The organism is Ensifer sp. LC163 (genome assembly GCF_001695855.1).
Classification (GTDB): domain Bacteria; phylum Pseudomonadota; class Alphaproteobacteria; order Rhizobiales; family Rhizobiaceae; genus Ensifer.
In genome coordinates this window covers 1-55,839 of sequence record NZ_MBSS01000007.1, presented here as the reverse complement: position 1 = coordinate 55,839, position 55,839 = coordinate 1, and the positions used below count along the sequence as shown (strand labels likewise).

Annotated in this window: 57 protein-coding genes, 1 tRNA gene, 1 pseudogene and 1 riboswitch (1 of these 60 only partly in view); of the genes and pseudogenes, 28 read left to right on the top strand and 31 right to left on the bottom strand. The window is 62.7% G+C overall.

The annotated features are described in order from the left end of the window. Positions 1-1,630, bottom strand: partial view of an aconitate hydratase AcnA gene (gene acnA, locus BC360_RS06935; protein WP_065794689.1) — the 5' portion only. The gene continues 1,061 nt to the left of window position 1, outside the view; 1,630 of the gene's 2,691 nt are visible here — the first part of the coding sequence; the start codon lies at positions 1,628-1,630; its stop codon lies off the left edge, out of view. A gap of 270 nt (positions 1,631-1,900) precedes the next feature. Between acnA and ccmA the strand changes: the two genes are divergently transcribed. From ccmA to BC360_RS06910, 5 genes are all read left to right on the top strand, one after another. After that, positions 1,901-2,551 (top strand): heme ABC exporter ATP-binding protein CcmA, encoded by a 651-nt coding sequence (ccmA, locus tag BC360_RS06930; protein ID WP_065794688.1) that lies wholly within the window; start codon positions 1,901-1,903, stop codon positions 2,549-2,551. Positions 2,552-2,590: 39 nt separating this feature from the next. Then, positions 2,591-3,250 carry a heme exporter protein CcmB gene (gene ccmB, locus BC360_RS06925; protein ID WP_065780482.1) on the top strand — a complete coding sequence of 220 codons (660 nt, stop codon included), beginning with the start codon at positions 2,591-2,593 and terminating at the stop codon, positions 3,248-3,250. A gap of 177 nt (positions 3,251-3,427) precedes the next feature. Beyond that, positions 3,428-4,189, top strand: a complete 762-nt coding sequence (locus BC360_RS06920; protein WP_053251644.1) for a heme ABC transporter permease — start codon at positions 3,428-3,430, stop codon at positions 4,187-4,189. A 4-nt stretch (positions 4,190-4,193) separates the two neighbouring features. Beyond that, positions 4,194-4,370, top strand: coding sequence for a heme exporter protein CcmD (gene ccmD, locus BC360_RS06915; protein ID WP_202618630.1), 177 nt, complete (start codon positions 4,194-4,196; stop codon positions 4,368-4,370). Next, entirely contained in the window at positions 4,367-4,975 is a 609-nt protein-coding gene (locus BC360_RS06910; protein WP_065794687.1) for a DsbE family thiol:disulfide interchange protein, read from the top strand. The genes ccmD and BC360_RS06910 overlap by 4 nt, the downstream gene beginning before the upstream one ends. A 154-nt stretch (positions 4,976-5,129) precedes the next feature. Here BC360_RS06910 and BC360_RS06905 read toward each other — a convergent pair whose 3' ends face one another. From BC360_RS06905 to BC360_RS06880, 6 genes are all read right to left on the bottom strand, one after another. Continuing rightward, positions 5,130-5,723, bottom strand: coding sequence for a DUF2585 domain-containing protein (locus tag BC360_RS06905; RefSeq protein ID WP_065794686.1), 594 nt, complete (start codon positions 5,721-5,723; stop codon positions 5,130-5,132). Beyond that, entirely contained in the window at positions 5,720-6,352 is a 633-nt protein-coding gene (locus BC360_RS06900; protein ID WP_139109943.1) for a septation protein A, read from the bottom strand. Before BC360_RS06900 ends, BC360_RS06905 begins: the two co-directional genes overlap by 4 nt. Positions 6,353-6,589: 237 nt before the next feature. Beyond that, complete coding sequence (ftsY, locus tag BC360_RS06895; RefSeq protein WP_065794685.1) at positions 6,590-8,266, bottom strand: signal recognition particle-docking protein FtsY; 1,677 nt, start codon at positions 8,264-8,266, stop codon at positions 6,590-6,592. Positions 8,267-8,284: 18 nt separating this feature from the next. Further along, on the bottom strand, positions 8,285-9,559 hold the full coding sequence (mtaB, locus tag BC360_RS06890) for a tRNA (N(6)-L-threonylcarbamoyladenosine(37)-C(2))-methylthiotransferase MtaB (protein WP_065794684.1): 1,275 nt from the start codon (positions 9,557-9,559) through the stop codon (positions 8,285-8,287). Continuing rightward, positions 9,556-10,461 (bottom strand): diaminopimelate epimerase, encoded by a 906-nt coding sequence (gene dapF, locus BC360_RS06885; RefSeq protein ID WP_208858157.1) that lies wholly within the window; start codon positions 10,459-10,461, stop codon positions 9,556-9,558. Before dapF ends, mtaB begins: the two co-directional genes overlap by 4 nt. A 92-nt stretch (positions 10,462-10,553) precedes the next feature. Beyond that, on the bottom strand, positions 10,554-11,567 hold the full coding sequence (locus BC360_RS06880) for an MBL fold metallo-hydrolase (RefSeq protein ID WP_065780498.1): 1,014 nt from the start codon (positions 11,565-11,567) through the stop codon (positions 10,554-10,556). Positions 11,568-11,681: 114 nt separating this feature from the next. Here BC360_RS06880 and BC360_RS06875 point away from each other — a divergent pair, with 114 nt between their 5' ends. From BC360_RS06875 to trmD, 6 genes are all read left to right on the top strand, one after another. Beyond that, positions 11,682-12,179 carry a MarR family winged helix-turn-helix transcriptional regulator gene (locus BC360_RS06875; RefSeq protein WP_244512678.1) on the top strand — a complete coding sequence of 166 codons (498 nt, stop codon included), beginning with the start codon at positions 11,682-11,684 and terminating at the stop codon, positions 12,177-12,179. Between the two features lie 313 nt (positions 12,180-12,492). Continuing rightward, positions 12,493-14,055, top strand: a complete 1,563-nt coding sequence (ffh, locus tag BC360_RS06870; RefSeq protein WP_065794681.1) for a signal recognition particle protein — start codon at positions 12,493-12,495, stop codon at positions 14,053-14,055. 13 nt (positions 14,056-14,068) lie between these two features. Continuing rightward, positions 14,069-14,404: a chorismate mutase gene (locus tag BC360_RS06865; protein WP_065780504.1), complete on the top strand. Its 336-nt coding sequence runs from the start codon at positions 14,069-14,071 to the stop codon at positions 14,402-14,404. Positions 14,405-14,441: 37 nt separating this feature from the next. After that, a complete protein-coding gene (gene rpsP, locus BC360_RS06860) occupies positions 14,442-14,816 on the top strand; it encodes a 30S ribosomal protein S16 (RefSeq protein WP_065780506.1) in 375 nt (124 codons plus the stop codon). A gap of 92 nt (positions 14,817-14,908) precedes the next feature. Beyond that, positions 14,909-15,469: a ribosome maturation factor RimM gene (gene rimM / locus BC360_RS06855; protein ID WP_065780815.1), complete on the top strand. Its 561-nt coding sequence runs from the start codon at positions 14,909-14,911 to the stop codon at positions 15,467-15,469. An 11-nt stretch (positions 15,470-15,480) separates the two neighbouring features. Continuing rightward, positions 15,481-16,173, top strand: coding sequence for a tRNA (guanosine(37)-N1)-methyltransferase TrmD (trmD, locus tag BC360_RS06850; RefSeq protein ID WP_065780508.1), 693 nt, complete (start codon positions 15,481-15,483; stop codon positions 16,171-16,173). Here trmD and BC360_RS06845 read toward each other — a convergent pair. Then, positions 16,155-16,901, bottom strand: coding sequence for a sulfite exporter TauE/SafE family protein (locus BC360_RS06845; RefSeq protein WP_065780511.1), 747 nt, complete (start codon positions 16,899-16,901; stop codon positions 16,155-16,157). The genes trmD and BC360_RS06845 overlap by 19 nt on opposite strands. A 338-nt stretch (positions 16,902-17,239) precedes the next feature. Here BC360_RS06845 and rplS point away from each other — a divergent pair, with 338 nt between their 5' ends. The 5 genes from rplS to BC360_RS06820 all read left to right on the top strand — a co-directional run bounded on the left by rplS (position 17,240) and on the right by BC360_RS06820 (position 21,981). Further along, entirely contained in the window at positions 17,240-17,758 is a 519-nt protein-coding gene (rplS, locus tag BC360_RS06840; protein ID WP_065780514.1) for a 50S ribosomal protein L19, read from the top strand. 127 nt (positions 17,759-17,885) lie between these two features. Beyond that, a complete protein-coding gene (locus BC360_RS06835; protein ID WP_065780517.1) occupies positions 17,886-18,695 on the top strand; it encodes a basic amino acid ABC transporter substrate-binding protein in 810 nt (269 codons plus the stop codon). A gap of 9 nt (positions 18,696-18,704) precedes the next feature. Next, positions 18,705-19,526 (top strand): amino acid ABC transporter permease, encoded by an 822-nt coding sequence (locus tag BC360_RS06830; protein ID WP_065780519.1) that lies wholly within the window; start codon positions 18,705-18,707, stop codon positions 19,524-19,526. A gap of 241 nt (positions 19,527-19,767) precedes the next feature. Then, positions 19,768-21,177, top strand: coding sequence for a 3-isopropylmalate dehydratase large subunit (leuC, locus tag BC360_RS06825; protein WP_065794680.1), 1,410 nt, complete (start codon positions 19,768-19,770; stop codon positions 21,175-21,177). Between the two features lie 267 nt (positions 21,178-21,444). After that, positions 21,445-21,981 (top strand): SixA phosphatase family protein, encoded by a 537-nt coding sequence (locus BC360_RS06820; RefSeq protein WP_065793347.1) that lies wholly within the window; start codon positions 21,445-21,447, stop codon positions 21,979-21,981. A 5-nt stretch (positions 21,982-21,986) separates the two neighbouring features. Here BC360_RS06820 and BC360_RS06815 read toward each other — a convergent pair whose 3' ends face one another. The 3 genes from BC360_RS06815 to BC360_RS06805 form a co-directional block, all read right to left on the bottom strand. Continuing rightward, a complete protein-coding gene (locus BC360_RS06815; RefSeq protein ID WP_065794679.1) occupies positions 21,987-23,174 on the bottom strand; it encodes a GNAT family N-acetyltransferase in 1,188 nt (395 codons plus the stop codon). A gap of 3 nt (positions 23,175-23,177) precedes the next feature. Then, positions 23,178-23,828, bottom strand: a complete 651-nt coding sequence (locus BC360_RS06810) for a DUF6875 domain-containing protein (protein ID WP_065794678.1) — start codon at positions 23,826-23,828, stop codon at positions 23,178-23,180. Positions 23,829-23,991: 163 nt separating this feature from the next. Further along, entirely contained in the window at positions 23,992-24,540 is a 549-nt protein-coding gene (locus BC360_RS06805) for a L,D-transpeptidase family protein (RefSeq protein ID WP_065794677.1), read from the bottom strand. Between the two features lie 143 nt (positions 24,541-24,683). Between BC360_RS06805 and BC360_RS06800 the strand changes: the two genes are divergently transcribed. Both BC360_RS06800 and BC360_RS06795 read left to right on the top strand, forming a co-directional pair. Beyond that, on the top strand, positions 24,684-25,367 hold the full coding sequence (locus BC360_RS06800; RefSeq protein WP_053249170.1) for a response regulator transcription factor: 684 nt from the start codon (positions 24,684-24,686) through the stop codon (positions 25,365-25,367). A gap of 114 nt (positions 25,368-25,481) precedes the next feature. Then, a complete protein-coding gene (locus BC360_RS06795; RefSeq protein ID WP_053249171.1) occupies positions 25,482-25,937 on the top strand; it encodes a cyclic nucleotide-binding domain-containing protein in 456 nt (151 codons plus the stop codon). A gap of 184 nt (positions 25,938-26,121) precedes the next feature. On the opposite strand, the gene BC360_RS06790 is transcribed toward BC360_RS06795, so the two are convergent. The 6 genes from BC360_RS06790 to tesB form a co-directional block, all read right to left on the bottom strand. Continuing rightward, entirely contained in the window at positions 26,122-26,928 is an 807-nt protein-coding gene (locus BC360_RS06790) for an exodeoxyribonuclease III (protein WP_065780531.1), read from the bottom strand. A 240-nt stretch (positions 26,929-27,168) separates the two neighbouring features. After that, positions 27,169-27,828: an outer membrane lipoprotein carrier protein LolA gene (locus BC360_RS06785; RefSeq protein ID WP_065780816.1), complete on the bottom strand. Its 660-nt coding sequence runs from the start codon at positions 27,826-27,828 to the stop codon at positions 27,169-27,171. 136 nt (positions 27,829-27,964) lie between these two features. Further along, positions 27,965-30,640, bottom strand: a complete 2,676-nt coding sequence (locus tag BC360_RS06780) for an FtsK/SpoIIIE family DNA translocase (protein ID WP_065794676.1) — start codon at positions 30,638-30,640, stop codon at positions 27,965-27,967. 243 nt (positions 30,641-30,883) lie between these two features. Then, a complete protein-coding gene (locus tag BC360_RS06775; protein ID WP_065794675.1) occupies positions 30,884-32,248 on the bottom strand; it encodes an ammonium transporter in 1,365 nt (454 codons plus the stop codon). Between the two features lie 27 nt (positions 32,249-32,275). Next, entirely contained in the window at positions 32,276-32,614 is a 339-nt protein-coding gene (locus tag BC360_RS06770; RefSeq protein WP_065780538.1) for a P-II family nitrogen regulator, read from the bottom strand. Positions 32,615-32,844: 230 nt separating this feature from the next. After that, a complete protein-coding gene (tesB, locus tag BC360_RS06765) occupies positions 32,845-33,735 on the bottom strand; it encodes an acyl-CoA thioesterase II (protein WP_065780541.1) in 891 nt (296 codons plus the stop codon). A gap of 85 nt (positions 33,736-33,820) precedes the next feature. Between tesB and BC360_RS06760 the strand changes: the two genes are divergently transcribed. Continuing rightward, positions 33,821-35,035, top strand: coding sequence for a ubiquinone biosynthesis hydroxylase (locus BC360_RS06760; RefSeq protein WP_065794674.1), 1,215 nt, complete (start codon positions 33,821-33,823; stop codon positions 35,033-35,035). Positions 35,036-35,225: 190 nt separating this feature from the next. On the opposite strand, the gene BC360_RS06755 is transcribed toward BC360_RS06760, so the two are convergent. The 4 genes from BC360_RS06755 to BC360_RS06740 all read right to left on the bottom strand — a co-directional run bounded on the left by BC360_RS06755 (position 35,226) and on the right by BC360_RS06740 (position 37,775). Beyond that, on the bottom strand, positions 35,226-35,414 hold the full coding sequence (locus BC360_RS06755; protein ID WP_053249178.1) for a Trm112 family protein: 189 nt from the start codon (positions 35,412-35,414) through the stop codon (positions 35,226-35,228). 10 nt (positions 35,415-35,424) lie between these two features. Further along, positions 35,425-36,105, bottom strand: a complete 681-nt coding sequence (locus BC360_RS06750) for an LON peptidase substrate-binding domain-containing protein (protein ID WP_065780545.1) — start codon at positions 36,103-36,105, stop codon at positions 35,425-35,427. A 124-nt stretch (positions 36,106-36,229) separates the two neighbouring features. Beyond that, on the bottom strand, positions 36,230-37,207 hold the full coding sequence (gene trxA, locus BC360_RS06745) for a thioredoxin (protein WP_065780548.1): 978 nt from the start codon (positions 37,205-37,207) through the stop codon (positions 36,230-36,232). Positions 37,208-37,265: 58 nt separating this feature from the next. Next, positions 37,266-37,775 carry a prolyl-tRNA synthetase associated domain-containing protein gene (locus BC360_RS06740; protein ID WP_065780551.1) on the bottom strand — a complete coding sequence of 170 codons (510 nt, stop codon included), beginning with the start codon at positions 37,773-37,775 and terminating at the stop codon, positions 37,266-37,268. 254 nt (positions 37,776-38,029) lie between these two features. Here BC360_RS06740 and BC360_RS06735 point away from each other — a divergent pair. Then, positions 38,030-38,104: transfer RNA gene (locus BC360_RS06735), tRNA-Gly, on the top strand. A gap of 113 nt (positions 38,105-38,217) precedes the next feature. Here BC360_RS06735 and BC360_RS06730 read toward each other — a convergent pair. The 9 genes and pseudogenes from BC360_RS06730 to BC360_RS06690 form a co-directional block, all read right to left on the bottom strand. Beyond that, positions 38,218-39,240 (bottom strand): aldose epimerase family protein, encoded by a 1,023-nt coding sequence (locus BC360_RS06730; RefSeq protein WP_065794673.1) that lies wholly within the window; start codon positions 39,238-39,240, stop codon positions 38,218-38,220. Positions 39,241-39,427: 187 nt separating this feature from the next. Further along, a pseudogene (locus BC360_RS06725) lies at positions 39,428-40,611 on the bottom strand (vWA domain-containing protein). A 15-nt stretch (positions 40,612-40,626) separates the two neighbouring features. Beyond that, positions 40,627-41,553, bottom strand: coding sequence for a homoserine O-acetyltransferase MetA (metA, locus tag BC360_RS06720; RefSeq protein ID WP_065780559.1), 927 nt, complete (start codon positions 41,551-41,553; stop codon positions 40,627-40,629). Between the two features lie 63 nt (positions 41,554-41,616). Next, positions 41,617-41,694: riboswitch (SAM riboswitch) on the bottom strand. A gap of 155 nt (positions 41,695-41,849) precedes the next feature. Beyond that, positions 41,850-42,323 carry an NUDIX hydrolase gene (locus BC360_RS06715; RefSeq protein ID WP_065794672.1) on the bottom strand — a complete coding sequence of 158 codons (474 nt, stop codon included), beginning with the start codon at positions 42,321-42,323 and terminating at the stop codon, positions 41,850-41,852. Then, entirely contained in the window at positions 42,320-43,159 is an 840-nt protein-coding gene (locus BC360_RS06710; protein ID WP_065794671.1) for an AAA family ATPase, read from the bottom strand. The genes BC360_RS06715 and BC360_RS06710 overlap by 4 nt, the downstream gene beginning before the upstream one ends. Positions 43,160-43,280: 121 nt before the next feature. Next, on the bottom strand, positions 43,281-43,661 hold the full coding sequence (locus tag BC360_RS06705; protein ID WP_065780565.1) for a RidA family protein: 381 nt from the start codon (positions 43,659-43,661) through the stop codon (positions 43,281-43,283). A gap of 8 nt (positions 43,662-43,669) precedes the next feature. Then, positions 43,670-44,275: a 3-isopropylmalate dehydratase small subunit gene (gene leuD, locus BC360_RS06700; RefSeq protein ID WP_065780567.1), complete on the bottom strand. Its 606-nt coding sequence runs from the start codon at positions 44,273-44,275 to the stop codon at positions 43,670-43,672. 215 nt (positions 44,276-44,490) lie between these two features. Further along, a complete protein-coding gene (locus BC360_RS06695) occupies positions 44,491-44,922 on the bottom strand; it encodes a VOC family protein (protein WP_065780569.1) in 432 nt (143 codons plus the stop codon). A 130-nt stretch (positions 44,923-45,052) separates the two neighbouring features. Continuing rightward, positions 45,053-45,298 (bottom strand): hypothetical protein, encoded by a 246-nt coding sequence (locus BC360_RS06690; RefSeq protein WP_065794744.1) that lies wholly within the window; start codon positions 45,296-45,298, stop codon positions 45,053-45,055. A 110-nt stretch (positions 45,299-45,408) separates the two neighbouring features. On the opposite strand from BC360_RS06690, the gene BC360_RS06685 reads away from it, so the two are divergent. Further along, positions 45,409-46,314 carry an HpcH/HpaI aldolase/citrate lyase family protein gene (locus BC360_RS06685; RefSeq protein ID WP_065794670.1) on the top strand — a complete coding sequence of 302 codons (906 nt, stop codon included), beginning with the start codon at positions 45,409-45,411 and terminating at the stop codon, positions 46,312-46,314. Beyond that, a complete protein-coding gene (locus BC360_RS06680) occupies positions 46,311-46,517 on the top strand; it encodes a DUF1737 domain-containing protein (protein ID WP_025425138.1) in 207 nt (68 codons plus the stop codon). Before BC360_RS06685 ends, BC360_RS06680 begins: the two co-directional genes overlap by 4 nt. Before the next feature lie 220 nt (positions 46,518-46,737). Here BC360_RS06680 and BC360_RS06675 read toward each other — a convergent pair whose 3' ends face one another. Next, positions 46,738-47,172, bottom strand: a complete 435-nt coding sequence (locus tag BC360_RS06675; protein ID WP_065780575.1) for a metallopeptidase family protein — start codon at positions 47,170-47,172, stop codon at positions 46,738-46,740. 154 nt (positions 47,173-47,326) lie between these two features. Here BC360_RS06675 and BC360_RS32645 point away from each other — a divergent pair, with 154 nt between their 5' ends. The 6 genes from BC360_RS32645 to BC360_RS06645 all read left to right on the top strand — a co-directional run bounded on the left by BC360_RS32645 (position 47,327) and on the right by BC360_RS06645 (position 55,735). After that, positions 47,327-48,301: an ImuA family protein gene (locus tag BC360_RS32645; RefSeq protein ID WP_244512677.1), complete on the top strand. Its 975-nt coding sequence runs from the start codon at positions 47,327-47,329 to the stop codon at positions 48,299-48,301. Beyond that, entirely contained in the window at positions 48,252-49,769 is a 1,518-nt protein-coding gene (locus tag BC360_RS06665) for a Y-family DNA polymerase (RefSeq protein WP_244512680.1), read from the top strand. The genes BC360_RS32645 and BC360_RS06665 overlap by 50 nt, the downstream gene beginning before the upstream one ends. Continuing rightward, entirely contained in the window at positions 49,766-53,122 is a 3,357-nt protein-coding gene (locus tag BC360_RS06660; protein ID WP_065794668.1) for an error-prone DNA polymerase, read from the top strand. The genes BC360_RS06665 and BC360_RS06660 overlap by 4 nt, the downstream gene beginning before the upstream one ends. Before the next feature lie 371 nt (positions 53,123-53,493). Further along, complete coding sequence (locus BC360_RS06655; RefSeq protein ID WP_053249341.1) at positions 53,494-53,805, top strand: (2Fe-2S)-binding protein; 312 nt, start codon at positions 53,494-53,496, stop codon at positions 53,803-53,805. Then, positions 53,771-54,262, top strand: coding sequence for a bacterioferritin (gene bfr, locus BC360_RS06650; RefSeq protein ID WP_065780584.1), 492 nt, complete (start codon positions 53,771-53,773; stop codon positions 54,260-54,262). The genes BC360_RS06655 and bfr overlap by 35 nt, the downstream gene beginning before the upstream one ends. 102 nt (positions 54,263-54,364) lie before the next feature. Next, positions 54,365-55,735, top strand: a complete 1,371-nt coding sequence (locus BC360_RS06645) for an IS1182 family transposase (RefSeq protein ID WP_065794743.1) — start codon at positions 54,365-54,367, stop codon at positions 55,733-55,735. Positions 55,736-55,839: the final 104 nt, after the last annotated feature.

Below are 55,839 nucleotides of genomic sequence, written 5' to 3'. Positions count from 1 at the left end.
GTGAGATACGGCCTTCGAAGTTGCGGTTGCCCGACAGAACGCCAGCGGCGATCAGGCCCTTGTCGTTGATCGTCTTCGAGATCGGGCCCGGCAGCGGGCCGGAGTTGCCGATGCAGGTGGTGCAGCCGAAGCCGACGAGGTTGAAGCCGAGCGCGTCGAGGTCCTTCTGCAGGCCCGACTTGGCGAGGTATTCGCCGACGACCTGCGATCCCGGTGCCAGCGAGGTCTTGACCCACGGCTTGGACTTCAGGCCCTTGGCAACAGCGTTGCGGGCGAGAAGGCCGGCGGCGATCAGGACCGACGGGTTGGAGGTGTTGGTGCACGATGTGATCGCCGCGATGGCAACGTCGCCATGGCCGAGATCGAAGTCGGTGCCTTCGACGGCGTAACGGTTCGAAAGCTGGCCGGGCTTCTTGTAGTCGCCTTCGAGCGCGGTTGCGAAACCGGACGCGATGCTTTCCAGTGGAATGCGGCCTTCCGGACGCTTCGGACCAGCCATAGCGGGGACAACGTCGCCGAGGTCGAGTTCCAGCGTGTCGGTGAAGACCAGCTCGGAGCCGTCACCCTCGCGCCACATGCCTTGAGCCTTGGAGTAGGCTTCGACCAGCGCGATGCGCTGCTCTTCGCGGCCGGACATGGTGAGGTAGTTGATGGTTTCGCTGTCGACCGGGAAGAAGCCGCAGGTGGCGCCGTATTCCGGACCCATGTTGCCGATGGTGGCGCGGTCGGCGAGCGTCATGTTGTCGAGGCCGGGGCCGAAGAATTCGACGAACTTCGAAACCACGCCCTTCTTGCGCAGCATCTGCACGACCATCAGCACGAGGTCGGTGGCGGTGACGCCTTCCTTGAGCTTGCCGGTCAGCTTGAAGCCGATGACCTCGGGCAGCAGCATGGAAACCGGCTGGCCGAGCATGGCGGCTTCAGCCTCGATGCCGCCGACGCCCCAGCCGAGAACGCCAAGGCCGTTGATCATCGTGGTGTGGCTGTCGGTGCCGACGCAGGTGTCCGGGTAGGCGGTGATTTCGCCGTCTTCGTCACGGGTCCAGACGGTCTGGCCCAGATATTCCAGATTGACCTGGTGACAGATGCCGGTGCCGGGCGGCACGACGCGGAAGTTCTTGAACGCCTGCTGGCCCCACTTCAGGAAGCGGTAGCGCTCGCCGTTGCGCTGATATTCCAGCTCGACGTTGCGGGCAAAAGCGTTCGGGGTGCCGAATTCGTCGACGATGACCGAGTGGTCGATGACAAGGTCGACGGGCACGAGCGGGTTGATCTTTTCCGGATCGCCGCCGAGCGAGACCATCGCGTCACGCATGGCTGCGAGGTCGACGACGGCAGGAACGCCGGTGAAGTCCTGCATCAGGACGCGGGCCGGGCGGTAGGCGATTTCGTTTTCGGCGGTGCCCTTGTCGTTCAGCCAAGCCGCAACGTTCTCGATGTCCTTCTTGGTGACGGAGCGACCGTCTTCGTTACGCAGCAGGTTTTCGAGCAGCACCTTCATCGAGTAGGGGAGCTTCGAAACGCCGGCGAGACCGCTCGCCTCAGCCTTGGGCAGGCTGTAATAGACGTAGTCGACACCGTTGACGGTGAGCGTGGAGCGACAATTGAAACTGTCTAGGGACTTGGACACTGGATAATACCCCGTTCCGTCTGATCGCCAAAAACTGACGTACGAACGCCCGAGCGCAATGAAGCGCGAATTGGGATGCGGGTGCGGCCATTTCCGCTGTCCGTACGTGGAAATTCATTCCATGTTCGGCGCTAGGATGAAATTCACGCCGACCGCTGGCGTGTTGGCCGCCTTATAGATAATTTCTCCAAATCGTGCCAGACCAACCAAGGTCCAATCGGGACTTTTTTTTGCCCTGCGGCAAAGAGTGTAAAGGGAAGCTGAAAATTCATGCGCCTGCTGGCTGAAGGTCTGAGTGCGAGGCGAGGCGAGGATCTGATTTTTAACGATATTTCCTTTGCTCTTAGTGCCGGCGAAGCCCTTGTGGTGACGGGTCCGAACGGCTCGGGAAAGTCGACTTTGCTGCGTGTTCTGGCCGGTCTTCTCATGGCTGAATCCGGGAGCCTGAAACTTGAGAGCGGCCCTCCTGAAATGCGCCATCCATCGGAGATCAGCCACTATCTCGGTCATCGGAACGCGATGAAGCGCGAACTGACCGTCGCGGAAAATCTTTCCTTCTGGAAGGATTTCATGGGTGATTCGCAGGGCGGCTCGGGCAAGGGCCTTGTCGAAGCGGTGGAGGCCGTCGGCCTTCCCGGCATCGCGCATCTGCCCTTCGGCTATCTGTCGGCCGGCCAGCAGCGCCGCATGGCGATGGCCAAGCTGCTTGTCGCCTACCGTCCAATCTGGATCCTCGACGAGCCGACGGCCGCGCTCGACGCCGGCGCCGACAAGCTGTTTGCCGGATTGGTCAATGCGCATCTCGATCGCGGCGGCATCGTCGTCGCGGCGACGCACCAGCCGCTCGGGCTCGAGCGCATCAAGGAATTGCGGATGACCGGCTTTTCCGGCGTCGGCGGAGGCATGTGGCATGACGCGTGATAAGGCGGCCAGCGGCAAAGAGATGAAGGGACGCCGCAAGTGATCGCGCTCTTCTTCCGCGACCTGAAACTTTCCATCCGCGCCGGCGGCGGCGCGATGATCGGCGTCTTGTTCTTCATGACGGTCGTTGCCGTCATTCCCTTCGGCGTCGGTCCCGACCTCAACCTGCTGGCGCGGATCGGCCCGGCGATCCTTTGGATCGGGGCCCTGCTCGCATCGCTGCTCGGCCTCGACCGGCTGTTTCAGGCGGAGCGTGAAGACGGATCGCTCGATCTGATGCTGATGCAGGAAACGCCGCTGCTCGTCACCGTTTTCGTCAAATGTGCGGCCCATTGGGCTGCCACCGGCCTGCCGCTGGTGATCGCCGCGCCGCTGCTCGGCCTGTTCATGAACATGGACGAGCTTGCAATCGGCGCCACCATGCTGACGCTTCTCGTCGGAACCCCGGCCATCACCTTCATCGGTGCGGTCGGTGCTGCCGTCGCGGTGTCGTTGCCGCGCGGCGGTCTGCTGGTCTCGATCCTGGTGCTGCCGCTTGCCATTCCGGTGCTGATCTTCGGTGTCAGCGCCGTTTACGCGGCGATCGAGGATCCCGCCCCGTTTCTGCCGCCCTTGATGATCCTGATGGCGATCACCCTGTTTTTTGCCGTCATCGGGCCTGTTGCCGCCGCCGCGGCGCTTCGTCATGCGTCCGACTGACGCGGATGGTGCGGGAAAGGGCGAAAGTGTTTGCGGTTTGCCGCCGCTATCCCGCTCTAACCTGTTAAAATCGATGAGGTTTATGATCGTTGGGTTGATGCGGCACAAAAATCATCGTGATCTCGTGATTGACGGGGATCAATTGCAGCAAGAGGCCTAAAGCGTTAAAGAGCCATCATGAGCGAAAACAGCCTGGCTATCCGCAAATTCAGCGATCTCGCCAACCCGACGCGGTTTCTGGCGCTGGCCGATCGCGTTCTGCCGTGGTTCGCGGCGCTGACGGCGCTTTTCTTCGTCGTCGGTCTCTGGCTGTCGTTCACGACGGAAGGCGATTACCAGCAGGGCGAGACGGTGCGCATCATGTATGTGCACGTGCCGGCGGCCTGGCTGTCGATGATGTGTTACTCGGTCATGGCGCTGGCTGCGCTTGGCACGCTCGTCTGGCGGCATCCGCTTGCCGACGTGTCGTCGCGGGCCGCAGCGCCGATCGGCGCCTGTTTTACCTTTCTGGCGCTCGTCACCGGCTCGCTCTGGGGCAAGCCGATGTGGGGCGCCTGGTGGGTGTGGGACGCGCGGCTGACATCGGTCTTCGTGCTGTTTCTGATGTATCTCGGGCTGATGGCGCTCAACCGCGCCATGGACGACCCGGCGCGTTCGTCGCGCGTCTCGGCCGTGCTGGTGCTGGTCGGCTTCGTCAACATTCCGATCATCAAATTTTCGGTCGAATGGTGGAACACGCTGCACCAGCCGGCCAGTGTGCTCAGGCTCGACGGCCCGACGATCGACCCGGAGTTCCTCCGCCCGCTCGTCGTCATGGCCATCGCCTTTACGCTTCTGTTCTTCACGCTGCATATCGCTGCCATGCGCAACGAGATCTGGCGCCGGCGCGTGACGTCGCTTCGCCGGCTCGCGGCCCGCAGTGCCGGTCGGGAGGCCTGATCCCATGATGAGCCATGCAGCTTATGTTTTTGCCAGCTACGGGATCGCGACGCTGACTGCCGTCGGCCTCTGTCTCTGGGTGATCGCCGACGGACGGGCGCGCCAGCGTGAGCTGCGTGAACTCGAAGCGTCAGGCGTGCGCCGGCGCTCGGCGGAAGCATCAACCGGAGAGCCCAGATGACCAGCACCCCCGCACCCGGTAGCGAGGAGCGCAAGCCGGGAGCCCTGCGCGTCGGTCTTGCCCTTCTGCCGCTCGCGATCTTCGCGGCGCTTGCCGCCATCTTCTGGAGCCAGCTCAATTCCGGCAAGGATGTGAGCGAGATCCCCTCGGCGCTGATCGGCACCAAGGCGCCAACACTCGACATGCCGCCGCTCGAAGGTGCGACCCGAAATGGTCAGCCGATGCCGGCGCTGACCGACGCGGCGATCAAGGGCAAGCTGACGCTGGTCAATGTCTGGGCGTCCTGGTGCGTGCCGTGCCGGCAGGAGCATCCGTTCATTCTCGAACTGTCGAAGGACGAGCGGCTGACGGTCGTCGGTATCAACTACAAGGACCAGAACGAAAACGCGCTGCGGTTCTTGGGCGAACTTGGCAATCCCTTTGCCGCCGTCGGCATCGACCCGCGCGGCAAGGCGGCGATCGATTGGGGTGTCTACGGTATTCCCGAATCCTATCTCGTCGGTGCCGACGGCACGATCCTTTACAAGCGCGTCGGACCGTTCGACGAGAAGAGCGTTAGGGAAGGGCTGATGCCGGCCATCGAGAAGGCCGCCGCTGGATCTTGAGCGCCTTCAGCGCTTTTATCAGCAATGCGCCCCTTATCCGGCCTGCCTGCCGCCTACCCCAATCCATCCGCATTGCCTCGACGACATGCACGACTACCGTTACTCCGCAGGGCAGCGACGGAGGGGACGAGGGGAACGGCGAAGACCGGCTCGACTAAATCCCCGCCTGCCATTCGCGGATCGCATCCAGCGGCCAGGCCAGCATCAGCACGTTGAGGGTCAGGTTGTCGCGGATCAGCCAGCCGGTGAAGAGTTCGAAGCCGATGGCAATTGCCACCGTCAGCCAGACGGGCATGCGGGCGGCGAACATGAAGCCTGCGACCATGGCCAGCGTGTCCATCGTCGAATTGAGGATACTGTCGCCGAAATAGTCGAGCGAGATCGTCGCCGAGCGATAGCGGTTGATAACCATTGGGGTGTTTTCGGCAATCTCCCAGGCGGATTCGATGGCCATCGCCAGGAACAGCTTGGCGGTCAGCGGCTTGCCGCGCAGAAGCAGGTGGCCGAGACCGTAGAACAGGAAGCCGTGGATGATGTGCGACGGCGTATACCAGTCGGCGATGTGCTGGGAGTTGCCGCTCGATTTGACCACGCCCTCGAACAGCTTGACGTAGCCGCATTCGCAGATCCAGATACGGCCCATCAGATGCTGGGTGATGACCTGTATGGCGAGAACGCCGACACAGGCTGCAAACCAGATGAGCGCGCGCCGGTTCTGGCTGTCGTTGCCGTCGATGGCGGTGCTCACTCGGCGCTATCCTGTTCCAGCGAATGCTTCATGATCAACGGCATTTGCGCCAGTGTAAACAGGATGGTGATGGGCATCGTGCCCCAGACCTTGAACGCTACCCAGAAATCGGTGGAGAACGAGCGCCAGACGACCTCGTTGAGGGCGGCGAGAACGAGGAAGAACACGCCCCAACGCACCGTGAGCTTGCGCCAGCCGTCCTCGTCGAGCTTGAAGGCGGAGTGGAAGACGTAGCCGAGCAGCGACTTGCCGAAGAGAAGCCCGCCGAGCAGGATCGTGCCGAACAACGTGTTGACGATCGTCGGCTTCATCTTGATGAAGGTGTCGTTCTGCAGCCAGAGCGTCAGCGCGCCGAAGACGAACACGACGATGCCGGAGATCAGCGGCATCATCGGCAACGTGCGGGTGAGCATCCAGGAAACGGCGAGCGCGATTGCGGTCGCGGCCATGAACAGGCCCGTCGCCACGAAGATCGGGCCGCCGAGTTCGGCCAGCGTCGGAAAATGCCCTGCCAGCCACTCGCCGCGGGAATTGGCGAAGAAGAAGACCATCAATGGTCCCAGTTCCAGCACCAGCTTCAACAGCGGGCTGACTTCCTTCTGCGGCTTGGTAGCCTCGATCGTCGACATTTCGGGATCCTGTTTTCGCATGTGCCTGCCGCTCATAACACCAGCTTTGCGGCAAAACCATATCAAGGCAGCCAGCTTGCGCAAACGCCACTGCATAATTCCCTTAATCGGAATCGATCTAGGCACAAAATTATGCAGCAGATCAAAATGTTACAGCGACCTTTGCGCGCCTGAACAGGCGCGCAAAGGTCGCTGTATGGCGCCGCGTGTTCAATATGAGATGGTGTGAGTCCGCCGTCAGGCGGCGACGCCCGCGATCGCCTCGGCGAAATCCTTGGCCTCGAACGGTTCGAGATCGTCGATGCCTTCGCCGACGCCGATGAAATAGACCGGCAACTTGTGCTTGGCCGAGATGGCCACGAGAATGCCGCCACGGGCCGTGCCGTCGAGCTTGGTCATGATCAGCCCGCTGACGCCGGCGACATTGCGGAAGATCTCCACCTGCTGCAGCGCGTTCTGGCCGGTGGTGGCGTCGAGCGTTTGCAGCACCGTGTGAGGCGCATCCGGATCCAGCTTGCCGAGCACGCGCACGATCTTTTCGAGTTCGGCCATCAGCTCGGCCTTGTTCTGCAGCCGGCCGGCGGTGTCGATGATCAGCACGTCGGCCTTCTTTTCGCGCGCCTGCTGGAACGCCTCGTAGGCGAGGCCGGCTGCATCGGCGCCGAGCTTGGAGGAGACAATATCGGACTTGGTGCGCTCGGCCCAGATCTTCAGCTGCTCGATGGCGGCGGCGCGGAAGGTGTCGCCGGCGGCGAGCATCACCTTGAGGCCGGCGCCTGACAGCTTGGCCGCAAGCTTGCCGATCGTCGTGGTCTTGCCGGTGCCGTTGACGCCGACCACCAGGATGACGTGCGGCTTGTGGCTGAGATCGAGTTCCAGCGGCTTGGCGACGGGCGACAGCACCTTGGTGATCTCGCCGGCCATGATGCGCGACACGTCCTCGCCGGAAACATCCTTGCCGTAGCGCTCGGAGGCGAGCGTGTCGGTGATGCGCATCGCTGTCTCGACGCCGAGATCGGCCTGGATCAGCAGATCCTCCAGATCCTGCAGCGTCGCTTCGTCGAGCTTGCGCTTGGTAAAGAGGCTGGCGATCTGGCCGGTCAGTTGCGACGAGGTGCGGGCGAGCCCGCGGCGCAGGCGCTGATACCAGCTGAGTTTGGGCTGCGGCGCGGCAGCTGGCTCTTCCATTGCGCGCTCGGCAGCACTGGCAAACCCCTTCGGCAGGCTGGCCGCGACAGGCGTTTCGGCGACGGGGGCGTCGAAGACGGGCGCTTCGATGACTGGCGCTTCGATGACTGGCGCCTCGGGGACACTGTCGCTTTCTTCGATGATTTCCGCGGCAGGTTCCGAATCGGCAGTCGCGTCGTGGCTTGCATCCCCGCCGATCGGTCGATCTTCAACGGCGGCGAGTTCTTCCTGCTCGGCCAGATCCTCCGGCTCGACAGGCGGTTCTTCCGGTACGGTTTCCTGAAGTGCTGCGTAGGCCTCAAGCGCCTCTTGCGCTGCCGGGGACAGCTCTTCCTGTTCTGCCGCGGGTTCAACAGACGCGACAGCTTCGTTGCCGACGACAACGTCCTCGTCGCCGCGGGCCTCGTCCGGTGCCGGTCCGCCTGCGGTCTCGATCTCGGCCGGCAGGATCGGGTCCTCGACGGAAAGCGGCAGGGCTTCGAGGTCCGACAGCGGCTCAAGCAGCTCTTCGGAGGTTTCTTCGGCCGGGCGCTGCTCGGCAACGAGCTCGTCGACGAGCACGTCGACCGGGGCAATCTCCTCGGGGACAGCCGGCTTCGGCGCCGGTTGCGCTTCAGCCGGAACCGCGGCCGCGGCGTCCGCTTCCGGCGCGGCATCCTGCGGCTTGGTTTCCTCGACAGTGCCCTTGCCGAAGGAGAAGATCTTCTTGATGAAACCGATTGCCATTCAGGGATTCCGCATGAGTCAGGCCGCAGCCATCTGTTTTACCTGCATCGTCAGATGCTTGCCATTGTGGCCGGTGATCGTGACCGGCACAAGCGCACGGGGTTTGAGGCCGGCGGCATCGACGAGCGTGAAGTTTTCGGTGTGCGCGAGGCCGTTGTTTTCGACCAACAATGTCTGCTCGCTGCCGACCATGCTATCGAGGTGGCGGGCATGGAGTGCCGCACCCGTCGCACGAAGGCGCGCGGCGCGATCCTTGACCACCGCCCGGTCGAGCTGCGGCATGCGCGCGGCCGGCGTGCCGGGGCGGGGGCTATAGGGAAAGACATGCAGATGGGCGATGCCGCAATCCTCGGCAAGCCGCACGGCGTTTTCGAACATCTCTTCGGTTTCCGTCGGGAAGCCGGCGATCATGTCGGCGCCGAGGCTGATCTCGGGGCGCAAGCGCCGGACCTGATCGGCGAAGGCGCGGGCGTCAGCACTCGAATGGCGACGCTTCATGCGTTTCAGGATCATGTCGTCGCCATGCTGCAGCGACAGATGCAGATGCGGCATGAAGCGGGTCTCGTCGGCGATCAGGTCGAACAGATGGCTGTCGGCCTCGATGCCGTCGATCGACGAGAGGCGCAGGCGGCGGATATCCGGCACCTGTTTCAGGAGAGTTTTCGCCAGCAGTCCGAGCGTCGGCGTTCCCGGCAGGTCGGCGCCGTAGCTCGTGGCATCGACGCCGGTCAGGACGATCTCGCTATAGCCGCCATCGGCGAGCCTGCGCGCCTGGTCGACCACCGCGCCCATCGGCACGGAGCGCGAATTGCCGCGGCCGTAAGGGATGATGCAGAAGGTGCAGCGGTGATCGCAACCGTTCTGCACCTGGATGAAGGCGCGCACGTGACCGTCGATATGTTTGACCATCTGCGGCGCGGTGGCGCGCACGCTCATGATGTCGTTGACGCGGAGCTTTTCTTCCGCCGAGACGCCGAAATCGGGCAGGGAACGATAGGAGGCGCTTTTCAGCTTCTCTTCGTTGCCGAGCACGGCGTCGACCTCGGCCATGCCGGCGAAGGTTTCCTTCTCCGTCTGGGCAGCGCAGCCGGTGACGATGATGCGGGCATGCGGGTTGTCGCGGCGGGCGCGGCGGATCGCCTGACGCGCCTGGCGCACGGCCTCGCCGGTCACCGCGCAGGTGTTGACGAGGATGGCATTGTTCAGCCCCGCCTTTTCGGCTTCCGCCCGCATCACTTCGGATTCGTAGGTATTGAGACGGCAGCCGAAGGTTATGACCTCGACGCCGCTCAAAGCGCCCGGGCCCCCGCGGTTCCCGGTTGGGCTTCATCTCGCTGCCAGGCGCCGGTGGCGGGATCGACGGTTCCCGACCATTCCCATTCGGCCGGGCCGGTCATGACGACGTGGTCGTCCGCTTCACGCCATTCGATCGAAAGCGGGCCGCCGGGTACGTTGACGATCACCTTGCGGTCGGTGCGGTCCGTCCGCGCGGCGCTGACGGCCGCGGCGCAGGCGGCAGAACCGCAGGCGAGCGTCAGGCCGGCGCCGCGTTCCCAGGTTCGCAGATCCATCTCGCCGCGCGACAGCACGCGCGCGATCGAGATGTTGGCCCGCTCGGGGAACATCGGGTGGTTTTCGAGCAGGGGTCCGAAGCGTTCGAGGTCGTAGGACCAGACGTCGTTGTCGACCCAGAAGATCGCGTGCGGATTGCCCATGGAGGCAACCGAGGGCGAATGCAGCACGGGATTGTCGATCGGGCCGATCTGCAGCTCGATCCGGCGCGTGTCGTGAAACTCTTCCGACAGCGGGATCTCGTTCCAGCCGAAGCGCGGGCTTCCCATGTCGACGGAGATCGTCCCGTCGTCGTGCTCCCTGGCCTCGAGCAGGCCGGCAACCGTATGGAAGAGAAAGGTCTTCTTGCCGGTCTCGGCGGCGAGCGCCTGGACGACGCAGCGGGTGCCGTTGCCGCAGGCCTGCGCCATCGAGCCGTCGGAATTGACGATGTCGATCCAGGCGTCGGTGCCGGCGGCCTTCGGATCGTGGATCGCCATGATCTGGTCGAAGGCGGTTGCCGGATCGGCGTTGAGCGCAATGGCTGCCTGCGGCGTCACGCGGTCGCGGCGGCCGCGCATGTCGACGACCAGGATCTTGTTTCCAAGCCCGTTCATTCTGGCAAATTGCACGTTGTCGGCCATGTCGCGATTGTCCAAACCGGCCTCGCCAAGCGGAGGCACCCTTCATTCGGGCTGTATATGGCGGAAAAGCCCGGAAATTACCAGTGCCGGCTTCATTGGTCCGTCGGTGCCGAGGGCGGCACGTCGAAGATTTCGCCCGGGCGCATGGCCCTGAAGCGGGTGCGTGCGATTTCCGCCTCGTCCAGTGCCTGTTCGAGCGCCTTAACCGGAGCATCGACGCCTTCATCGGTCAGCCGGAAGGTTCCCCAGTGGTGCCCGGCCACGTGGTCGGCGGCGCAGTCGATCATGCCCTGGACCGCCTCCTCCGGGTTCTGGTGATGATCCTGCATGAACCAGCGCGGCTCGTAGGCGCCGAAGGGCAGGTTGGCGAGGCGGAAGCCGCCATGCTTTTCGCGGGCTGCGCGATAATTGATGCCGCCGTGAAAGCCGGTGTCGCCGACATGATAGATCTTGCCGACCGGGGTTTCGATGACGAAGGCGGCCCAGAGCGCCATGCGGCGGTCGCCAGAGCCGCGCGCCGACCAGTGATGGGAGGGCTCGGCATGGATCACCAGCTCGTCTTCGAGGTCCAGCCGGTCGCCCCAGTCGAGAACGGATATGGTCGCGTCCGGCACGGTGCGGCGGATGATCGTATCGTTGCCGAGCGGCGTGACGATCAGCGGGCTGTGCTCCTCGTTGAGGGCTGCCAGCGTGTCGAGATCGAGGTGGTCGTAATGGTTGTGGGTGACGAGCACGAGGTCGATCGGCGGCAGATCGTCCATCTCGATGCCGGGCGCATTGCGCCGCGACGGGCCGACAAGGGCAAAGGGGCTCGCCCTGTGGGCCCAGACCGGGTCGGTCAGGATGTTGAAGCCATGCACCTGTATGAGCAGGGTCGCGTGGCCGACCATCGTCACCCGCAGGCGATCGGCCTCGATGCTCAGCTCCGGCTTTGCCTGCTGAAACGGGCTCGGATAATGCGCTGGCCACTTCACCTTGCCGTGACCGAGCTGCCAGCGCAGAAGGTCGATCATGCCTCGCGGCTGCCGGCCGTTGGGGTTGAAGAACCGCGTACCGTCGAAGTGGTCGGAGGCAGGCCCCCGGTAATAAGGATTCACCTTCGGCATCGTCGTCTTCCGGCGATTGTTCGGTGGCTGTGTCTAAAAAACATAGGCGCTTCCGATGCGTCGTTACAGGGTGAAAGGGCAAGGTTTAAGAAAATCTTGAATGTAGCAACTCGATTGCTATTGTACCTTATGCTGGTTCGCTTCGACAAACAGGAACGTCTCTACAAGGCCATCAAGCTGGTCCGGCCGATCCATCTTAATGTGCATCGCTCGATTGAGCACATACTGGAAGGCTCGGGCATTTCGGTCGCCGAAAGGGCGGTGCTGGAGCTTCTCTGCGCCGAACCGTTGACGGTGCCGGAGGCGGCGCGGCGATTGTCGATGAAACGGCAGTTCGTGCTGCGCGTCGTCGTCGGGCTGCTGGAAAAGGGTTTTTTGGAAAAGCGACCCAACCCGGAACATCGGCGCGCCTATTTCTGTGTGCCGAGCCCTGCCGGTCGCGACCTGTTCGAGGCACTCCACCGGCGCGAACTCGAATTGCTGCACGCGGTTCTGGGCGATATCAACCAGACCGAAGTGGTTGCGGCACTCAGGGTCATGACGCGCGTCGCGACCGCGTTCGAGGACCTGGCGCGCGAACTCGGGGCGCAAGACAGGAAGGAAGGCCCATGACCGCAGTTCTCTACGGACTTGGCGCCGTGATCATCGCGGCCGCAGCCAATGTCTGAAATCCCTGCCGCCGGATTTGCCTGTCGTTCTTGACTTTTCGGCCGCTTTCCTGTTTATCGCGGCAAATTCCTTCGCAAGTTGATGACTTCGAAGCCACCGACCGGGCCCCGCAAAGGTATAAAGAGAGCCCGGAGGTCAACATCCGACAGCGCGTTGCGCCCTCGGGTGGTTTTTGGCTTTGCGCCTTGTTTTTCAGGCGAAGGAACCCACGTTTCCGGCTAGTCTCCATGCCACCGGAAACCAGAAGGAAGTGAGAATGTTCGAGAGCCTCCAGGACCGCCTTGGTTCCATATTGAATGGACTGACCGGCCGCGGTGCATTGTCGGAAGCAGATGTTTCCGCGGCGCTTCGCGAGGTTCGCCGTGCGTTGCTCGAAGCCGACGTCGCCCTCGACGTCGTGCGCGCCTTCACCGAAAAGGTTCGCGAGAAGGCGGTTGGCGCCGAGATCCTGAAATCGATCAAGCCCGGGCAGATGGTCGTCAAGATCGTCCATGACGAGCTGGTCGAGATGCTGGGCTCCGAGGGCGTCACCATCGACCTCAATGCGCCGGCTCCGGTCGTCATCATGATGGTCGGTCTGCAGGGCTCGGGCAAGACGACGACCACCGGCAAGATCGCCAGCCGGATGAAGACGCGGGACAAGAAAAAGGTCCTGATGGCTTCGCTCGACACGCGTCGCCCGGCCGCCCAGGAACAGCTTCGCCAGCTCGGCGTCCAGACCGGCGTCGATACGCTGCCTGTTATCGCCGGCCAGTCGCCGACCGATATCGCTGCGCGCGCCGTGCAGGCCGCCAAGCTCGGCGGACACGACATCGTCATCCTCGACACTGCCGGCCGCACGCATATCGACGAGCCGCTGATGATCGAAATGGCGGAAATCAAGCGGAAGTCCAATCCGCATGAGATCCTGCTGGTTGCCGATGCGCTGACCGGTCAGGATGCCGTCAATCTCGCGCGCAACTTCGACGAACGCGTCGGCATCACCGGCCTGGTGCTCACCCGCATGGACGGCGACGGCCGCGGCGGTGCCGCCCTTTCGATGCGCGCCGTCACCGGCAAGCCGATCAAGCTCATCGGCGTCGGCGAAAAGATGGGCGAACTCGAAGAGTTCCATCCCCGTCGCGTCGCCGACCGCATTCTCGGCATGGGCGACATCATCTCGCTCGTCGAAAAGGCTGCCGAGAACATCGACGCCGAAAAGGCGGCCGCGATGGCCGCCAAGATGGCGAAGGGCAAGTTCGACCTGAACGACCTCGCCGACCAGCTGCGCCAGATGCAGAAGATGGGCGGCATGGGCGGTATCATGGGCCTGATGCCCGGCATGGTCGGCATGAAGGACAAGATGGCTTCGGCCGGTCTCGACGACAAGCTGTTCGGACGCCAGATCGCCATCATCTCGTCGATGACCAAGGCCGAGCGCGCCAACCCGGATATGCTCAAGCATTCCCGCAAGAAGCGCATCGCCGCCGGTTCCGGCACGGATGCTGCCGACATCAACAAGCTTCTGAAGATGCACCGCCAGATGGCGGACATGATGAAGATGATGGGCGGCAAGGGCAAAGGCGGCATGATGAAGCAGATGATGGGCGGCCTCGCCAGCAAGATGGGCCTCGGTGGCCTTGGCGGCGGCATGCCCGACCTGTCGAATATCGACCCCAAGCAGCTCGAAGCGCTGCAGAAGCAGGCGGAAGCGGCCGGCCTTGGCAAACCCGGCGGCATGCCGAGCCTTGGCGGCGGTGGCCTTCCCGGTCTCGGTGGCGCCAAGCTTCCGGGCCTTGGTGGTTTCCCCGGCCTTCCCGGCCTGCCCAAGAAGAAGTGAGGATCGGTGAGAGATGATTGATCCTGAGATCAAGAAAGAATTGGCGGGTTACCGGCAGTCGATCGACAACATCGATGCCGCGCTCGTTCACATGCTGGCCGAACGGTTCCGCTGCACCCAGGCGGTCGGTGTTCTCAAGGCCAAGCACAATCTGCCGCCGGCCGATCCGGCGCGCGAAGAATACCAGATCGAACGTCTTCGCCATCTGGCGAAGGATGCCAATCTGGATCCGGATTTCGCCGAGAAGTTCCTGAACTTCATCATCAAGGAAGTCATCCGGCATCATGAAGCCATCGCCGCCGATCGCACGCATTCCGCGGGCAACGTCGGCACCACCCATTCCGCTTGAACGAAGCGGTCAAGAAAGCCTGCAAGGAGTTACTCAAATGGCACTGAAAATTCGTCTCGCCCGTGGCGGTTCCAAGAAGCGTCCTTACTACCAGATCGTCGTTGCCGACGCCCGCAGCCCGCGTGACGGCCGCTTCCTCGAGAAGATCGGTTCCTGGAACCCGATGCTCGGCAAGGACGACGAAAAGCGCGTCGAGCTGAACGCCGAGCGCATCAGCCACTGGATCGCCCAGGGCGCCCAGCCGACCGACCGCGTCATGCGTTTCCTCGACCAGGCTGGTATCGCTCAGCGTCCGGCTCGCAGCAACCCGACCAAGGGTCTGCCGGGCAAGAAGGCTCAGGAGCGCGCTGCTGAAGCCAAGCAGAAGGCAGAAGACGCCGCTGCTGCCGCTGCCGAAGGTGCCGCGGAATAATATCCGGCAAACGGATGAAGGAAACGGGCGGCATTCCCATGCCGCCCGTTTTCCGTTATGTGCACGCTGAAATCCCGAAACGGATGCGGATGATGAGCAAACTCGAAAACCCGGTTCTGATGGCGACTGTCGGCGCGGCCCAAGGCCTGCGCGGCGAGGTCAGGGTCAAATCCTTCACCGAGGATCCGACCGCGCTCGGCGATTACGGCCATCTTCATAGCACCGACGGGCGCGTGTTCGAGGTGCTGGAGATCCGTGAGGCCAAGAACGTGGTTGTCGTCCGCTTTCGCGGTGTCAACGACCGCACGGCCGCAGAGGCGCTCAACGGTCTCGAACTGTTCGTCGATCGCGACAATTTGCCCGACGATGATCTCGACGAAGACGAATTCTTTTATGCTGACCTCGAGGGCCTCGAGGCCATCGACGGCAGCGGCAAGAGCTACGGAACCGTGACCGGCGTGTTCGATTTCGGTGCCGGCGACCTGCTTGAGCTCAAGGGACCGGGCAAGCGCCCGGTGCTCATCCCGTTCACCGAATGGTCCGTTCTTGAAATCGATCTCGAAGGCGGCAAGCTGCTGGTCGATCCGCTGGCGGCCGGCCTCATCGACGACAAGGACGAGCCCGGCAGCCCGTTTTCGGCCAAGCGCAAGTGAGCGGTAAGGCAATGCCCTTCCGCGCAACGGTGCTCACGCTCTATCCTGAAATGTTCCCCGGCCATCTCGGCGCCTCGCTTTCGGGCCGGGCGCTGGAGCGTGGCCAGTGGTCGATCGATGCAGTGCAGATCCGTGATTTTGCCGAGGACAAGCACCGCACCGTCGACGATACGCCGGCCGGTGGCGGCGCCGGCATGGTGCTGAAGCCCGACGTTCTTGCTCGTGCCATCGACGAAGTGTCTCAGGACGATCATCGCCCGCGGCTGCTGATGAGCCCGCGCGGTCGGCCGTTGACGCAGAAACGCGTGCGGGAACTTGCCGACGGCCCCGGCGTGGTGATCGTCTGCGGCCGGTTCGAAGGTGTCGACCAGCGGGTCATCGATGCTCGCGACCTCGAGGAAGTGTCGATCGGCGACTATATTCTGTCCGGCGGCGAGCCGGCGGCACTGACGCTGCTCGACGCCGTCGTGCGCATTCTGCCTGGGGTGATGGGCAACGAGCTGTCGGGCGTTCATGAAAGCTTCGAAGGCGGGTTGCTGGAGCATCCGCACTATACGCGCCCGCAGGTCTTCGAGGGCAGGGAGATCCCGCCGGTGCTGACCTCCGGCAATCACGGCGCCATTGCCAAATGGCGCGAAGCCGAAGCCCGTCGGCTGACCGAGGAGCGTCGGCCCGATCTCATCGCTCAACCCGTGAAAAAGTAATAGGCGGCGAGCAACAGCCCGACTGCCACGACCAGGGCGCGGATTACCGCCTGCGGCACGCGCCGGGCCGCCCAGACGCCGAGATAACCGCCGAGCGCTGCACCTGGAACCATGATCGCCGCATGCAGCCACGACACGACGCCGCCGGCGGCGAAGATGACGATGGCGATGGTGGCGATGACGATCGAGATGAAATTCTTGAGCGCGTTCAGGCGGTGATAGCCGCCACCGGTCGCAAGCCCCAGCACGGCCAGCATCATGATGCCCATGCCGGCACCGAAGAAGCCGCCGTAGATCGAGGTTGCGAACTGGCTGACGATGCCGGCCGGGCTGATCGCATGCTCGTCGATGCGGGCCTTGGGCTTCAGGAGCGGCCCGGCGGCGAAGATCGCCGTCGCGACGATCAGCAGCCAGGGCACCAGCGCGCGAAACGAAGCGTTCGACAGGGAGATCAGCAACACCGCGCCGACAAGCCCGCCGACCGCCGAGATGACACCGAGCAGGATCGCCTGGCGGCGGTCTGCGCGAATCTCCTTGGCATAGGCAAGCGCCGAGGTGATATAGCCGGGAAGCTGGATGATCGACGACGTCGCATTGGCGACAATGGGCGACAACCCGCCAAGGGTCATGGCGCCGAAGGTGAGGAAGGTTCCGCCACCGGCAATCGCATTGACCATGCCCGACAGGAGACCGGCGACGAAAAGCAGAAGTATTTCGAAGAAATGCATGGTCTCCCCCCGCTACCCAGCCCGGCATAGCCCGCAGCGGTTGCGGCCGCAAGCCCGCGCTCGCATGCATTTCCCCGATGCATTTCCATGCGCGTTATTTCGAAATCTCTGATAGAATTCGCGCCGAACGCCTCCATGGCCCGGAAAATGCGGCTTGCGGGGATGACAAGCGGGGTTTCTTCGTGTAAGTGCCGCCCCGGTTCGGGTTTTTTGCCCGTCGACCACCAACAAAGAATGGTGAATCCGCTCCTGCCGGGTCCGGCAACATCTGAAGGCAAGTCCGACAGGTCGATCGAGAGCGCTCTGGCTGTTTCAGAAGAACTTGAAAGGTTAACCCGATGAACATCATCCAGCAGCTGGAAGCCGAACAGGCCGCCAAGATTGCGGCCAAGCGCACGCTCCCCGATTTCTCCGCAGGCGACACGCTGCGCGTCAACGTCCGCGTTGTCGAAGGCTCGCGTACCCGCGTTCAGGCCTATGAAGGCGTTTGCATCGCTCGCTCCGGCGGCGGCATCAACGAAAGCTTCACCGTTCGCAAGATCTCCTACGGCGAAGGCGTCGAGCGCGTATTCCCGGTTTACTCTCCGCTCGTCGAGAGCGTCGAAGTGGTTCGCCGCGGTAAGGTCCGTCGCGCCAAGCTCTACTACCTGCGCGATCGTCGCGGCAAGTCGGCTCGTATCGTTGAAAACACCGGTACGCGCGCCCGCAAGCTGAACGAAGCCGAGCGTCAGGCCGTTGCCGAGGAAAAGGCACGCATCGAAGCTGAAAAGGTTGCAGCAGCTCAGGCTCTCGCAGCCGAAAAGGCAGCAGCTGAAGCCGCCGAAGCCAAGGCAGCAGCGGAAGCCGCAGCGGAATAAGATTTCAATCCTTCTGGATTGTAGGAAAGGCGGCCTCGGGCCGCCTTTCTTTTTTGGTACTATGCGCTTGTCTTTTCTCCACAATCCGTGACATTTTCCGCTGCCACAATTTTCGGGAGCTCCTCCAATGACAATCCGTCGCCATGTGCTTGCGGGCATCGCAGCCGCACTTGCCGTTCCATTTGCTTTTTCTGCACCGGCTTTCGCCAGCGACCTGCCGGATCTCGGCGGCAAGACGGTTGTCGTCGTCACGGAAAATGCCTACCCGCCGCTGCAGTTCGTCGATCCGAAGACGGGTGAGGCGATCGGCTGGGAATATGACGCGATGAACGAGATCGCCAAGCGTCTGAACTTCAAGGTCGAGTACCAGAACACCAGCTGGGACGCGATGATCCAGGCGGTGCATGACGGCCAGTACCAGATCGGCATGACCGGCATCACCATCAAGGACGACCGCAAGGAAAAGGTCGATTTCTCCGACCCGTACATGCGTTCGCAGCAGTTCATGCTGGTGCGCGGCGACGAGAACCGCTTCAATGACGGCAAGAGCTTCGGCGCCTTTGCCGACGGCCTGGTCGGTGCGCAGCCGGGCACGTCGCCGTTCTACACCGCCGTCTATGAAATGCTCGACGGCAACGAGCAGAACCCGCGCATCAAGCTGTTCGAGACCTTCGGCGCCACCGTGCAGGCGCTCAAGGCCGGCGACGTCGACGTCGTCCTGACCGACAGCGTCGCCGCCAAGGGTTATGTCGATTCCTCGGAAGGCAAGCTGAAGGTCGTAGGCGGCCCGCTCGGCACCGAGGATTTCGGCTTCATCTTCCCCAAGGGCTCCGACCTGGTCGCTCCGGTGAACGCCGCGATCAAGGCGCTGAAGGAGGATGGAACCTTCGACGCCTTGGACAAGAAGTGGTTCCTCGACTACAAGATGGGCGGCTGATCGCTGGCGATGGCCTCCCCACAATCTTCTGATATGTCCGCAAAGGGCGACTATCCCTGGTGGCTGGTCGCCCTTCTGGTGATTGCCGTGGCGCTCGCCGCGGTCATCGTCGCCAATGACATCTACACCGAAGTCTTCAACGTCGTTCTCAAGGGCATCGGCGTCACCATCTTCGTGACCCTGATGGGCTTCGTGCTGGCGACGACGCTCGGTCTCGGTATCGCGCTGATGGCGCTGTCGGAGCATGCGGCACTTCGCCAGATCGCACGCTTCTACACCGAGGTCATTCGCGGCGTGCCGATCCTCGTGCTCCTGTTCTACATCGCCTTCGTCGGGGCGCCGGCGCTTGTCACCGTCGCCAACTTCATCACCGCGCCGCTGATTTCGGCAGGCTGGATGGAGCCGGTGGTGGTGCGCGACATCTCGCTGATGTGGCGGGCGATCATGGCGCTGATGATCGGCTATTCCGCCTTCATCGCCGAGGTGTTCCGGGCCGGCATCCTCTCGGTCGACAAGGGGCAGGTCGAGGCGGCGAAAGCGCTGGGCCTGACGCGTTACCAGCGGTTTCGCCTGGTGATCTTCCCGCAGGCGATCCGCGTCATCCTGCCGCCGCTCGGCAACGACTTCGTCGCCATGGTCAAGGACTCCTCGCTGGTCTCGGTGCTCGGCGTTGCCGACATCACCCAGATGGGCAAGGTCTATGCCTCCGGCTCCTTTCGCTTCTTCGAGACCTATTCGATCGTCGCCTATGTCTATCTCGTCCTGACCATCGGTCTGTCGCTGGGCTTGCGCGGGCTCGAGCGGCGCTTGCGGCGCGCCGAGCAGCGTTGAGGCCGCTTCGACCGATTGCCGAAGTGTCAAAAAATTGATATGTACGGCCCCATGGAATCCAAGTTCGGGTGTCGAGAGCAGAAAATCGTCGTGCTGCAGGACCACAAGCGTCTGCCGGCACGCTTTTTCGCGCGCGTATCCGGGGCGCTGACAAGCCTCCTATCCTGATCCTTTGATCAGTTTCCGGCCGCCTGGCTGCCGGCTTTTCCCTTACTTCTGAAAATTCGATGGATATATCGCCATGAGCGCACCGCGTACTCTCTATGACAAGATCTGGGACGACCATCTGGTCAACAGCCAGGACGATGGCACCTGTCTTCTCTACATCGATCGTCATCTCGTTCACGAGGTGACGAGCCCGCAAGCTTTCGAAGGCCTGCGTATGGCTGGCCGCAAGGTCCGCGCTCCGGAAAAGACGCTTGCCGTCGTCGACCATAACGTGCCGACCTCACCGGATCGCCACCTCGGCATCAAGAACGAGGAAAGCCGTATCCAGGTCGAGGCGCTCGCCACGAACGCGGCCGAGTTCGGCGTCGAATACTACTCCGAAAACGACAAGCGCCAGGGCATCGTGCATATCGTCGGCCCGGAGCAGGGTTTCACACTGCCGGGCATGACCATCGTTTGCGGCGACAGCCACACTTCGACGCATGGCGCCTTCGGCGCGCTGGCGCATGGCATCGGCACCTCGGAAGTCGAGCACGTGCTTGCGACCCAGACGCTGATCCAGCAGAAGGCCAAGAACATGCTGGTGCGCGTCGACGGCCAGCTGCCGCCGGGCGTCACCGCCAAGGACATCATCCTTGCCATCATCGGCGAGATCGGCACCGCCGGTGGCACCGGCCACGTCATCGAGTTCGCAGGCGAAGCGATCCGCGCGCTGTCGATGGAAGGCCGCATGACCATCTGCAACATGACGATCGAGGGCGGCGCCCGCGCCGGCCTGATCGCGCCCGACGAAACGACCTTCGAATACATCAAGGACAAGCCGCGCGCGCCGAAGGGCAAGGCCCTGGAGATGGCGCTCGACTATTGGAAGACGCTGCACACGGACGAAGGCGCGCACTACGATCGTGTCGTCGTGCTCGACGCAGCCAATCTGCCGCCGATCGTGTCCTGGGGTTCGTCGCCCGAGGACGTCATCTCGGTTCAGGGCATCGTCCCGAACCCGGACGAGATCCCGGAAGAGACCAAGCGCACCTCCAAGTGGCGCGCGCTCGATTACATGGGCCTGAAGCCCGGCACCAAGATCACCGACATATCAGTCGACCGCGTCTTCATCGGCTCGTGCACCAACGGCCGCATCGAGGATCTGCGCGCCGTTGCCGCTGTCGTCGAGGGCCGCAAGGTCGCGTCGACCGTGTCGGCGATGATCGTGCCGGGCTCCGGCCTCGTCAAGGAACAGGCGGAAGCCGAGGGCCTCGACAAGATCTTCCGGGAAGCGGGCTTCGACTGGCGCGAGCCGGGCTGCTCGATGTGCCTGGCGATGAACGATGACCGGCTGAAGCCGGGCGAGCGCTGCGCCTCGACCTCCAACCGTAACTTCGAAGGCCGCCAGGGCTTCAAGGGACGTACGCACCTGGTGTCGCCGGCAATGGCGGCGGCAGCCGCTGTCGCCGGACATTTCGTCGACATCCGTGAGTGGAAATAGGCTGGCGTGAGTGGAAATAAGCCGGTTCTTGAGCTTTTCCGGCGTTGATGGCCGCCCTTCGGGGCGGCCTTTTTTATGTCGCATCCCGCAGGACAAAATGCGGTTGCAGTGCAAGAATGGAGCTACTGCATAATTCCTTAAATCGGAATCGATTTAAGGAGAAAATTATGCAGCAGGTTTAAAGCGTTACAGCGTCCTTTGCGCGTCATATTTGACGCGCGGCGCTGTAGCGTGCGGAACGGCTCGCCATAGCAAAAGGAGGCGGTCATGGCCGAGGATCACAGGGCGAAAACATACCGCCTGATGTTGCTGCGCCACGCCAAATCCGCCTGGCCGGAAGGCGTTCCAGACCATGATCGGCCGCTCGGCGACCGGGGCCGCAAGGCGGCGCCGCTGATCGGCGCCTATATGGAGCGCAAGGGATTGATCCCTGGGCTCGCCCTCGTTTCCACGGCGCGACGGGCGCGGGAAACCTGGGCGCTGGTTAGGGATAACTTGCCGCCGCCAATCCCCGCTCGCGAGACGCGCGACATCTACGAAGTGGCAGCACCTGCCATTTTGACCACCATTCGCGCGGTCGACCCGGCTATCCGCAACCTGGTTGTTGTCGGTCACAATCCGGGTATGGAGGATCTGGCGCATCTCATTGCCGGATCGGGCAAGGACGAGGCACTCGTGCGCATGCGAGAGAAGTTTCCAACGGCGGCGCTTGCCGTATTCGAGTTCGACGGTTCCAGCTGGGAGGACCTTGCATCCGGCGGGTGTCGTCTCGTCGATTTCGTGACGGCTCGCCAGCTCGCCTGATCGGTTCAGATTGCGCGCGTTACCAGCCTGCGCAGCAGGTCGGCCGGAAGGCGCCTTGCCCAGGTCTTGGCCATCGGTTGTAGCCGCGCCATCACAAGCTCGCGTATCAGCCGCCCGCGCCAGGAGAATGCGAAGGCATAGTCCCTGACGGCAACAAGCCCGTCGGCATGCTGCATCTTGTAGCCGTCCGCCGGTGCCAGCAGGTCGAAGACCCGGTTGCCGCGGTGGGCAGCGGCCGCGAATGTTCGATGGATGAGCAGCCGCCCAAGGCCCTCGCGATCGTAGCCGGGGTCGATTGCCAGCACGTGTCCGAACGTGTGGCCCTTGCAATCGAAGGCGAGATCGACGCCGATCGGCCGCCCGTCGCAGGCGATCGTCGAGCCATGCAGGCCGGCGCCGGGGTCGCCGGCCAGATCTTCGAAGAACGCCTGGAAGCGGCTGTCCATGACGGTCGGTGACAGGATCGCGTTTTCGAGCAGCCAGCTTTTCTTGATGGTGATGGCGGCCACTGCGGCCGCCACGGCTGTAGAACCCGGGTCCGGCTCGGTGAAGGTGACGTCGCCGCGCTCGCGCAGCCTTCGCAGCCGACGCCGGTAGTTCGATCGCTCGCGTGCGGAATAGGCGATACCAGGGCCATCGACAGCCACCCGCCGCGACAGGCTTGCAAAGGGCGCCTGCACGTCGCCAGGCAAGCAGGCGCCGCCCGGGATAGCCGATCCGCACAGGGCTGCGTCCGCTCTCACCCGCCGGGCCTCGAAAATGTCGGCGCCGAGCGATGCGACGGCATTCCAGCCGGCTTCGAGCAAGGCGTGTCGGTCGCCAGCGGTCTCGACAAGCACGTCGCCGAACTGGGCCACCGGCGCTCCCATGAAGCCGAGCACATCGAGGCCGAGTTTGCGGCGGCGCGTCAGTGGCCAGAGGGCGACGAGGCGCCCGTCCTGGCGCCCGGTGACGATGCAGAGCTGTGTCCTTGCGTCGAGATAGTGCCGCGCCCAGTGGCGCAGGAAGATGTGGCGCTGGAAGACCTGCTGAGGCCCGGCTGCCCGCTCGAACAGATCGTCCCATTCTTCTCGCAGGGCCTCGAAACCGTCGAGGTTTGTGACGACGCTGATTTGAAGATCTTCGCCCAAAACGCGGGAGCTCGGAATTCTCTCGACCGTGTCGGCGATCGGCGAGGTTGCTCGGCCGGGCATGGTTCAGCCGCTACGGAAATGATTGACAAGCCGCCGCGTCCCCTTGATGGGAAAGCGGGCGAGGTAGGCAACCATGAGAGCCGGATGGAGGGCGGCAAACGGGGCATCGTTCTCGACCAGATGCCTGATCGCCAGAACGGGCATCGGGGAGCGAAGCGGGCGAAACTCCGGGTTCCAGAGGCCGCGATCCTCGGAGCCCGCATGCATCATGCCGATCATCCGGGCGCGGGCGAGCGAGTAGAACCGGTGCCGCCGCTGGATGCGCTTCAACATTGCTATCCCTTCGGCGCTGTCGCAATCGGGAAAACCGACGATCACGGTGCGGAAATGCCGCATCGCCGGCTTGCATGGGATCGCTTCAAGTTCGGTAAAGGCGCCGCGGATCAGCGCAAAGGTCGTGTCTTCGTCTTCGGGACGCGCGTGAGAAATAGCCAGCCGAACGGTGTCGATCCTGGCGGCCTGGCGGGTAAAGGGGCAGACGGCGCCGGTTCGTCCGAGATCGGGATGGCCGTTCATCAGATAGGATTCGACCCAGTCGAGCAGCCGTGCAATGTCAGAATCTTGCGAGATGCCATTCGCGATGTCGCGAACCTCTTTCATCCGGAAGAACCGTCCGTCGGTTGCCGGCATCGCTTTGGCCGTCATGGTCAGCATCGGCTGCACTCGCCCTGCAATTCTCGCTTGAGGCTACATAGACACCAGAGCTTGCGGAAGTGTTGATGGTTGTGCACGCTGGGATTTCTCGCCAGGCTTATGCTTTCCGAATTCTTTAATCGATCTTCAGCTTGGCCTATGTTGAAGCGTCGATGCCCCGCTATCAGAGAACCTTGACGACCGTGCCACGACGCAGGTGCGGGATCAGCCGGCGCATGGCAGCAAGGCTTACGGCGACGCAGCCCTGGGTCGGTTCGTATCCGGGACGGATGAGGTGAAAGAAGATCGCCGAACCGGAATTGCGGCGCCGGCGGGTAAGGTTCCAGTCCATCACGAGGCAGATGTCGTAGAGCCCGTCCGTGCGCATCATTTCCTCGTGGCTTGGGGCGAAGGGCGCACTGGCCGGGCGGTTATAGCGGGCATGGTCGGGAGCGTCGCACCAGAGCATGCCCTTGCGCGTGGTCCGTGTCGGCAACGGCGTCGGCGGCAGCAGGATTCGGTCGCGTCTGACGTAGCCACCAATGAGCTTCATCGCGGCGCGCGGCGTGGCACCGTCACCCTCGCGCTTGCGGCTGGTGATGCCGCTGCGGCCGATGGCCGCTTGCTCCGTGCGGCCATCGAAGGTAACCAGTGCACGCCTGCGATCAAGCGGGGCCGGCCGGACGGTGATGACGGATTTGATTGGCCTTCTTCCCGACGTTTTCTTGCGCATCTCTCTCACAGATTTTTGAATTGTCCGTGATTTGGCGGGCACCATAAGCACGGTTGCATATATAACGCGGTTCCAAAACCGGTTCGCTTGCCAACACGGGCATTTGAGCTAGTTTGAAACCGGAAGCAAACAGGAATTGTCCCATGGCGACCCGTACCATTCTTCTTGTCGACGACGACAATGACCTGCGCGAAACGTTGGTCGAGCAGCTTTCGCTTTACGAGGAATTCGATCTTCTCCAGGAGGCGACGGCCGGCAAGGGGATACAGGCGGCGCGCGCCCAGCAGGTCGACCTACTGATCATGGATGTCGGCCTGCCTGACATGGACGGGCGCGAGGCGGTCAAGCTCCTGCGCAAGGGCGGCTTCAAGGCACCGATCATCATGCTCACCGGTCACGATACCGATTCGGACACCATCCTTGGGCTGGAGGCCGGTGCCAACGACTACGTCACCAAGCCGTTCCGCTTCGCCGTCCTGCTTGCCCGCATCCGCGCGCAGCTGCGCCAGCACGAGCAGAGCGAAGACGCGACCTTCAGCGTCGGCCCCTATACGTTCAAGCCAAGCCAGAAGCTGCTGACTCTCGAAAACGGCCAGAAGATCCGGCTGACCGAAAAGGAAGCGGCAATCATCCGCTATCTCTACCGCGCCGACCAGAGGGTGGTGACGCGCGACGTGCTGCTCGAAGAGGTCTGGGGCTATAATTCCGGCGTGACGACGCACACGCTCGAAACGCATGTCTACCGGCTTCGCCAGAAAATCGAGCGTGACCCTTCCAATGCCGAGATTTTGGTGACAGAGAACGGTGGCTACAAGATCGTTCCGTGAGGCGGCGACGCGGAGTGAATTTTCCCCAGGTCAGCCGCTCCGGACTATTCGAATCGATTGCGATGCTCCTGGGTTTCGAACCAGAAAGCATCGTGATTCAGGGAGGTTAGCCGCTTGGCGCTCAACGACGACATCGTTCTTCTGTCCAATGTGCCGCTTTTTGCCGATATCAGCGAGGACAAGCTGAGGCTGATCGCCTTTGGCGCGGAACGTCGGCGCGTGTTCAAGGGGCAGGAGCTGTTTCGCGAGGGCGCGCCGGCCGACTGCGCCTATGCCATTGCCAGCGGCAGCCTCTCGCTTTCGAAAGCCGATGCCGACGGTGCGATGGCGGAGATCACCACCGTCGGCCGTGGTGCGCTCCTGTCGGAGCTGGCGCTGATCTCGATGGTGGAGCGCAAGTTCACCGCGACCGCAGACGAAGACAGCGAGGTGATCCGCATCAATCGCCCGCTCTTCCGGCGCATGCTGGAGGAGTACCCGGAAGTTGCCGCCCTCGTCGAGGCGCGTATCCGCGAGAACCTGCAGGCGATGATCCGCCGCGCCGGCGCTCTGGCCGGCCGTTTCGCCTGACGCCCACCCGGCCGACGGCCGGACGCCAGACGTCTTCACCTGCCATTTGGACTTGAGCGAGCCGCCTGTCGGCCACCGGCAGCGTCGCAATCGACCGATGCCAAGGCATCACTTGACGGTATGCTTCTTGCCGGATGACCGCACACGATCCCACGCAATCGGTCAATATCAGCGCAGGTTGGTGTCAGATATCGAAATGCGCGATCACCGGCACATGATCTGACGGCCGCTCCCAGCCGCGTGCTTCTCGCAGGATATCCACCTGCGTGAGCTTCGGCGCGAGGTCGGCTGAAGACCAGATATGATCGAGGCGCCGGCCGCGGTCGGCGGCTTCCCAATCCTTGGCGCGGTAACTCCACCAGGTGTAGAGCTTGGTCGGAGCCGGCGTATGCTGACGCATCAGGTCGACCCAGGCGCCGCCGGTCATCACCGAAGTCAGGCCGTCGGTTTCGATCGGCGTATGGCTGACGATCTTCAGCAGCTGCTTGTGCGACCAGACGTCGTCCTCAAGCGGAGCAATGTTGAGGTCGCCGACGAGGATCGACGAGATGCCTGCTTCGGCTTCGGCGTGCAGCAGCTTCATCTCATCGACGAAATCGAGCTTGTGGCCGAACTTCGGATTGATCGAGCGGTCCGGTTCGTCGCCGCCGGCCGGAACGTAGAAATTGTGCAGGCGGATCTTCTTGCCGCCCGCCTCGAACACCACCGAAAGATGGCGCGCATCGCCGACGCCGCAGTAATCGCGGCGGTCGCTGAGCTCGTGCAAGGGCAGGCGCGAAATCGTCGCCACGCCGTGGTAGCCCTTCTGGCCATGCATCTCGATGTGGTTGTAACCCAGAGCCTTCAGCGGCTTCGACGGAAACTGATCGTTCGGGCACTTGGTTTCCTGCAGGCAGAGAATGTCGGGCTGCCAGGTCTTCAGCAGATGCTCGACCAGCGGCATGCGCAGGCGAACGGAGTTGATATTCCAGGTGGCGACGGAAAGGGCCATTCCTCATTCCTCTATCTGGATGAGGCCGGACAATCGAAGGTGAGGGGGCCCGGCTCGGGACGGATGTGGTTTGATGTCCGAGTGGTTTAAGCAGGTCTGGCGGCTGGCGACAAGGAAGGCATGCAAAAGGCCGCCGGGAGGCGGCCGATGTCCACAAGCACGGCTGGATGAAACGCTCTATCTCATTTTCTTCAAGTTTTTCCTGACGGAAAACCGCTCCGCACTTGTCCTGGAAATACCTTAGCGGCCCTTGTTGCGCACTTCGTCGTAGGGGATCTTGAACACCTTGTCGTCCAACGCCATGCCGGTCTGGACGTTGAAGATCATCACCGAAGTGTCCTTCTTCTGCGCATCGGTGATCGTCCACTGGCGCAGGTCGTAGGTCTTCGGATCGAACATCATGGTAATGGTCGAATCGCCGAAGATCGAGCGATCGCCGAGCACGATGGTGATGAGATCGGATTCTTCCTTGACGCCACGCACCATCTTGCCGGTCAGGTCGATCTTTTCGCTCAACAGCAGGTTCAGCGGCGTCTTGGAGAGCGGGTAGATGTCCCAGGTCTTCAGCTTCATATTGCCGATGACCACCGACTTGCCGTCGGCAATCACCCGCATCGGCGAAGGCGCTTCATAGTTGAAGCGGATGCGGCCGGGGCGGCGGATATAGAATTTGCCGCCGGTCTGCTCGCCGCGCGGGCCGAACTGCACGAATTCGCCGGCCATGGTCTTCACCGACGAAAAGTGGTCGGCGATCTTCTGGGCGGAGCCCGGCGCCTGGGCGAAGGCCTTCGTGACGTCAAGACCGGCGCCACCCATGCCCGCGAGCGCCGCGAGGCCGCAAACGAATACACGGCGCGACATCGCCGGATTGTTGCCTTGGGTGGTTTTCGTCTCAGTCATCGCAGTCTCCTTCATTTCCTTGATCATCTGGAGCGCAAGTGCGGCGCCTTCAAGGCGGTTTTCATGACCTACCAGCGCCTGCGCTCTCACATGACCGTTACCGGGCCCGGATTGGCGCCCGGGACAACAGCCGGGTTTACCGGCCGGTGATTTCCGCTTCGGTCGGCACGAGGATTTCCCGCTTTCCGGCGTGGTTGGCCGGGCCGATGATGCCCTCCTGTTCCATGCGCTCGATCAGCGATGCGGCCCTATTATAGCCGATCCCGAGGCGACGTTGCACATAGGACGTGGAGGCCTTGCCGTCGCGCAGGACGATTGCCACCGCCTGGTCGTACGGGTCGTCGGAATCGGCAAGGTTGGACGTGCCGGCCGGGCCGCCGCCGTCATTGTCCTCGTCGTCGTCTTCGGTGATCGCGTCGAGATACTGCGGCGTGCCCTGGGTCTTGAGATAGGCGACGACTTCCTCGACTTCGGTATCTGAGACGAAGGGGCCGTGGACGCGCTGGATGCGTCCGCCGCCGGCCATATAGAGCATGTCGCCCATGCCGAGCAGCTGTTCGGCGCCCTGTTCGCCGAGGATGGTGCGGCTGTCGATCTTCGAGGTCACCTGGAACGAGATGCGGGTCGGGAAGTTGGCCTTGATCGTGCCGGTGATGACGTCGACCGAGGGGCGCTGCGTCGCCATGATGACATGGATGCCTGCGGCACGTGCCATTTGCGCCAACCGCTGCACCGCGCCTTCGATGTCCTTGCCGGCGACCATCATCAGGTCGGCCATTTCGTCGATGATGACGACGATATAGGGCATCGGCGACAGGTCGAATTCCTCGGTCTCGTAGATCGCTTCGCCCGTCTGGCGGTCGAAGCCGGTCTGCACCGTCCGGGTGATCGCATCGCCCTTGGCCAGCGCCTGCTCGACGCGGGTGTTGAAGCCGTCGATGTTGCGCACGCCGATCTTCGACATCTTCTTGTAGCGCTCTTCCATCTCGCGCACCGTCCACTTGAGCGCGACGACCGCCTTCTTCGGGTCGGTCACCACGGGCGAAAGCAGATGCGGGATGCCGTCATAGACCGAGAGTTCGAGCATCTTCGGGTCGATCATGATCAACCGGCACTGGTCGGGGCGCAGGCGGTAGAGCAGCGACAGGATCATGGTGTTGATTGCCACCGACTTGCCCGAGCCGGTGGTGCCGGCGACAAGCAGATGCGGCATCTTGGCGAGATCGGCGACAACCGGTTCGCCGCCGATGGTCTTGCCGAGCGCCATGGCCAGACGCGCCTTGCTCGTCTCGAAGTCGCGCGAGCCGATCAGTTCGCGCAGGTAGACGGTTTCGCGGCGCTGGTTCGGCAGCTCGATGCCGATGGCGTTGCGGCCTGGCACGACGGCGACGCGGGCAGCAATCGCGCTCATCGAGCGGGCGATGTCGTCGGCAAGGCCGATGACGCGCGACGATTTGATGCCCGGCGCCGGCTCCAGTTCATAGAGGGTGACGACCGGACCGGGGCGGACGTGGATGATTTCACCCTTGACGCCGAAGTCTTCAAGCACGCCTTCGAGCATGCGGGCGTTCTGTTCCAGCGCATCGGCGGAGAGCGAGGCGTCGCGGGTGACGTTCTTCGGCTCGGCGAGAAAATGCATCGGCGGCAGCGCGAAATCGCCGTCGTCATCCTCGACGAAGGAGCGCTGCGCTTCGCGCTCGAGCCGCTGGCTCGTCTTCGGGCGGGGGGGCGGTGTGGCAACACGCGAACCGGACTTCGGCAGGCCCTGCTTCGGCGGTGCGGCCCTTGGCGCCCAGTCGGCTGCCACGTCGAGATCGTCGTCTTCGTCATCGGGCAGAATGCCGGCGGGGCGGCGGTCGTCCATGTCGAAGGGCAGGTCGTCATCGTCGTCGGCCATGATCGGCGGCGGCGTGACGACGCGGCGTTCGGAGCGGTCGAGCGAAGGTTCGATGCGGTCGCCGGCAGCCATCGGCTTCGGCCGGACCGGCTCGTTCAGCGTGCCGAATTCGTCATTGTTGAAATCGTAGGGCTCGTCGTACTGGCGCTTCGTCGGGGTGCGGGTTCCGCTCATGCCGAAGACGCGGCGGACACGTGCCTGCAGGGTGTAGCGCATGTGGGCAAACGAGCCCATCAGCAAGGTGAAGGGGCCTTCGCTGTCGTCTTCGTCCAATTCGTCGCGCACGGTGCGGGCCTTGCTCGGCGTCGGCTCTTCGATCTCGTCTTCGTCCTCCTCCTCGCCGACACCGATCAGGCCGGCGCTGTAGATCAGGCACCAGGCGGCAGGGGCGGCGAAGATGCAGGCAAGCACGGTGGCGAAGGTGCCGGTCGGGAAGGCGCCGGTGAACAGCGCGGGAAAACGCAGGATCATGTCGCCGAAGACGCCGCCGAGGCCGTTGGGCAGCGGCCAGGTGATCGGCGCCGGAACACAGCTCAAGGCCGCTCCGGCAAGCACCGATCCGACGAACCAGAGGCCGAGGCGCTTGAAGATCTTGTCGAAGCGCCTGCCGCCGATCAGCACCAGTGCCCAGGCAACGGCCGGAAGCAGCGCGACGACGCTTGCGAGCCCGAAAAACTGCATGAAGATGTCGGCAAAGGCAGCGCCGGCATAACCGAGCACGTTGGTCGGCTCGTCCGAGGTGGCATAGGAAAAGCTCGGATCGGCAACGTTCCATGTCGATAGCGCCGCGATGGCCAGCGCCAGCGCGCCGAACAGCGCGAAGCCCGCCAGCGACGCGATCTGTCGCCAAACGAAAGTGGTTAGCACGAACCGGTTGGAACGGCTGTCAAGCGTTGCCGGATTGCTTCTGCTCATGTTGCCTGCTGCCCGTCTCGATCTTCAAGGCACATTGCGCGCCATGGAATCAACCTAAGCGGAGTACGGTTAATGCGACATTAACCATGCGTATATGCCGCTAAAATACCGGTTGGCGACGGTGTGCAATCGGCGTGATTGGGCAAAAAAGCCCGGATCTTTCGATCCGGGCCAAAGGCGATCCGCATCAGACGGACCGCGACGGGACGTTGAGCGGCGCCTGTTGACGGCGCCGCGATGGGCTTAGCTGTGGTAGGCGGCTTCGCCGTGGGACGAGAGGTCGAGACCTTCGCGCTCGGCTTCGACCGAGACCCTCAGGCCGACGATCGCGTCGACCACCTTGTAGAGGATGGCCGAGACGACGCCGCACCAGACGATGGTGATGGCAACGGCGGTAAGCTGGGTCATGAACTGGCCGCCCATGGTGACGCCGTCGGCATAGCCGATGCCGCCGAGCGAGGACGATGCGAAGATGCCGGTTGCCAGCGCACCGAAGAAGCCGCCGACGCCGTGGACGCCGAAGACGTCAGCGGTGTCGTCGTAGCCGAACTTGTTCTTCACCACCGAGACGAAGAAGTAGCACAGCGGCGAAACGATCAGGCCCATGACGATCGCGCCCATGGGGCCGGCAATGCCGGCGGCAGGGGTGATGGCGACGAGACCGGCGATCATGCCCGAGGCCGCACCGAGCATCGAAGCCTTGCCGCGGGAGAAGGTTTCGACGACCGACCAGGAGAGGATAGCGGCTGCCGTTGCGAGGAAGGTGTTGACGGTTGCGAGCATCGCGCCGCCGGAAGCTTCGAGATTGGAGCCGGCATTGAAGCCGAACCAGCCGAACCACAGCATCGCCGCACCGACGAGCGTCAGCGTCATCGAATGCGGAGCCATCATGTCCTTGCCGAAGCCGGTGCGCCTGCCGACCATGATCGCGCCGATCAGGCCTGCGACGCCGGCATTGATGTGCACGACGGTGCCGCCGGCGAAATCGAGCGCGCCCATGCCGAAGAGCAGACCATTGCCGTCCCAGACCATGTGGGCGATCGGGAAGTAGACGAAGGTTGCCCAGAGGATGGAGAAGAGCACGGCAGCCGAAAACTTGATGCGCTCGGCGAAGGCGCCGATGATGAGCGCCGGCGTCAGCGCCGCGAACGTCATCTGGAACAGCATGAAGATGTATTCCGGAATGACCACGCCTTCGGAGAAGGTGGCCGATGTGCTTTCAAGCGAGACGCCTGCGAGGAACATCTTGGCGAAGCCACCGAAATAGGGGCTGGTGGAGCCGCCGAAGGCGAAGGAATAGCCATAGACGACCCAGACGATCATCATCGCTGCGCCGATGACGGTGCACTGCATCAGCACAGACAGCATGTTCTTGGCGCGGACGAGGCCGCCGTAGAAGAGCGCGAGGCCCGGGATCAGCATGAAGAAGACGAGCAGCGTGGAGAAGAACATGAAGGCCGTGTCGGCCTTGTCGGGAACGGGGGCTGCGGCAGTGGCAGCGGCTGCTGCCGGTGCGGCTTCCTGGGCAAAGGCGACGACCGGCGCAAGAAGGGCGGCAGAGGCTGCGCCGATCCTTGCCAGAGAGATGGAAAGTTTGCTTGACGACATCGAGTAGTGCTCCCTGAACGGCGTGGCTTACAACGCTTCTGAATCGGTTTCGCCGGTGCGGATGCGCACGGCATGGTCAATCGAGTAGACAAAGATCTTGCCGTCGCCGATCTGGCCGGTCTTGGCGGCAGCGGCGATCGCTTCCACCGCCTTGTCGACGACCTCGGAGGGGACCGCGATCTCGATCTTCAGCTTCGGCAGGAAGCTCACGGCGTATTCGGTGCCGCGATAGATTTCGGTATGTCCCTTCTGGCGGCCGTAGCCTTTGACTTCGGTTACGGTCAGGCCCTGGATGCCAACAGCAGTGAGGGCTTCGCGAACCTCATCGAGCTTGAACGGCTTGATAATGGCCATCACAATTTTCATCGGTTTCCCATCCTTGTTCGCCTCCGGTCGGAGGCCATCTCTCCTTGCTGCGAACGCTGAAAGCGCCTTGCAACCGGACAGCTACATTCAAGGGGCGTGCCAGATTCGTTGTTGCGATCTAAACCTATGAAAAGGCATGGGAAAATTATCGCATGCAGCGTGAGTGCCGCGACGCGCTAAAAAAACGTCACTTTAGAAGATTAAAAAATAGGCAGAAAAAAATAAGTGCCTTATTTCTGTTCAGCTGCCTTTTTCCGGATCAGACCTTCCTGTGCAACCGAGGCAATCAGCACGCCGGAACGATCAAAAAGGCTGCCGCGGGTCATGCCGCGGGCACCATGGGCACTGGGGCTGTCCTGGGTGTAGAGCAGCCAGTCGTCCATCTTGCAGGGGCGATGGAACCACATGGCGTGATCAAGGCTTGCAACCTGCAGGTTGCGATCGAACACGGACGTTCCATGCGCATAGAGCGAGGTGTCGAGCAGCGTCATGTCGGAGAGATAGGCAAGCACTGCCGCCTGCAGGTGGCGCTCGTCGGGCACGTGGCCGACGGCCTTGACCCAGACGTCCTGGGTCGGCTTGCCGTCGTTGCGGGCGAAATAGTGGGCGAGCGAGACCGGTCGGATCTCGATCGGTCGCGGCCGCTCCCAGTAACGACGGATCGCTTCGGGCGCGTGCGCCAGGAACTTGTCCTTCAGCTCCTGTTCGCCCGGCAGGGTCTCCGGCATCGCCACGTCGGGGATCTCGATCTGATGCTCGAAGCCGTCTTCGTCATACTGGAACGACGCCGACATCGAGAAGATCGCCTTGCCGTGCTGGATGGCAACCACCCGGCGTGTTGCAAAGCTGGAGCCGTCGCGGATGCGATCGACCTCGTAGATGATCGGCACCGACGGGTCGCCGGGGCGCATGAAATAGGCGTGAAGCGAATGCACGTAGCGGCCCTCGTCGACGGTGCGCTGGGCTGCGACCAGTGCCTGGCCGATCACCTGGCCGCCGAACACGCGTTGCCAGCCGACCTGGGGACTGCGGCCACGGAACAGGTTCTCCTCGAGCTTTTCGAGGTCGAGTGTGGCAAGCAGCGCATCCATGGGCGTTGCGGTCTCAGTGGGGCGCGACATTTCGGCTGTCTCCGATGGTAGGAACGGCGATGGCATTGATCTATATAGGCATGAAACGATGCTCAAGTGCGACGGGAGAAAGCGGATGATCGATGTGTTGATTGCCGGCGGCGGCTATGTCGGCCTTTCGCTCGCGGTATCGCTGAAGAAGGCGGCGCCGCATCTCGCCGTTTCTGTCTTAGACGGCGCGCCGGAAGGCGCCTGGAAGCGCGACGAGCGCGCTTCTGCCGTCGCCTCGGCGGCCGAGCGCATGCTCGATGTTCTCGACGTCTGGCAGACGATTGCGCCGGAGGCCGAGCCGATCCGACGCATGGTCATCACCGATTCGAAGACGTCGGACCCGGTGCGCCCGGTTTTCCTGACCTTCGACGGCGAGGGCGAAGAGGGGCGGCCCTTTGCCCATATGGTGCCCAACACCGCCTTGGTCGGCGCGCTGCGCGCCGCCTGCGACCAATTCGGCGTGACCGTGCGGCAATCGACGATGGTCCAAACTTTCGAGAGCGGCGATCACGCGGTTGCCGTGACGCTTGCCGGCGGCGAGCAGTTGGAGGCCCGCCTGCTGGTTGCCTGCGACGGCGTGCGCTCGAAGCTGCGCGATGCGGCCGGCATCAAGACGGTGGAGTTCGACTATGGCCAGTCGGGCATCGTCACCACTGTCGAGCATGAACGCCCGCATAACGGCACGGCCGAGGAGCATTTCCTGCCGGCCGGGCCCTTCGCCACGCTGCCGCTCAAGAACAACCGTTCGTCGCTGGTGTGGACCGAGCGTACCGAGGACGCCGAGCGCCTGGTCAAGGGCGACGACTTCCTCTTCGAAGAAGAACTGGAGCGCCGCTTCGGTCACAGGCTCGGACATCTCAAGGTCGTCGGCGGCCGTCGCGCCTTTCCGCTCGGCCTGACGCTTGCCCGCGATTTCGTGAAGCCGCGGTTTGCGCTGGCGGGCGATGCCGCGCACGGCATCCACCCGATCTCCGGCCAGGGGCTCAATCTCGGCTTCAAGGACGTGGCGGCGCTGGCAGAGACGATCGTCGAGGCGGATCGCCTCGGGCTTGATATCGGTTCGCTTGCCATTCTCGAGCGCTACCAGATCTGGCGACGGTTCGACACCTTCCGCATGGGGGTGACCACGGATGTGCTCAACCGGCTGTTTTCGAACGACATCACGCCGGTCAGGATCGCCCGGGACTTCGGTCTTGGCCTCGTCGATCGTCTGCCGTCGCTGAAAAGCTTCTTCATCCGCCAGGCGGCCGGCACTGCCGGCGACGCCGACCCGCGATTGCTTTCCGGCCAGCCGATCTGAGGCGCAAAAGCCTCTGATGCCTGAGCCTTGCCCCTCACCCTAGCCCTCTCGCCGCATGCGGGGAGAGGGGACCATTGCGCCGAGCGTGCCGCACCTGTCCTTCTCCCCGCTTGCGGGGAGAAGGTGGCCGACAGGCCGGATGAGGGGCAGATGAGACGCATGCGGATCGTGGTCAGTACGATCGCCGGCGTCAGTCCTCGATTTTTCGCGCTTCGGAGATCAGCATGATCGGAACACCATCGCGGATGGGATAGGCGAGCCGCGCCTTTTCCGAGACGAGTTCGCCCGCTTCGGCGCGATAGCTGAGCCGGCCCTTGGTCAGCGGGCAGACGAGCAGTTCGAGCAGTTTCGGATCGACCTTGCTGGCGTTGACGTCCATGGCCCCTCACTCACTGCAGGATGTTGTCGACGTCGCCGAAATTGCGCGCAAGCACGATCTCGGTAATGGCGATCAGCGTTTCGGCGCGGGTCTTCAGGTCGGGGGCCTCGAGCAGCGCCTGTTTCTCCGCCGGCCCATAGGGAGACATCATCGCCATGGAATTGACCAGCGTGCGGTTGCTGGCGCGTTCGACGCTCTCCCAGTCGGCCTTCAGCTTGTTGGCCTCCAGATAGGCCCTGAAGGCCGCCAGCAGCGCCGAACGATCGACCAGGCTTTCATCGTCGCGATTTTCGAGATCGGCCGTGAAGGGGCCGATGCGGAAGCGGCGGTAGCCGCGCGTGCCGACCACCTCGTTAAACAGCCGGTAGCGGCACACGCCGGTCAGCGAGGCGATGTAGCGGCCGTCGCCGGTTTCGGCAAAGGAGGTGATGCGGCCGATGCAGCCGACCTGACACAGCGCGGGCACCGGCCCGACGCCGATATCGTCGCGGCCTTCGCAGAAGGAGGGCTGGACGATCCCGATCAGCCGATTGCCGGAAAGGGCATCGTCGAGCATCGCCAGGTAGCGCGGCTCGAAGACGTTGAGCGGCAATTGGGCGCCGGGGAGCAGCAGCGCACCGGTCAGCGGAAACACCGGAATGATCTCCGGTAAGTCCTGCGGACCGAGATAACGTGCATTTCCGACATGCATTCCGATTGACCTTGCAGATATCCTGCCTTGCCTCGCCACGCCAAGCAGCGTGGCCAACCAGATCATGAAATGGTGCGTCCCTTGAAAATCTCAAGGGAAAAACGCACCGATCTCGGCGCTCTGCTCAGGAAAAGAGAATCGACGACAGCTTGCGGCGGGCGGCGACCGTCGCCGGGTCTTTCGGACCCCATACTTCGAAGAAGGAGACGAGCTCGCGCCGTGCGCCATCATCGTCGAAAGCCCGGTCGCGCTTCATGATCGTCAGCAGGTGGTCGGCCGCCCCATTGCGGTCGCCTTCCACGTTGCGGATCTTGGCGAGCATCATGCGCGCCTCATGGTCATCCGGGTTCGCCGCCAGGCGCTGTTCCAGGGCTGTCGGGTCGCCGAGCTTGCGGGCTTCCTCGATCTGGTCGAGCTTCTTGCCGATCGCACTGATGCCGGCATCCTTGGCAAGATCCTCCGGCAGGCTCGAAAGCGCTTCGCGCGCTTCGGCGATCTGGCCGAGCGTGATCATGCAATCGACCATGCCGGCAATCGCCACCGCATTCTCCGGGTCTGCCTGCAGCACGGCGCCGAAGAGGCCGGCGGCGTTTTCGGCATCGCCCGTCTCGATCAGCGCCTTGGCATCGGCAAGCACGGCCTCGATTTCGGCCTTGCTGTCGTCGACGGCAGGACCGGCGATCTTTTCGATGAATTGCTTGATCTGGCTTTCAGGCACTGCACCCATGAAGCCGTCGACCGGCCGTCCGCCGACAAAGGCGATGACGGCGGGGATCGACTGGATGCCGAGCTGGCCGGCGATCGATGGATGGTCGTCGATGTTCATCTTGACGAGCTTCACGCGGCCGGCAGCTTCCGTCACGACCTTTTCGATCACGGGGGTCAGTTGCTTGCACGGTCCGCACCAGGGCGCCCAGAAGTCGACGAGAACAGGCTGCTGGCGCGAGGCGTCCAGCACGTCCTTGCTGAAGTTGGCGGTCGTCGTTTCCTTGATCAGGTCGCCGCCCGGTGCGGCGGCCGCGGCCGGCTGGCCGCCGAAGGAAGCCGAAGCGGTCATCTGGTTGCCGAAGGACCCTGCATAGGGATTGTCGTTGCCCGTCATTCTTCTCTCCTCGCCGGCTCGTGATCCGGCTTCCTGCATTCGCGCCAAAGATCGTATGTCAGGCCGTCACTTTCAAGACAAGCGGTTCATGTCCCGTGGCTTCCATGAAACGCAACAGGTCCTTCGAGGCGATCGAGGTCGTCGCGTCGTTGGAAAGCGGATGGCAGTTGATCACATCGAACGTCATCAATTCCTCGTCGATGATCACCTTGACGTTGCCGCCGATGTCGTTGATGGCGCCAAGCGCGGTCACCGCTCCAGGGATGACGCCGAGATATTCCATCAGCTTCTCGGGCTTGCCGAAGGAAACTTTGCTTGCCGCGCCGATGACCTGATGCACCGTCTTCAGATCCACGGTTGCGTGTTCTTCGACGGTCAGCAGGAAGTAGTTGTCCTTCTTGTCCTTCACGAACAGGTTCTTGGTATGGCCGCCGGGGATCTCGTCACGCAGTGCCACCGATTCGGCTACGGTGAACACCGGCTCGTGTTTTTTGGTGCTGTGTTCGATGCCGAGATCGTCGAGAAAGCGGAAAAGCTCGTCCGCGGTCTTCGGTTGCGCTTCGTTCATCGGGGTGATTCTCCTGCCGGTCGGTTTTTTCCAGTCTGCTTTAGGGGAGAACGGCCGCGCCGTGCAATCTCAGAGACGGCGGAGCGGTGCGAAAACGCGGCATTTGCGGGCTTCCCGGGGAGGCTCCCAAAAAATATTCGATTTCTCGTCATTTCCCTGTTGCATTCCAAAATCGCTTAGGCCATATACCGCCCGTCGCCGCAAGACAGCGCGGCACCCACGGTCCACCGACTACCCCCGGACCGAGGTAATGAGCGGGTGTAGCTCAGGGGTAGAGCACAACCTTGCCAAGGTTGGGGTCGGGCGTTCGAATCGCCTCACCCGCTCCAATTTTCCCAACCACTTCATTTGTAAATGCTTTTGGCTTCGGCCAATGCATTCGCCCCGGGCGAAGAGCATCAGCCGTCGCGTGTCTGCGGGCGAGCGCCGATGCACTCGGCTCTCAGCTCTTCATGAAGACATAGTCCGTTTCCTGGCGACGGATTTCGCCGGGGCGCAGAACCGCGTTCGGAAAGCCTTCGTGATTGACGGCATCCGGCCACACCTGGGTTTCCAGGCAGAAACCGGCAAAGGCGCCGTAGCGACGTCCTTCGAGGCCGGGCACCGGCACGTCGAGCTTGAAGCCGGTATAGAGCTGGACGCCGGGCTCGGTCGTCAGCACTTCCATCGTCACGCCGGAATTGAGGCTGCGCGCAAAGGCGGCCGAGTGTTTTGCCATGGGCTCCGGCGAGAGGCAGAAATTATGGTCGTAGGCGATGCGTTCGCCCTCGGTCTGGCGCTTGAGCGACGTCATTTCCCTGAGATCGAAGGCGGTGCCTTCGACCGGTCGGACTTCTCCTGTCGGGACCTGGCGCTCGTCGGTCGGCAAATAGTGGTCGGCGGCGATCATGATGTCATGGCCGAGCGCATCCGCGCTGCCATCGAGATTGAAATAGCTGTGCTGGCAGACATTGGCGAGCGTCGGCCGGTCCGTCTCCGCCTCGTAGACGACGCTGAGCACGCCGCCGGGCTTCAGCTGGTAGGTGCAGCGGACCTGGCAGTTGCCGGGATAGCCGGCGCGGCCGTCCGGGTCGGTGATGACAAGCGTCACGCTGTCCTGCGTCTGGTCCATGATCGTCCAGTTGCGCTTGCCGATATTGTCGCTGCCGCCATGCAGATGCGTCACGCCCTTCTCGTTACATTCGAGCTGATAGGTCGTGCCGTCGAGCGTGAAGCGACCGTCGCCGATGCGGTTGGCGCAGCGGCCGGGCGTCGCGCCAAAATAGGGGGAATGGGCGAGATAGCTTTCGAGATCGGTAAAGCCGAGCACCAGCGGCGGTTCATGGCCGTCCAGCCGCAGGTCCTGGATCACGGTTCCCCAGGTGAGGATATGAGCGGTCAGGCCGCCGCCGGAAAGCACGACACGATGAACCGGTTCACCCGATGGCAGGTGTCCGAAGATTTCCGTGTCCGCATGCTTGTCCATTGCCTGGGCCCCCCTACAGCGCCGCGCGTCTCAGCAGACGCGCAAAGGTCGCTGTTACACTTTGAGTTGCTGCATGTTTTATCCTTAAATCGGCTAGGATTTACGGAAACATGCAGTCCTCGCGGCAAGCAACCTGCGTCATTTCAGGTGGATCGGCAACCGGAAATCGAGATTTTCTGCGGTAGATTCAGCGCGATAGTTGTTTTGTCGCGTCCTGCAGTCCGGCGAGCGTCAAGGGAAACATCCGCCTGCCGACGATGCTCCTGATCATGCCGATCGACTGGGTATGGCCCCAGTGCTGCTCGGGGACCGGATTGAGCCAGATGGATCGGGGAAAGTGGGCGGCGATACGCGAGAGCCAAAGCCCGCCGGCTTCGTCGTTCCAATGTTCGACCGAGCCGCCGGGGTGGCTGATCTCATAGGGGCTCATCGATGCGTCGCCGACGAAGATCGCGCGGTAGTCGCTGCCGAAGGTGCGCAGCAGCTCCGTCGTGCGGGTGATGTCGGCGCGGCGGCGACGATTGTCCTTCCACAGGCCCTCGTAGACGCAATTGTGGAAGTAGAAGTGCTCCATGTGGCGGAATTCGCCGCGTGCCGCCGAAAACAGCTCCTCGACGATGCGGATATGGTCGTCCATCGAACCGCCGACATCGAAGAACATCAGGAGCTTGACGGCGTTGCGCCGTTCCGGCCGGGTCACGACATCGAGATAACCGTGCTCGGCCGTGGCGCGGACGTGCCGGAAAGGTCGAGTTCGTCGGCAGCACCCTGGCGCACCCAGCGCCGCAGGCGTTTGAGCGCCACCTTGATGTTGCGCGTGCCGAGCTCGACCGTGTCGTCGTAATCCCTGAATTCGCGTCGGTCCCAGACCTTGACTGCACGGTGGTGCCGCGAGCCGTCCTGGCCGATCCTGACACCTTCGGGATTGTAGCCATAGGCGCCGAAGGGGGAGGTGCCGGCGGTGCCGATCCATTTGGAGCCGCCCTGGTGGCGCCCTTCTTGTTCGCGCAGCCGCTGGCGCAAGGTCTCCATCAGGGTCTCGAAGCCGCCAAGGGATTCGACCAGGCGTTTCTCTTCCTCGGTCAGATATTTCTCGGCAAGCTTGCGCAGCCATTCCTCGGGAATGGCCGCCTGCTCGAACTCGTCCGAGGGATTGATGGCCTCAAGGCCGGAAAAGCAATGCCGGAAGACGCCGTCGAAGCGGTCGATATGGCGCTCGTCCTTCACCAGCGCCGTGCGCGCGAGGAAATAGAACGCCTCGATATCGAAGCTGGCGATGCCCGCCTCCATGCCCTCGATCAAGGACAGGAATTCCCGGAGCGTGACCGGGATCTTCGCAGCCTTCAATTCGAGGAAGAAGGGGATGAACATTGGAGCCTCCGAGCCTTAGCGTTCTCCCCTGCCGATCATGTCCAGCTCGTAGGGCGTCGTCTGGTACATCTCGTTGATCCAGTTGCCGAAGAAGAGATGCGCGTGGCTGCGCCAGCGGTTCTGCGGCGGCAGGGTCGAATCATTGTGCGGGAAGTAGTCGTGCGGCAGCTTGATCGGCGCGCCCGCATCCACATCCCGGAAATACTCGTCCGACAGCGAGGTGGAATCATACTCCACGTGATTGAACATGTAGAGGCGCTTGCCCTTCTTCTCGTGCACGAGGCAGACGCCCATCTCTTTCGATTCCATCAGGATTTCCAGGTCGGCCACCCGGTCGATGTCGGCGCGGCGCACTTCGGTCCAGCGCGACACCGGCACGGCGAAATCGTCGGAAAAGCCGTTGAGATAGACGGAGGAGGGCTGCAGGTTCTGGTGGCGGTAGACGCCGAAGGCTTTCTCCTTCAGCGGATATTTCGGCACGCCGTGGAAATGATAGATCGCCGCCATCGCACCCCAGCAGACGTTCAGCGTCGAATGCACATTGGTCGTCGTCCAGTCGAGGATGCGCTTCAACTCGTCCCAGTAGGTGACGTCCTCGTATTCCAGCGTTTCGACCGGGGCGCCGGTGATGATGAAGCCGTCGAACTTGCGGGCCTTCACCTCTTCCCAGGTCTCGTAGAAGGCGAGCAGGTGTTCCTCGGAGGTGTTTTTCGCCCGGTGCGCGCCGATGCGGATCAGCGACAACTCGACCTGCAGCGGCGAGGCGCCGATGAGGCGCGCCATCTGGATCTCGGTCTTGATCTTGTTCGGCATGAGGTTCAGGAGCCCGATCTGGAGCGGGCGGATATCCTGACGGATCGCCACGGTCTCGGTCATCACCCGCACGCCCTCGGTCGCGAGGGTTTCGAAGGCGGGCAGCGTATCGGGTATCTTGATGGGCATGGGGCTTCCACTCGATCAATACAAAAAAACCGGCGGCGATTGATCGCGACCGGTCCTCGGAAAATCCACGTTTCCTCGGCCCTTTAGCGATTTGTTTAACGTGGCTGCAAGCCGGCCGGCCAAATCACCACGGTTCATTTGATAGCGCGGCAAGGCCGCGGGGGTCAATGAAAAACGATTCGCCGGCTAAAAGGCCCCTCATCCCGCTGCCGCGACCGCTTTATTCCCCTTCACGCTTGCAGCAGATGACAAAGGTTGCAGCCGCCGCTCCCCTCTCCCCGCGTGCGGGGAGAGGGTTAGGGTGAGGGGCGAGCGACCGCCGAGCGGGGACGGGCAACTTGGGTTTGCAGCAAGTCCAGACCGTCCTGCATCCCGTATCCAAGCCGGTTGCGAGCCTCGCTCTGGCTGAGCCAGAAGAAGCGAAAGCGGATCGGCGGGCCACCGCTGAACGGCGTCATCTCCAGATGCAGCCAGGTTTCCCGTTGTTCGCCGGCAAGCTTCACATGGAAATAGTGCCGGCGATGGCAGATTTGCCGGCCGTTCTTGGTGAAGCGGTAGTCCTGCGTTGCAAGCGGCAAGACGATCGTCGGTGGCGCCAGCCCGGTTTCCTCGGCGAATTCGCGCAGGGCGGCGGCCTCGGGGCTTTCGCCCGGTTCCATCGTTCCACCGGGAACCTGCAGGTCGATATCCGGAAAGTCCGGCTCGTCGAAGACGAGCAGATGCTCCCGCCAGGTGGCGTAGATCAGAACCTTGTGGGCGTTTGGCCTCATCCGTCGCGGCGTGCCATGAAGGCCAAGCGCTCGAAGAGGTGGACGTCCTGCTCGTTCTTGAGAAGCGCGCCGTGCAGCTTTGGCAGCATGGTCTTTGGATCGGCGCGCAGGTCGGCCGGGTCGATCTCGTCGGCGACGAGCAGGCGGATCCAGTCGAGTGCTTCGGAGGTCGAAGGCTTCTTCTTCAGCCCCGGCACCTGGCGGATATCGTAGAAGGCGGCAAGGGCTGCCGAAAGCAGCGTCTTGCGGATGCCGGGATAGTGCACCTCGACGATGCGCGCGAGCGTGTCGGCGTCGGGAAAGCGGATATAGTGGAAGAAGCAGCGGCGCAGGAAGGCGTCCGGCAGTTCCTTCTCGTTGTTGGAGGTGATGACGACGATCGGCCGCTGGCGGGCGTGGATCGTTTCGTTGGTCTCATAGACGTGGAATTCCATCCGATCGAGCTCCTGTAGCAGATCGTTCGGAAACTCGATGTCGGCCTTGTCGATCTCGTCGATCAGCAACACCACCCGCCGCCCGGCCTCGAACGCCTGCCAGAGCTTGCCCTTGCGAATGTAGTTCTTGACGTCGTTGACACGCTCGTCGCCGAGCTGGCTGTCGCGCAGGCGCGAGACGGCGTCATATTCGTAAAGCCCCTGCTGTGCCTTGGTCGTCGACTTGACGTTCCATTCGATGAGGTCGAGCCCGAGGGCTGCCGCAACCTGCCGGGCAAGCTCGGTCTTGCCGGTGCCCGGCTCGCCCTTGACGAGCAGCGGCCGTTCCAGCCGGATCGCAGCGTTGACGGCGATCATCAGGTCCTTGTCGGCGATATAGTCGGCGGTGCCTTCGAATTGCATGGGCTTCTTCCGGTCGTGGCGATGCGGACAACGGCTCTGCGAAGAACCCGACGTCGTGCCTCTGCAGTAGCGCATAAGCGGGGCAGGTGCCAATGCCGCGCCGGCAGCAGTCCGTCAGATGTCAGCCGCGGAAGGCGGTGACTTCGATCTCGATCAGCATTTCCGGGCGGATGAGATCGCAGACGACCATGGTGGCAGCCGGGCGGATATCGCCGAACATTTCGCCGAAGATCGGAAAAACCCGGTCGGCGAAGCTGGCATCGGTGACGTAATAGTGATTGCGCACCACATCCGAGAGCGAGAAGCCCGCCTCTTTCAGCGCGCCCTCGATCGTCTTCAGGCAATTGCGTGCCTGTTCTTCCACCGTTTCCGGCATGGTCATGGTGGCGTAATCGTAGCCGGTGGTGCCGGAAACGAAGCACCAGTCGCCCTTGGCGACGGCACGCGAATAGCCTGCCGTCTTCTCGAAGGGCGAACCGGAGGAGATGAGCTTGCGCGTCATCCCTTAGCTCACGCCCAGGGGCGCGAGGCGGCGGTCGACTTTTCGAAGCTGTCGATGGCCGTAGCCTTCTCCAGCGTCAGGCCGATGTCGTCGAGGCCGTTCAGCAGGCAGTGGCGCTTGAAGGCATCGATCTCGAACTTGACCGAGCCGCCGTCCGGGCCGGTGATTTCCTGGGTTTCCAGGTCGATCGACAGGATGGCGTTGGAGCCGCGCGAGGCGTCGTCCATCAGCTTGTCCAGGTTCTCCTGGCTGACGACGATCGGCAGGATGCCGTTCTTGAAACAGTTGTTGTAGAAGATGTCGGCGAACGAGGTCGAGATCACGCAGCGGATGCCGAAGTCGAGAAGCGCCCACGGCGCGTGCTCGCGCGAGGAGCCGCAGCCGAAGTTGTCGCCGGCGACCAGGATCTTGGCGTTCTGGTAGGCGGGCTTGTTGAGCACGAAATCCGGGTTGACCGAGCCGTCCTCGTTGTAGCGCGCTTCGGCGAAAAGTCCCGTGCCGAGGCCGGTGCGCTTGATCGTCTTCAGGTAATCCTTCGGGATGATCATGTCCGTGTCGACGTTGACGACGGGGAGGGGCGCGGCGACGCCGGTGAGCTTGACGAACTTTTCCATAACTTCAGGCCTTCGATTTCAGCGAAATGTTGCGTAAGCGTTTAGATCAGTTTTGCGCCGAAATGAAGGAAAATCTGTCCCGAAGACACTTGCCGGGCGGGTGAAATTGCCTGCCCGGCAGCTGTCGTAGCGGTTGTTTTATCAGTTGGAGCGCCTTGCCCGAGGGCTCTGCGGATATCGGCCGGTGTCTGGCGCCGGTGTCAGCCTGCCTTGACCTAGCCTGCCTTGACCGGGGCGTTCAGCGCCCAGAGCACGCCGAAGGGGTCACGCAGCTGTCCGTAGCGATCGCCCCAGAACATCACCTCGATGGGCATGACGATTTCGGCGCCGGCAGCCACCGCTTGGCTCCACCAAGCATCGATGTCGTCGACCGGCAGCATCAGGCTGTAGGCCTGCGGCTTTTCCAGGGGATGGCCATATTCCGGATAGGCGTCGCCGAGCATCAGCGAGCTGCCGTTGATGTGGAGATGGATGTGCATCGTCCGGCCCTGGTCGTCGACCGGTTGCCGATAAGCTTCCTTTGCGCCGAAGGCGTGCTTGTAGAATTCCGCAGCCTTGGCCGCGCCGTCGACCTGGAGATAAGGCACCAGACCGTTCAGGGCCGGTGGCAGCTGGTTTGCGTCCGTTTTCTGCGTATTGCTGTCCATGTCGTGCTCCTATCCTTCGTCACGAGGGCATGGCCTTTGCTGGCCTGGTCCAAGGACGAACGGAAACGGGTCCGCCCGACATGGGTGTCGCAAAATTTTATCTCGGCTTTGGAGGCCGGTGCCGCGTGGCCTAGAGATCGATGATCGTGCCGCGACCGTCGTTCCAGATGCGCATTTCGCGCGGGGCGGCGCCGGAGGTCGGGCGGGCCGTGGCGCGGGCGGGTTTAAGGTTCAGCCGGGCGGCAATGGCGCTGCCGATCGCGACAACGGTAGCGATGCCGGTCAGCGCGAGCGCAAGCGACGCGGTGAAGACGAAGGCCGCCAGCGTAATGGTAATGGCCACAGCCGTAAAAAGAACAGAGCGTATGCTTTGCATGATCGTCACCTTTCTGCCTCCGATGTGGGTGTTGCCGCCGCCGCTTGCAAGAGGGGGCGGCCGTTCGCCTCGTCTTGCGGAAAAAATGAAAGGCGGGCACAACTGGCCGCATGACAAAATCGATCGAACATCATCCCGTTCGCTTGCGCCGTTCGGTGCTTTCCGTGCCGGCCGACAATGCCCGTGCACTGGCCAAGGTTTCGGAACTTGCGGCCGATGCCGCGATCTTCGACCTCGAGGATGCGGTGGCGCCCGAGCGCAAGGCCGAGGCGCGTGACGGGCTCGTTCGCCACCTCATCGAAAACAGGCCGGATTGCGAGATCATCATCCGCATCAATGCGCTCGGATCGGGCTTCGGCCAGCAGGATCTGGCGGCAGCCGTTTCGGCAAAGCCCGACGCGATCCTTGTGCCGAAGGTCGAAAGTCCGGCCGATATCCAGATCGCCGCCGACTGGCTGGCCGATAACGATGCGCCGGAAGGCTTACGTCTCTGGGCGATGATCGAGACGCCGCGCGGTGTCGTCAATGCGCCGGCGATCGCCGAGACCGGCCGCACCTTCGGCGGCAGGCTCGATTGCTTCGTCGTCGGCCTCAACGACCTGCGCAAGGAAACCGGCGTTCCCGACCGTCCCGGCCGGCCTTACCTTATCCCCTGGCTGATGCAGATCCTGCTGGCCGCACGCGGAAGCGGTCTCGACGCCATCGATGCGGTGTTCAACGATTTCCGTGATGCCGACGGTTTCGATGAGGAGTGCCGGCAGGGGCGCGACATGGGGTATGACGGCAAGATGCTGATCCACCCGCTGCAGATCGGCCCGGCCAACGAACGCTTCGGCGTCGAGCAGGCCGCCGTCGACGAGGCGCGCGCGATCATCGCCGCCTTCGCGCTGCCGGATAATGCCGGCAAGGGCGTTATCAATCTTCATGGCCGAATGATCGAGCGGCTGCATCTCGACCAGGCCTTGAAGCTCGCCGCCAAGGCGGACACGATTGAAAAACGAAAGGCAAGATTTTGAAACTTTACCGCTTCCTCACCGGCCCCGACGATGCGTCCTTCTGCCATAAGGTGACGGCAGCGCTGAACCAGGGCTGGTCCCTGCACGGCTCGCCGACCTACGCCTTCAATGCGGATACGCAGCACATGCAATGCGGACAGGCCGTATTCAAGGAAGTCGAAGGCAAGGATTATCATCCCGACATCAAGCTGTCGGAGCAGTAAAAAAACAGGGACGCTCCAGTTTTGCGGCCGGAGTGTTCCTCTGTTTTCCGATTGTTTTTCCGAAGGGGCTGGCCTCAGAGCAGGATGCTCCTGACCAGCGCGAGAGGTTTTTCGGGGCTTAGAGCGTTTCCGGCTTAGACGGAGTCGCAGAAACGCCCTATCTCTTTGTTTTTACGCATTTCCTGACGGGAAACCGCTTCGCATTTTTCCTGGAAATGCTCTAGTTGCCCACGTGTTCCACGCTCGCCTCGATCCGTTCCATGTCGTCGTCGGAGAGGCCGAAATGGTGGCCGATCTCGTGGATCAGCACATGGGTGATGATGTCGCCCAGCGTTTCCTCGTTTTCCGCCCAATAGTCGATGATCGGGCGGCGATAAAGGGTGATCCGGTTCGGAAACTCACCCGTCTCCATGGTGAAACGTTCGCTGATGCCGCGGCCTTCGAACAGGCCGAGCAGGTCGAACGGCGTCTCCAGCGCCATATCCTCGAAGACATCGTCGCTTGGAAAATCGGCAACCTCGATGATGAGGTCGGTCGTCAGCCGGCGGAACTCCTGCGGCAGGTGGCCGTAGGCTTCCACTGCGAGTTGTTCGAATGTCGTGAGTGTCGGTGCGTGGCGTTCCCGCCAATCATCGGTCTGGTCAATGCGGGCCATAGGCACTCCTTGTTGCCCTCCATATAGCGATTTTGCCTTTGTTTTTCGAGTGTTGAATTCCTGACGCAACGGGTGAGGAATAAATTCTCAAATTTGGTTGTTGACTCCTCAGGGCAGCTCTGGAATCTATAAGAACATAACGGGAACATCTTAAATGGAGTTGACCGTCATGGCCGAGAACGCCGTGCAGCGGGAGGCCGTTCTTTCGCTTCGCGAAACCATAGCCAGGATCGAGAACCGCAGGCTTCCGGGGGTCGTGAAGGCAGTCAAGGCGGCCGATCCCGCGGGCTTCCGGCGCAAGGAAGAGGGCAGCCAGGCATCCGGCCGCAAGGTTCTGCCGCTCGGTATTCCCGAACTCGACGATATCCTCGAGGGCGGGCTGCCGCTCGAGGGCATGACGGAGATCCGCAATTCCGAGACGCGCGATGCCGGCGCTGCCGCCGGTTTTGCAACCGCGCTCAGTGCCCTCTGTCAGCAGGCGCGCCGGCAAAAGGGCGATGTCGGGGCCCCGGTTCTGTGGATCAGCCAGTCGCTCGCCTCGACCGAGGCCGGCCTGCCCTATGGCCTTGGTCTCAAGGCCTACGGGCTCGACATTCGAAGCCTGATCCTCAGCCTGCCGCGCACGGTGAAAGATGCGCTCTGGATCGCCGAGACGGCGCTTTCCGTCCCGGCCTTCTGTGCCGTCATTCTCGAAATTCGCGGCAATCCGGCATCGCTGGCCTTGAGTGAAAGCCGGCGCCTGCATGTTCGCGCGCGCGCCGGGCGCATCCCTCTTCTGCTTCTGCGCCAGTCCGGCCACGAGGAGGCGAGCAGCGCCTTCTTCCGGCTTCATATCGAACCGGCGCCCGCCCGCGAGCGCCCCCTCCCTGACGGTTCGATGCTTTGCGGCAGCATCGGTCATCCCGTCTTTCACGTCATTGCCGAAAAAAGCAGGTCTCCTGCTCCTGTCGGCCTCTTCCTGGAGTGGAACCCCCATGACCGCCGCTTTTACCCCGTCGAGCCCCTACCAGCCGCTGCTGCGGCAGACCCAGAGCCAGCGCATTCTATCGCTCGACTTTCCGCATCTTCCGGCCGACCGGGTGGCGCGGATACGCTGGGGCACCTCGTGGCTTTCCCGCGGGCGTCCTGATCATCCGCCTGTCGTCTTTGCCGACCGGGTCAGAAATGCGATGCGCCTCGTTGCGCTCGATGGCCTTGCCGAAAAGTCCGGATTCCAGTTGGGCCAGGGCGTTGCCGAAGCGCGGGCCATGTGTCCCGAGGTCGATGTGCTGCCCGCCGACCGGGCGGCGGATCGCGCCCTTCTGGAAGGGCTTGCGGACTGGTGCAGCCGCTATACGCCGATGGTGGCGCTCGACGGCGAAAGTGGTCTTTATCTCGACATTACCGGCTGTGCCCATCTTCTCGGCGGAGAGAAATCGCTTCTCGACGACCTCTTGGCTCGGCTCTTTCATCTCGGCATCGAGGCGCGTGCGGCGATCTCGTCTTCGGCCGGGCTCTCCTGGGCGGTGGCGCGCTTCGGCTCGCAAAGCGTGATCGCTCCTGAGGAGGCCGCGCGCGTGCTTGCGCCGCTACCGATGGCGGCCCTCAGGCTTGCGACCGAGACGATCGAGACGCTTGGCCGGGTCGGCCTCAAGCAGGTCGGCGACATCATCGAGGCGCCGCGCGCGCCGCTTGCCCGCCGCTTCGGATCCACCCTGCTCTTGCGTCTCGATCAGGCGATGGGACTGGAGGACGAGCCGCTTTCGCCGCGGCTTGCCGTTGCCAGCCTCTCGGCCGAGCGGCGGCTTTCCGAGCCGGTCCAGGGCGAGGACGATATTCTCGGCCTGACGCAGGAGCTCGCAGCAAGGCTGAAGCCGGAGCTGGAAAAGCGCGGCGAGGGGGGACGGCTGTTCGAACTCTTGCTGTTTCGTGTCGACGGCAGGGTCTTTCGCATCGCTGCCGGAACGTCCTCGCCGTTGATTGAACCGGGCCGCGTTGCCGGCCTTTTCCGCGAGCGGCTGCAGGCTGTTCATGACGATCTTGATGCCGGTTTCGGCTTCGAGATCCTGCGGCTCTCGGTTCCCAAAAGCGAAAAATACGAGGTGATGCAGGAGGATTTTTCCGGCACACCGGATCGGCAGCGACCGCTTGCGGCCTTTGCCGACAGGGTCATGGCGCGGCTGGGCGCGGAAAGCCTGTTTCTGCCCGTCCTGTCGGAGAGCCACGTGCCGGAGCGTGCCGCCGTCTTTCAGCCGCTTGCGGATGTGGAGATGCTGAAGACGGTCGAGGAAGCCGCCCCCAATGTTCCGGCCAGTCTTCTGGTGGCCTCCGTTCGGCCGCAGCGGCTGTTTCAAAGCCCGGAGCCGGTGGAGGCGGTAGCCGAGGTGCCGGAAGGGCCGCCGAGAAGCTTTCGCTGGCGCCGGAGTCTTCATCGCATCGCGCGCGCCGAAGGTCCGGAACGGATCGCGGCCGAATGGTGGGTCGATGGCGAGACGGCGGCCGAGCGGGATTATTTCCGGGTGGAGGATGAAAGAGGCCGGCGGTTCTGGCTGTTTCGAGAAGGGCATTATGGCGGGCCGACGCAGCCACGCTGGTTCATGCATGGGGTCTTCGCATGAGCACGCCCTATTTCGAGATCGGCGCCTGGTCGAATTTCTCCTTCCTCGAAGGAGCGTCGCATCCAGGCGAAATGATCGTTGCCGCCAGCCGCCTTGGCATTTCCGGTCTCGGGGTTGCCGATCGCAATACGGTGGCCGGCGTGGTTCGCGCCCATGCGCAGGCGAAGGTGGAGGGGTTTTCCTTTCAGCCCGGCGCCCGGCTTTCCTTTGCCGAAGGCATCCCGGATGTGCTGGCCTATCCGCGCAGCCGCCGGGGCTGGGGCAATCTTTGCCGCATGCTGAGTGCCGGAAACCTGCGGGCGAAAAAAGGCACCTGCACGCTCTACGAGACGGATCTTGTCGAATGGGGCGAGGATATCCTGATTGCCGTTCTGCCCGATCCGGTGATCGGTGCGCCGGAGGCCAACAACCTTGCGGCGTTTCTCAAGCGGCTGAAGCCGCATTTTGCCGACCGGCTCTATCTCGCACTCGTGCCGCGGTATGACGGTTTCGACCAGCTTGTCTTTGCCGGGCTGGCAGCCATCGCCCGCAACACGGGAACGAGGCTGATCGCCACCAACAGCCCATTGTTTCACGAGCCGGCGCGCCGGCCGCTGGCCGATATCGTCACCGCCATACGCGAGCATGTGACGGTCGCACAGGCGGGGTTCCGGCTTCAGGTCAATGCCGAACGGCATCTGAAACCACCGGGGGAAATGGCACGCATCTTTCGCGACTACCCCGAGGCGATCGCCAGCACCGGGCATTTTTTCCGCCGGCTGAATTTCACTTTGGCGGAACTCGAATATCAGTATCCCGATGAGAGTTTTGCAGGCGAGACGACGACGCAGACCCTGCGGCGGCTGACGATGGAAGGCGCCCATCGGCGCTATCCCGGCGGCATTCCCGAGAAGGTCTCGACCCAGATCGAATACGAGCTCGATCTGATCGCCAGCAAGCGCTACGAGCCCTATTTCCTCACCGTGCGCAACATCATGGAATATGCGCGAAGCGTCGACATTCTTTGTCAGGGCCGCGGGTCGGCGGCGAATTCGACCGTCTGTTACTGCCTTGCCATCACCGAGGTCGATCCGCTTTCGACGACCCTGCTTTTCGACCGCTTCATCTCGACCGAGCGTGACGAGCCGCCGGATATCGACGTCGACTTCGAACACGAGAAGCGGGAAGAGGTCATCCAGCATATCTATAGGACTTACGGCAAGGAGCATGCGGGGCTTACGGCCGCCGTCATCAGCTACCGGGCGCGTTCGGCCGGCCGCGAAACGGCGAAAGCCTTCGGTTTTTCGGAGGACGTACAGTCGGCGCTTGCCGGTTCGGTCTGGGGCTGGTCGGCGGCCGATCTGTCAGAGCGGGAGGCCAAAGCCGCCGGCCTCGACGTCAAGGATCCGACGACAGTGCGGGTGCTGGACTACGCCACCGAGCTGATGAGCTTTCCCCGTCATCTCTCCCAGCATGTCGGCGGCTTCGTCATCACCCGCGATCGGCTCGACGAGGTGGTGCCGATCATGAACACGGCGATGCCCGACCGCTACATGATCGAATGGGACAAGGACGATCTCGATACGCTGAAGATCCTGAAGATCGACGTTCTGGCACTCGGCATGCTGACCTGCATCGCCAGGGCTTTCGCACTCCTGGACCTGCACTACGGTCGAAGAGAAACCCTCGCCCGCCTCTTCAAGGATGACCAGAAAGCCGTCTACGACATGATCTGCCGGGCCGATACGATCGGCGTCTTCCAGATCGAAAGCCGGGCGCAGATGAGTATGCTGCCGCGGCTCAGGCCGCGCATCTTCTACGACCTCGTCATCGAGGTGGCGATCGTGCGTCCGGGGCCGATCCAGGGCAATATGGTTCATCCCTATCTGAAGCGACGGGAGCAGCGCGATCTCAACATACCCATCGAGTATCCGAGCAAGGAGCTGGAAGTGGTTCTGGAGCGAACCCTGGGCGTGCCGCTGTTCCAGGAACAGGCGATGCAGATCGCCATCACCGCGGCAAATTTTACGCCCGGCGAGGCCGATCAGCTCAGGCGGGCGATGGCGACCTTCAAGCGAACCGGAACCATCCATACGTTCAAGCAGAAAATGATCGACGGGATGGTTCGGAATAAGTATCCGCTCGAGTTTGCGGAGCGCTGCTTCAGGCAGATCGAAGGGTTCGGCGAATACGGCTTTCCGGAAAGCCATGCGGCCTCCTTCGCGCTGCTCGTCTATGTCTCCTCCTGGCTGAAGACCTATTATCCCGACGTCTTCTGCGCGGCACTTTTGAACTCGCAGCCGATGGGTTTCTACGCTCCCGCGCAACTGGTGCGGGATGCGCGCGAACATGGCGTGCGGGTGCTGCCGGTCGATATCAACCATTCTGACTGGGATTCGGACCTTGAGCAGGGCCTTCTCGACCGCAAGGCAATCGAGCCGCGGCATCGGGACATGTCGAATGTGATCCTGACGAAAAAGGCCATTCGGCTCGGCTTCAACCTGGTCAAGGGTCTCAAGGAGAAGGAGATCACCGACAAGCTCGTCACCAATCGCGGTCCCGGCTACACCTCGGTTCGCGATCTCTGGCTGCGCTCGGGACTGCCGCGGTCGGTGCTGGAGAAACTCGCCGATGCGGATGCGTTCCGCTCGATCGGGCTCGATCGCCGCAACGCGCTTTGGGCGGTAAAGGCGCTGGACGAGAAAAGCGCTGCCGAGCGGCTGCCGCTCTTCGACCGGGCGACGCAGGACGAATTCCAGCTGGAACCGGCAGTTTCGCTGCCGGTGATGCTGGAGGGCGAGCAGGTCATCAACGATTACCGCTATCTCACCTTCTCGCTGAAGGCCCACCCGGTCTCCTTCCTGCGGGCCGAGCTTAGCGGGCAGGGGCTGGTCGAAAGTCGCGCTCTCGCCACGGCACCCGTCGGCCGCAGAGTGACGGTCGCCGGCCTGGTGCTCGTTCGCCAGCGTCCAGGCTCGGCCAAGGGCGTGATCTTCATGACGATCGAGGACGAGACCGGGGTCGCCAACGCCATCGTCTGGCCAAAAGTCTTCGAAAAATACCGGCCGGTGATCATGGGTGCGCGTCTCGTCAAGATCCGCGGCCGGCTCCAGCGCGAAAGCGATGTCATCCATGTGGTGGCGGAGTATATCGAGGACATGACCCCGATGCTCGGGCTGTTGCGCAAGGAGGTGCGCCACTTCGGCGCCAACGATCGTGCCGACGAGGTGTTGCGACCAACGGCCGACGCACGCGAGAAGAAGGTGCTGAAGGAGCTGCGCCTGGCGGCCGCCCGCCGTGCCGCCGGTGCCGATCACCAGACTGTTGCGACCGAAGTTGCCGACGTGATGCCGAAAGGCCGCAACTTTCATTGACGGGCAGGCACGGTGGGGTCGGCATGGCTTCGAAGACCGGCCCCCCATGCCCATTTCATAGATCGCGCTTTCGAGACCCGCATTGCCGGGTCGGATTTCGGCCGCTCGCTTTCAGCTTCCTTCGATAGGCTGAACCTGGCCGTGAACCTGTGTAAAAATGTCGCAGTACCCTGCGGCAGTTGCGGCGAAATCCACAGGAGGAAAGGTCATCAATGCTGAGCTAATATTATGAAAATGCGATGTTTTTTGTCATGTTTAGATTCGTTCTAATCAGCGTGCAACTTCCGCTCGCGGAGTTTTTTGTTGACAATAAATATCCTCTTTTGCTTTATGAGCGAATTCAGGGCGTTGCGTTTCACAGGCAAGACGACATGCTGGTTTGCAGCTGCAATTTCATCACGGAAAAAGAGATCGAGGATACGATCGTAAGCCTCCTCGATGAGGACTGTTGGCAGCTGATCGTGCCGGCGAAAGTCTATCACGCGATGGAAAAACGCGGTCGCTGCTGCGGTTGCTTCCCCAACGTCGTCGACATCATCATCCGTACCACCGAGCAATATCACGGCCGTCGCGACTCGACGGATGTCGAGATATTTGATTTCATGGCCCGCCTCAAACAATTCCATGAAGACAACCGGAGGGCGGATCTTGAAAGGCGACAAAAAGGTCATCGAGCAGCTTAACGAAGCGCTCTATCTCGAACTCGGTGCCGTCAACCAGTACTGGCTGCATTTCCGCCTGCTTGAGGATTGGGGCTACACGCTCCTTGCCAAGAAGGAACGTGCCGAGTCGATCGAAGAGATGCACCATGCCGACAAGCTCGTCGCGCGCATCATCTTCCTCGAAGGTCATCCGAACCTGCAGACGGTCGGTCCGCTGCGCATCGGCCAGAATGTCAAGGAAGTGCTGACGGCAGATCTTGCCGGCGAATACGACGCCCGCACGGCCTACAAGAAATCACGCGACATCTGTCACGATGCCGGAGACTATGTCTCCATGAAGCTGTTCGAAGAGCTGCTCGCCGATGAGGAAGGCCACATCGATTTCCTCGAAACTCAGCTCGAACTTCTCGATAAGATCGGCGAAACCAAATACGGCCAGCTCAACGCAGCACCGGCCAACGAGGCCGAAGCCGACTGAGCGTCTTGTTCCATTCACACGAAAAAGCCGCCGATCATTTCGGCGGCTTCAGACCGCTGACAAACCCCTGGCACCGTCCAGGGGTTTATGATTCATTGGGACATGTTGAAGAAACCCGTTCCCGAACAGACGGCGCTCGAGATGGTGACGCTCGACAGTCTGGTGCCGAAGGATCACCTGCTTCGCAAGATCGATGCGGTGATCGACTTTTCCTTCATCCATGACCGGGTTGCCGGACTTTATTGCGCCGACAACGGCCGACCGCCGCTCGATCCGACCTTGATGTTCAAGGCTTTGTTCATTGGCTACCTGTTCGGCATCCGCTCCGAGCGGCAATTGGTGCGCGAGATCGAGGTCAACGTCGCCTATCGCTGGTTCTTGCGGATGAAGCTCACGGATGGTGTGTTTGACGCCTCGACGCTGTCCCAGAACCGCCGCCGGCGTTTCAATGACACCTCGGTCGCCCAGGACATTTTTGACCATATCGTCGAGCAGGCAATCGGCCACGGGCTGGTCGATGGTACGGTGCTTTATACCGACTCGACCCACCTGAAGGCGAACGCCAACAAGGGCAAATACGATCTGCACATGATCGCGAAGTCGCGGTCCGACTACTGGGCCGATCTCGACCGGGCGATCGAGGCCGAGCGGGCGCTGCATGGCCAAAAGCCCTTGAAGCAAAAAGAGCGCGAGCCGGAGGTGAAGGAAACCAAGGTGTCGCGCAGCGATCCCGACAGCGGCTACATGGTGCGCGACGGCAAGCCGAAGGGCTTCTTCTATCTCGACCACCGCACGGTCGACGGCCGGCACGCCATCATCACCGATACGTTCACGACGCCGGCCAACGTGCATGACAGTGTCGTCTATCTCGACCGGCTGGACCGCCAGCGCCAACGCTTCTCCTTCGACGTCAAGGCGGTCGGGCTCGATGCCGGCTATGCCACATCCGGCATTGCGAAGGGACTTGAGCAACGCGACATCCTCGGCGTCACCGGCTATCGCAATCCCACCCCGCCCAAACCCGGCATGATGCGCAAGTCGACGTTCGCCTACGACGGCGAGGTTGACGGCTACCGCTGCCCGCAAGGCCAACTCCTGACCTATGCCACCACCGACCGCAACGGCTATCGCCACTACCGCTCCGATCCGGCCCTCTGCCACGACTGCCCGTTGCTGGCCTCCTGCACCGCCAATGCCAAGGATGAACGCACCATCACCCGCCATGTCTGGCAGGACGCCCGCGAGCGTACCGACGCCCACCGCAAGACGCCTTGGGGCAAGGCGATCTACAAGCGGCGAAAGGAGACCGTCGAACGCTCGTTTGCCGATGCCAAGCAACTGCACGGGCATCGCTATGCCAGGTTCCGAAGTCTCACCCGCGTCGCATGCCAGTGCCTACTGGCCGCCGCCGCGCAGAATATCAAGAAGATAGCAATGGCGCTCACCAGAGGGCCAAAACCGGCCATGGCGTGAGCCGGCGCGTCCTTCTTCACCTCCGCCAAAACACGGCCGTCAAAAACAACCCAATCCGCAAAACAAAACCCGCCGAAAAATCGACGGGTTTGTCAGCGGTCTGA

Excerpts from the sequence above, each read along its gene's own strand:
- ccmA (WP_065794688.1), top strand. The coding sequence starts at position 1,901 with ATGCGCCTGCTGGCTGAAGGTCTGAGTGCGAGGCGAGGCGAGGATCTG.
- BC360_RS06920 (WP_053251644.1), top strand. The coding sequence starts at position 3,428 with ATGAGCGAAAACAGCCTGGCTATCCGCAAATTCAGCGATCTCGCCAAC.
- ccmD (WP_202618630.1), top strand. The coding sequence starts at position 4,194 with ATGATGAGCCATGCAGCTTATGTTTTTGCCAGCTACGGGATCGCGACG.
- BC360_RS06910 (WP_065794687.1), top strand. The coding sequence starts at position 4,367 with ATGACCAGCACCCCCGCACCCGGTAGCGAGGAGCGCAAGCCGGGAGCC.
- BC360_RS06900 (WP_139109943.1), bottom strand. The coding sequence starts at position 6,352 with ATGTCGACGATCGAGGCTACCAAGCCGCAGAAGGAAGTCAGCCCGCTG.
- ftsY (WP_065794685.1), bottom strand. The coding sequence starts at position 8,266 with ATGGCAATCGGTTTCATCAAGAAGATCTTCTCCTTCGGCAAGGGCACT.
- dapF (WP_208858157.1), bottom strand. The coding sequence starts at position 10,461 with ATGGCCGACAACGTGCAATTTGCCAGAATGAACGGGCTTGGAAACAAG.
- BC360_RS06880 (WP_065780498.1), bottom strand. The coding sequence starts at position 11,567 with ATGCCGAAGGTGAATCCTTATTACCGGGGGCCTGCCTCCGACCACTTC.
- ffh (WP_065794681.1), top strand. The coding sequence starts at position 12,493 with ATGTTCGAGAGCCTCCAGGACCGCCTTGGTTCCATATTGAATGGACTG.
- BC360_RS06865 (WP_065780504.1), top strand. The coding sequence starts at position 14,069 with ATGATTGATCCTGAGATCAAGAAAGAATTGGCGGGTTACCGGCAGTCG.
- rpsP (WP_065780506.1), top strand. The coding sequence starts at position 14,442 with ATGGCACTGAAAATTCGTCTCGCCCGTGGCGGTTCCAAGAAGCGTCCT.
- rimM (WP_065780815.1), top strand. The coding sequence starts at position 14,909 with ATGAGCAAACTCGAAAACCCGGTTCTGATGGCGACTGTCGGCGCGGCC.
- trmD (WP_065780508.1), top strand. The coding sequence starts at position 15,481 with ATGCCCTTCCGCGCAACGGTGCTCACGCTCTATCCTGAAATGTTCCCC.
- BC360_RS06845 (WP_065780511.1), bottom strand. The coding sequence starts at position 16,901 with ATGCATTTCTTCGAAATACTTCTGCTTTTCGTCGCCGGTCTCCTGTCG.
- rplS (WP_065780514.1), top strand. The coding sequence starts at position 17,240 with ATGAACATCATCCAGCAGCTGGAAGCCGAACAGGCCGCCAAGATTGCG.
- BC360_RS06835 (WP_065780517.1), top strand. The coding sequence starts at position 17,886 with ATGACAATCCGTCGCCATGTGCTTGCGGGCATCGCAGCCGCACTTGCC.
- BC360_RS06830 (WP_065780519.1), top strand. The coding sequence starts at position 18,705 with ATGGCCTCCCCACAATCTTCTGATATGTCCGCAAAGGGCGACTATCCC.
- leuC (WP_065794680.1), top strand. The coding sequence starts at position 19,768 with ATGAGCGCACCGCGTACTCTCTATGACAAGATCTGGGACGACCATCTG.
- BC360_RS06820 (WP_065793347.1), top strand. The coding sequence starts at position 21,445 with ATGGCCGAGGATCACAGGGCGAAAACATACCGCCTGATGTTGCTGCGC.
- BC360_RS06815 (WP_065794679.1), bottom strand. The coding sequence starts at position 23,174 with ATGCCCGGCCGAGCAACCTCGCCGATCGCCGACACGGTCGAGAGAATT.
- BC360_RS06810 (WP_065794678.1), bottom strand. The coding sequence starts at position 23,828 with ATGCTGACCATGACGGCCAAAGCGATGCCGGCAACCGACGGACGGTTC.
- BC360_RS06805 (WP_065794677.1), bottom strand. The coding sequence starts at position 24,540 with ATGCGCAAGAAAACGTCGGGAAGAAGGCCAATCAAATCCGTCATCACC.
- BC360_RS06800 (WP_053249170.1), top strand. The coding sequence starts at position 24,684 with ATGGCGACCCGTACCATTCTTCTTGTCGACGACGACAATGACCTGCGC.
- BC360_RS06790 (WP_065780531.1), bottom strand. The coding sequence starts at position 26,928 with ATGGCCCTTTCCGTCGCCACCTGGAATATCAACTCCGTTCGCCTGCGC.
- BC360_RS06785 (WP_065780816.1), bottom strand. The coding sequence starts at position 27,828 with ATGACTGAGACGAAAACCACCCAAGGCAACAATCCGGCGATGTCGCGC.
- BC360_RS06780 (WP_065794676.1), bottom strand. The coding sequence starts at position 30,640 with ATGAGCAGAAGCAATCCGGCAACGCTTGACAGCCGTTCCAACCGGTTC.
- BC360_RS06775 (WP_065794675.1), bottom strand. The coding sequence starts at position 32,248 with ATGTCGTCAAGCAAACTTTCCATCTCTCTGGCAAGGATCGGCGCAGCC.
- BC360_RS06770 (WP_065780538.1), bottom strand. The coding sequence starts at position 32,614 with ATGAAAATTGTGATGGCCATTATCAAGCCGTTCAAGCTCGATGAGGTT.
- tesB (WP_065780541.1), bottom strand. The coding sequence starts at position 33,735 with ATGTCGCGCCCCACTGAGACCGCAACGCCCATGGATGCGCTGCTTGCC.
- BC360_RS06760 (WP_065794674.1), top strand. The coding sequence starts at position 33,821 with ATGATCGATGTGTTGATTGCCGGCGGCGGCTATGTCGGCCTTTCGCTC.
- BC360_RS06755 (WP_053249178.1), bottom strand. The coding sequence starts at position 35,414 with ATGGACGTCAACGCCAGCAAGGTCGATCCGAAACTGCTCGAACTGCTC.
- BC360_RS06750 (WP_065780545.1), bottom strand. The coding sequence starts at position 36,105 with ATGCATGTCGGAAATGCACGTTATCTCGGTCCGCAGGACTTACCGGAG.
- trxA (WP_065780548.1), bottom strand. The coding sequence starts at position 37,207 with ATGACGGGCAACGACAATCCCTATGCAGGGTCCTTCGGCAACCAGATG.
- BC360_RS06740 (WP_065780551.1), bottom strand. The coding sequence starts at position 37,775 with ATGAACGAAGCGCAACCGAAGACCGCGGACGAGCTTTTCCGCTTTCTC.
- BC360_RS06730 (WP_065794673.1), bottom strand. The coding sequence starts at position 39,240 with ATGGACAAGCATGCGGACACGGAAATCTTCGGACACCTGCCATCGGGT.
- metA (WP_065780559.1), bottom strand. The coding sequence starts at position 41,553 with ATGCCCATCAAGATACCCGATACGCTGCCCGCCTTCGAAACCCTCGCG.
- BC360_RS06715 (WP_065794672.1), bottom strand. The coding sequence starts at position 42,323 with ATGAGGCCAAACGCCCACAAGGTTCTGATCTACGCCACCTGGCGGGAG.
- BC360_RS06710 (WP_065794671.1), bottom strand. The coding sequence starts at position 43,159 with ATGCAATTCGAAGGCACCGCCGACTATATCGCCGACAAGGACCTGATG.
- BC360_RS06705 (WP_065780565.1), bottom strand. The coding sequence starts at position 43,661 with ATGACGCGCAAGCTCATCTCCTCCGGTTCGCCCTTCGAGAAGACGGCA.
- leuD (WP_065780567.1), bottom strand. The coding sequence starts at position 44,275 with ATGGAAAAGTTCGTCAAGCTCACCGGCGTCGCCGCGCCCCTCCCCGTC.
- BC360_RS06695 (WP_065780569.1), bottom strand. The coding sequence starts at position 44,922 with ATGGACAGCAATACGCAGAAAACGGACGCAAACCAGCTGCCACCGGCC.
- BC360_RS06690 (WP_065794744.1), bottom strand. The coding sequence starts at position 45,298 with ATGCAAAGCATACGCTCTGTTCTTTTTACGGCTGTGGCCATTACCATT.
- BC360_RS06685 (WP_065794670.1), top strand. The coding sequence starts at position 45,409 with ATGACAAAATCGATCGAACATCATCCCGTTCGCTTGCGCCGTTCGGTG.
- BC360_RS06675 (WP_065780575.1), bottom strand. The coding sequence starts at position 47,172 with ATGGCCCGCATTGACCAGACCGATGATTGGCGGGAACGCCACGCACCG.
- BC360_RS32645 (WP_244512677.1), top strand. The coding sequence starts at position 47,327 with ATGGAGTTGACCGTCATGGCCGAGAACGCCGTGCAGCGGGAGGCCGTT.
- BC360_RS06660 (WP_065794668.1), top strand. The coding sequence starts at position 49,766 with ATGAGCACGCCCTATTTCGAGATCGGCGCCTGGTCGAATTTCTCCTTC.
- BC360_RS06655 (WP_053249341.1), top strand. The coding sequence starts at position 53,494 with ATGCTGGTTTGCAGCTGCAATTTCATCACGGAAAAAGAGATCGAGGAT.
- BC360_RS06645 (WP_065794743.1), top strand. The coding sequence starts at position 54,365 with ATGTTGAAGAAACCCGTTCCCGAACAGACGGCGCTCGAGATGGTGACG.